This is a genomic window from Blastococcus sp. SYSU DS1021 (assembly GCF_054050995.1).
Window position 1 is genome coordinate 115,344 of sequence record NZ_JBJHAL010000005.1, and the last position, 57,671, is coordinate 173,014.

Consider the following 57,671-nt stretch of genomic DNA (forward strand, 5'->3'; position numbering starts at 1 on the left):
ATCGACACGCAGGGTGTTCTGATCATCGGCCTGGTGGGCGTCCTGACGTACGTGGCGCTGTCTCCGCTATTGCGGCTGCACCACGGGCGGTACCCCGTGGGCAGCGTCGACGAGTTGCTGGTTCTGGGCCTCGGCGTCGCCTGTGCGGCGGGGGCGCAGACGCTGGTCAACGCGGTGGCCGGTGTGCCTCGCATGGTCCCGCTCTCGACCCCAGCGGTCGGGGCTGTCCTGGCCGTCGCACTCATGACGGCGTTGCGGCTGGCCATCCGGCGGCAGCGGGAAGGTGCCTCCCGGCCACGCCGAGCCGAACTCACGCTCGTCTTCGGAGCCGGCGACGCGGGACACCAGCTGGTGACGTCCATGCTCACCAATCCTGAGAGCCCGTATCTGCCGGTGGGACTCCTGGACGACGACCCGCGCTGGCGGCACGCCCGCATCCGCGGCGTACGAATGCTCGGTCGTCGCGGCGACATTGGGAAGGCCGCAGCAGAGTCCGGCGCGTCCACGCTGATCATCGCGCTGCCTTCGGCGGACTCCGCCCTGATCCGAGACCTCTCCGCACGGGCGATAGAGGCCGGCCTCACCGTCAAGGTGCTGCCGCCGCTGTCCGGCCTGCTGGACCACCGCGTCGGTATTCGCGACGTCCGGGACATTGACATCGCCGATCTGCTCGGGCGGCACCAGATCGACACCAACGTCGGTGAGATCGCGGGCTATCTCGAGGGCAAGCGGGTGCTGGTCACCGGGGCCGGTGGCTCCATCGGCTCCGAGCTGTGCAGGCAGATTCACCGGTTCGGCCCGGCCGAGCTGATGATGCTCGACCGCGACGAGTCGGCCCTGCACGCCGTGAGCCTGAGCATCCACGGCGAGGCGAAACTGCACCTGCCCGAAGTGATCCTGGCGGATATCCGGGACGGCGAAGCGCTGCGGGAACTCTTCCTGAGCCGGATGCCGGACGTGGTTTTCCATGCCGCCGCGCTGAAGCACGTCAACATGCTCGAGCAGTACCCGAGTGAGGGCTGGAAGACGAACGTCCTCGGCACGCGAAATGTGCTCGAGGCGGCTGTCTCAGTCGGGGTGAGCCACTTCATCAACGTGTCGACGGACAAGGCGGCGGACCCGGTCAACGTGCTCGGCCGCACCAAGCGGATGGCCGAGCGGCTGACCGCCACCTATGCGAAGCGCAGCGAAGGTCGATTCCTCTCGGTGCGCTTCGGCAACGTGCTGGGCAGTCGAGGGTCGGTCCTGGAAACTTTCGCCGCCCAGATCGCCTGCGGTGGCCCGGTCACTGTCACCGACCCCGACGTCACTCGCTTCTTCATGACCATCCCCGAGGCGGTCGAGCTGGTCATCCAGGCCGGCGCGATCGGAACCGGCGGTGAGGCCCTAGTGCTCGACATGGGACAGCCGGTGCGGATCGCGGACGTCGCAGCCCAGCTCATCGCGATGGACGGCCGACCGATCGAGATCCGGTACACCGGGCTGCGGCCGGGGGAGAAGCTGCACGAGGAGCTGTTCGGCCGGGAGGAAGTGGACAGCCGACCGGTGCACCCGCTCATCAGCCACGTGCCGGTGCCCGCGGTCGAAGGCGACCTCGACGGTTGGTTGCTGCGACGCGTACCGCCGCTCGAGGCGATACTGGGGCTGGACGGCCTGGAGACGCGGCTCACTCGGTCGGGGGCACCGCAATGACTTCCGCACCGGCTGGCGCAGCGCAGTGACAGCCGGTCAAACCGCGGTTACGGCTGCTGCCGCATGCGCAGCTATCGCTGTGATCGTCCTGATTGGTATCCCCCCTGTTCTGCGGAGATGGCAGGTGGTCGACCGGCCGAACGCCCGCTCATCCCATGACCGTCCGGTCCTGCGCGGTGGTGGACTGGGCTCGGCGACCGCATTGGTAGCCGTGAGCTTGCTGTTATGGGCGCTTGCCGACCCCGCGCACGTAAGCGGGGCTTTCCCTCTGCTTTGGGGCGGGACCATCCTGACCTTCGCGGGTCTGGGGTGGACCGAGGATGTGCGCGGCATGACCGTCAAGGCTCGCGCGGTTTCGCAGCTAGCATTCAGCGCCGTTACGGTGACCTCGCTCGGAGTCCTATTCGGCGCACCCTGGTGGCTGATGGTCGTGGTCGTGGTAGGCCTCGCTGCCTTCGTAAATGCGGCGAATTTTATGGACGGGCTCAACGGCCTGTCCGGACTGTTTGGGGTGACTGCCGGCCTCAGCTATGCGGGGCTAGGGGCGGTCGCTGATCTGCCGTGGCTGCTGGTCGGAGGCGCGTGCGTGGCTGCCTCCTTCGCCGTATTCCTGCCATGGAACGCCGTGCGGCCAAGACTGTTCCTGGGCGATGTCGGCAGCTACGCCCTGGGTGCTGCAGTCGGGTCCTTGAGCGTGGCCGCAGCCTTTGCCGGAGCCCCGATTGTCGCCGCCCTGGCGCCAGTTGCTGTCTACCTCGTCGACACGGCCTGTACATTGGTGCGGCGAGTGTATGCGGGTGAACGCTGGTTCGAGCCGCATCGCAGCCACATTTATCAACGACTGAACCAAGCAGGCCTTCCGCATCTCGCTGTGGCGAGTGTTGTCGCCGTGGCCACTTCAGCATGCGGCTTGCTGGGGCTGGTGTGGACGACGTCCGGCACCAGCGGTCGCGTAATGGCGGGGCTTTCGATGGCTGTGGTACTGGCCGGGTACCTCAGCTCTCCTCACCTCCGCTTGGCTAAAAAGGCTCAAGCCACACGAGCACCGGCGCTCCGGCTTAGGAGGCGGTAAAACGATGACGCCTACTTCTGCCCCCCTGCGGGTCGGCGTTGTCGGCATGTCCGGCTTTATCGGCTCCCACGTTGCACGCGCATTGCTTCGTCGCGGACATAAGGTCACTCGGATCCCCAGTCCGCGCGTAACCCTCGACCACCGTAAGCCCCATATTGATGTGATGCGAGATGCGCGACTCCTTGAGCGGACGCGCTCCGACCTGATGGAACAGCTTGCCACGAGCGACGTTGTTGTGAACTGTGCCGGAATCCCAGACGCTGGAGCCCCAGGGACACGGGAACTATACGGGGCCAACGCATTGCTGCCTGCCCTTCTGGGTGTCCTGTGTGCGGATGCCGGCGTATACCGACTCCTTCATGTCTCGTCCGCGGCGGTGCATGGACGGGCACCAGTATTGATTGAAGGCGGTCCAGCCAGTCCCTTCTCGCCGTACTCGCGCAGCAAACTGATGGGGGAACTGTTGCTCGTGAGGGCGACGGCGGCGATGAGCGGAATGGACGTCATTCGCTACCGGCCAACATCGGTACATGGCGTCACGCGTGACGTCACCCGCCGTCTCGTTGCAATCGCACACAGCCCGTTGAATACCATCGTCGGCGATGGGGCTGCTCCGACACCACAGGTGTTGGTGGAGGACGTCGCTCGTGCCGTGGTCCTATTGGTCGAGTGCAAAGAGCCTCCCCGGGACCCGGTCCTCCATCCGTGGGAAGGCCTGACGACCGGTAAACTGATGACGCTCCTAGGGGATGGGCGCCATCCCCGCAAGGTTCCAACTGTCGTAGCCCGTCGAGTCCTACAGTTATCGTCCATCATGCCCAGCCCAAAGATGCAGGGCCTCAGTCGAAAGCTCGAGATGCTTTGGTTTGGTCAACGCCAAGAGTCCAACGCGCTTGAGCGGTTGGGATATGTGCCAACAAGAGACTGGGCTGCGTGGGCGCGTATGGCGGTGACAGTGCGGCAGCCGCGCCCAGGTGTAGAGGGTGCGGTCTCGAGCAGCCCGCCCGATGCAAGGACGCTCGAGATTTGCGCCTCTGAAGGCTCGGATGATTCTCAATCGCAAGGCTAACGCCTCGCGAGGCATGGGCCGTCGGCACGGAGTGGTGTTCGGCGTGACCTCCTCGCTCAGCGCCAAGACGCTACTCGTCGGGCAAATGGAGTTTCTCTCCCGATTCGGGGGGGCCACACTAATCTGCGATGGTGCAGACGGGGCCGCCGTCGCGCATAGTCAAGGTGCGGCGTTTCGGGAGGTCAGCATTGGGCGAGATCCATCCCCTTTGGCTGACGTCCGCTCGGTGGGGGAGTTGATAAGAGTACTCCGAGAGCTTCGCCCTCAGGTATCTATACTGGGTACTCCGAAAATGAGCTTGCTGGGTGGTCTTGCTGCGTGGCTGGTGCGGGTACCCGTCCGAATATACGTCATGCACGGCCTGCGGCTCGAGGGGGCGACGGGTTTAGGCAGGTGGTTACTGCGCATTGCTGAATGGTCCACGTGCCGACTGGCAACCAAAGTGGTCGTCGTCGGTCACAGCTTGGCGGATGCCGCGGTGTCCAATCGCGTGCTACCACGCAAGAAGATCACGATTCTGGGAGCCGGCACGGCGAACGGAGTCGACCTTGACTATTTTCGTGTGCCGACTGAGGCGGAGAGGGCGAAGGCCCGGAGCCATCTGAACTACAGAGACGAGGAGAGGGTCGCCCTGTTCGTTGGGCGCATCACTCGAGACAAAGGAATCCGGGAGCTCGCACTGGCCTGGCCGAGTATCCACTCAGGGTGCCCCCACGCCCGCCTCGTTCTCGCAGGCGAACTGGAGTTGTCCTCAGACATCGTTGAGTCCTATCGCGAGTTGAGTGCGAGGACGGACGTCAAGGTTCTCGGGCATCGTGATCCGAGGGAGCTGTATTGGGCCGCGGATGTGCTGTTACTGCCCACGTATCGAGAGGGATTCCCGACGGTCGTCCTTGAGGCGGCGGCATGCGGAACTCCAGTCATAACGACCCGAGTCACTGGTTCTCGGGAGTCCGTCATCGAGGGTGTAACAGGTTATCTAGTCGAACCGAGAGACGCTGTCGCCTTAGCCGAAGCGGTACGGTCGCTCATAGAATCGGGCAAGGCCCCGGCGATCGGTGCGGCGGGACGCGCTCACGTTGCGTCGCAGTTCGATCGCAAGGTCGTATGGGAGCACTGGCGCAAATTGTTGCTCGAATGCGGAGTGACCGAGACAGGCTAGCGAACTGCTATGACCCGCAAGTCAAGGTCTGTCGCACAGGACCTAACCTCGGAAGCGCTGAGATCAGCGCCTGCACCGTCGCCCGACCCACCGAGCCCTCTGCAGGTCTCGGTACTCCACTCAACACGTACGGAGACGTTCATTGACAGAGAGAAGGCCTGCCATCGTCGTCGCCTGGCTCGAGGCCTCGACGGAGGGCACGGCGCCTGGGAATCATCTTCACGGGACATTGGTGCGTCTCAGGTGTGCCGGGTACCCGCCAATGCGAGTGCTGAGCAGTGCATCCGCAGGAGACGCGACGCGGCGCTCGCGAATCGTGCGCCTCGTCAGGATCAGCCTACTGGCAATCTTCTCCGCTCGGCCGGGCCGGCTGTTGATCGCCCGCTGGCATCCACTGGTGTGGCCAGTTGTTGAGATCTGGCGCGCCTGCGGAGGGTCCGTGATTCTACTGGTACAGGGCCACCTGACCGACGTGCATTCCGCCCACCCCTGGACGCGACGGTCGTCGATTCTGACAAAGACCGCTGCACGGACGTTTCGACGAGCCAATGGGATCGCAGTGCCGACTTCCGGGCTGGCGCAGTGGCTCTCGGACGTATCACAGCTGCCAGTGAACTCAATAACGGTGCTACCGAACGGGGTCGACCTAACCAGTGATACTGAGGATGAAGCGGCCGCCGCAACTGACTACTCGTACGCGGTATTCACTGGCCAACTCGCGACCTGGCAGGGCGTCGAGACCATGTTGCAGGCGCTCCGCCAGCCGGAATGGCCGACAGAGCTTCACATGGTAGTTGTTGGGGATGGGCCCCAATCGGGGCTGCTTCGCGAGGCGAGCGATCCAAGGCTTCACTGGGTCGGACAGCAGTCGGCCGCAGACGCCAAGGCTTGGCTGCGTGGGGCAATCGTCGCGTTGTCGCCCAAGGACCTTGTGCCAGCTACAGCTCACGGAGCACATCCCTTCAAGGTGCTCGACGCCGCTGCTGCCGGCGTTCCGATGGTTGCGACTTCGGTGCCAGGTCAGAAGGAGCTAATCGAGGATCTAGGCATTGGACTGCTCGTGGGCCCTGGAGATCCTGGGGCGTTAGCCTCTGCCGTGGCTCGCGTATTCGCCGATGCTGACCTTCGTCGGAATCTGTCCGAGCGGGGACGCGAAAACGTCGAGCGCTTCGGTTGGTCCGCGGCGGCAGACGACGTGGCCGCGATGATCGAGCGGAGCTTGGACAAGTGGGCGACCAAGGCCTAAATCGCCCCCCATACTGACATTGGCAGCAACCTGTCGTCCTCGGGCCCGGATCAATTGCGCAATTGGCTCGCCGTCCTCGCCGTCCTCGCCGTCCTCGCCGTCCTCGCCGTCAGTCCCTAGAGCGGCTAGGGCCCGCGGTGTCGGCCGAACGGCTGGGAGCTCTCCGAGTCGGCGGCGCGCGGCAGCTCTGGCGCTGACGCCGCAACGCGTGACTGTAGAGGCGGGGGCCCCATCTTCAGTTGAGGTGCGGAATGCACCGGGGTCGTGACGGTGCGGCGTTATGCCCGCGGCTGACTTCGTCGCCTTGACCATCATGGTCTGGGCACACGAACGAGGTGGCGCGGTCGGAGCACAACCAATCAACATCGGTGTGGCGGTTCCCCGCCCCGATGTGGACTGCCGCGATGTCTGCACTGACGTGGGGTGGCCGGAGCTGGGTGGCGTGAACCAGTGCGTAGGCGGGCACGGCCGTCAAGGGTCCGATCGGGCATCGCAATCTTCTTGGCCGGGGCGCCCGAAGTGCGGTCGCGCGAGTCGGCACCGGAGCGGGTGGAGCTGCATGCAGCGGCGCCCGTACTAGCGGAGCCTTGCCGGAGTCCAGCAAATCCCAGCGCCGAGCACCACTGCTCGACCGACGCGATCAGCTCGGCGCGGCTTGAAGGGCTTGTGCCGCTGCTCGACGGCGCACTCGTGACCTGGTGGTCAGTCCTACCCCAATGCGGCTGGCCCTCATGACCAAGGTCTAAGAAGGCTAGCCTTGCACCACCTGAGTGGCTCCAACATCGCTCAAAGTGCATCGCCAGCTACAGTGTGTGCGGTACTGTACGAGGGTGGTGCACAATCCGGGACGCGATGTACGGCGCCGCGTGGTTAGCATCGACGGGCTTCGAGGCCTCGCTGCCCTATCCGTCGTAGCCTTCCACTACACCTCGTGGTACGGCGAGTTATACGCCGAGGACAGCTCGCGCAGCGTCGTCGACTGGTCATACGGACGCTACGGCGTTCACCTCTTCTTCATCATCAGCGGGTTCGTCATATTCGAGACTAGCCAGCGTTGTGAGCGTTTGCGCGACTTCGTCCTCTCCCGGGTCCTGCGCCTTTTCCCCCTTTACTGGGCCTGCGTACTCATTACGTGGACGGTTGTCACGGCGTTCGGCCCAGACGATCGAGCGGTTAGTGCTATCGATATGCTCGTCAATCTGACCATGTTTCATAGTTGGTTCGGAACTCCCCACGTTGATGGCGTATACTGGACTCTGGCAGTGGAGATGAGTTTCTACTTCATAATTGCGGCCGCCATGGCAGCTAAGTCGCTTCAGGGGCGGCGCTTGGTGCTGCTCCTCAGCACTTGGCTTGTGGCCAGCCGACTCCTTCATGTCGATGTACTTGGCCAGATCCCCGGTCACCACTACCTGCAGATGCTCCTGGCGGCTGACTATAGTCACCTCTTTATCGCCGGAATATGTCTCCATGTCGGCTGGCGTGACAGACATACGCCGTGGACGATCGCTGGGTTGAGTGCTTGCTTGGTCGTGGCCGTTCTGGAAGGCGGGGCCTATGAGGGGGCTGTGACTTTGGGGCTTGTGCTCGTCCTCGTGGGAGCTGTGCACGGCTGGTTTGGCGTGCTCTCTTGGAAACCACTGCAGGTACTGGGCTTGAGCTCCTACGCCCTTTACCTGATCCATCAGAATATCGGCTACGCAGCCCTATCGTCGCTAGAAAAGGATTTGGAGACTCCTGCGTCGCTCTCGGTGATGGTTGTGATGATGTGCGCTGTAGCGGTTGCGCATGTTCTGACGACTTACTGGGATGAGCCCATTCGAAAGTCGCTTACGAGGCGCGCATGCCTCCGGCACTATGTCCGCCCGGCGGGGCGAACTGAGTCCAGGTACGGGAACGCGCACCGTCGGTCTCGCGATGCCTCGAACACGCTGTAGTAGTCGGTCGGACCTTGTAGCCGCGCCGGCAGTGTCGGGCAAGGCTCTCGAAGGAACCTTCGCCGTGGTCAGGCGGCTCGTTAGCTAGACCGACTTGGCGCCACTACACTGCCCGCGACAGGCGGCACACCCCACCCCGCCCTATCCATCGGCGGCGGAAGGTTTCATCACATCTGCTGATGCTCCTGCCAGGCGGCCCCGGACGACTTGAGTGTGGGGGATTCTCTGTACCACCCCCACGTCTACATCCTTGGTGCTGGTCTGACTCGGTCTTGTGCGCCAGATTAGTGGCGCTTTCTGCTCGAGCCTCGCGATTCCATAGCGCCTTCCTGAGCTATGGCAGCGTCGTGCTTCTTGGCAGAACTGGAGCACAAGATGTAGAGCGTGGCGTAGGAGGCCAAGTAGCCGACTGAAAGCGCCGCGACGGCTACGGTGGGGGGCGCCCCAAGGATCGCGCACAGTGTCGGCGCCCCGGCAGTCAGTGCTAGCCGGCCGGCGTCCCAGCCGAGTTGCGCGCCTTGGCGTTCCAGAGCCAACAGCGTGGGCGAGATCGGCGATACGGCGAGTTGAGCGGCATAGCCCACTGCTAGCAGCTGCGCGTAGCGCCCACTCTCCTCCCATGGCGCACCAAAGATGAATGCGAAGAGATCAGGCCCGAACGCCAGTATCGCACTGGTAGGGATCAAGGACACGAAAATGAGCCGGACAACCGCGGCCCGGAGGGCGACCTGAAGGCCACCGGCCTTAGAGCGCAACTTGGCAGTAAGGTCGCCCTGGTAGACCTGAGCCACCGATCGGCCCAATAGTGCAAGCGGAGCGGCCAAGACGCGAACAGTGAGGCCGACCAAACCAACAACAGCCTGCCCGTAGAACACACTTAGTAGTATTAGGGGCACGTGTAACCCCGCGGCATTCAGCAGCGCTGACCACGAGGCAGTCATTGGAAACCGGCGGTACCTTTTCACTGCTGTCCACATGTCCGCACAGCTAGGTCTCGGCTGACGAAGCAGCCCGTCTCGCGACGCGAGGCCGCCTGAGGCTGCCAGTTGTCCAGCAACTACTCCAAAGAGCAAGCCAACTGGGCGCAGCGCCAACGCGCCTGTGGCCACTTGTATTCCTGCAGTGGTCACCCCGTGGGCAAATGCACGACTGCCTAAGGCCTTGTAATGCTGTAAACGCACGAGCCAGCCGGTGAGGATCTGGCTCGCTGCCGTCGCGAAGACGCCGATGCTCAAGAGCCACCACAGTGAGGCAATGCTTTCAGCGCGCAGCGCGTGGGCCGCTGCGTCGCCCACCGCCAGCCACGCGACGGCGACAAGGGCGGAGAAGCCGAAGGCTGTCACGATCGCCGCCCACGCCAAGGCGGTCGCGACGCGGTTCGCTGTAGGCAGCGGTATGGCAGCTTCTAGTCGTCCCGAAGCCACCGAAGCCAGCATGGCAACCATGGCCGTGAAAACTGTAAGAACGCCGAAGTCTGCCGGCTCGAACAGGCGCGCAAGGATGGGAGATGCGAGAAGCCCGACTCCTTGACCAAAGGCCGATCCAAGAACGACCGCCATAAGGCCGCGGCGAAGTGGGCGCGAAGAACCTCGCCTACTTGATGCCTTGTATGAGAGGAATCGTCTCACAGTTTGACCTCGACGTTCAGCACCGGTGTGGTGGGGGTGGGCAGTCGCGCTAGCGCTGGGCGTGCTGTGACAAGTGCGCCCAGCTCGACTGGACCATATCGTGTCGGCCAAATCACGCGCGCCAACTGAGGGGCTGCTGGATACGGTGCGCGGGGGTTCTCGGACCGCATCGTGTGGACACCGGGGAACGCCGGTTGGCTCTTACCATGCGTCTCAGCGACCTGCCCACATCGCGAACGGTCGCGTGGGTTTGCATGCTGGCACGCCCTCCCACATGAGTGCGTTGGTGGCCATCCCGTTCACCCGACCTTCGGCTATGGCTGCGGCACCGACGCGTCCTGAAACGATCTGTTGCGTGTTGACGTATTCGTGTACGCATAGCCATAGAAACTGCAACCTGCTCACCCAAAATGCCGAGAACCGGCGCATATCCGGCCGGAATACCATGGACACCAGTTGGGACGCGCCGCGGTCGATAAGCGTGGCGCGCCCCGGTTCTGTAACGCCCCGAGTTGCGACTTGCTCCCGTGCGGACTGCTTCTGTGTGTGTGTTGGGGGGGGGGGGATCTTGCCGACCTCGCTCGGGGTGATGAGTCCGTGCGCGCCGCGCAGTCCTCGGTTGATTCGCCTGTTGACCTAGTCGGCCGTGGCTTACTCGACGTCGGAGGCGATCGCACGCGCCCGGCGCTGGGTGACTCGCTCGGTACTGAACAGGCGTCATGCTCTTGATCAGCGGGTTGTCGTAGGCGTCTCCCGTCGAGCCGACCGAGGGCGCGACACCTTCTTAGAGCCAGGGGCTCGGTAGACCGCTGCGCGGTGTATCACCTGCCGGCGTCGGGTGATCTATCAACTCGCCGGGCCGACCACAGGTGCTCGCGGGTGCGTTGCCACAGCGCCATCCGCAGCGGCGTCAGCACCAGGTCGGTCATCTCGGTCGTGGTGAACCGCCCCGGGATTGACGGAGGCATTGAAGCCACGGAAGGGTGGAGCAGTGCCAGCACCGAAGAAGTACCCCGACGAGTTGCGTGAGCGGGCCGTGCGCATGGTATTCGATATCCGCGAGTAGACCCGGCAGCGCAAGGGCGCACTCGCCCGGGTCGCCCAGCAGCTGGGCATCAACCCAGAGACGCTGCGCAACTGGGTCAACCAGGTCGAAATTGAAGTGTCGCCCGCGGACCGGCACCTCCAGCGGACCGGACACCTCCAAACTTGGCAGCAGCCAGGAGGAGGCTCCGGCTGGGGAGGGTCAGCAAGTACTCGGAGGAGTTCCGCCGGCAGGCGGCGATGCTCGTCGTCGACGGCGGCCGCGGAGTCCGCGGATATCGCCCGTGAACTGGACGTCAACCACGAGGCGCTGCGGAACTGGGTCGGCGCGCTCAAGCGTGAACGGGCCACGCCCGGCGGTCCGGTGAGCGGTGATGAGCGGGCCGTGCTGGCGCGGCTGCGTCGGCGTGTGGCCGAGCTGGAGCTCGAGAAAGAGATCTCGAGGAATGTCGCGGTCTTCTTCGCCAGGGAGACGGGGTGGTGAGCCGAGGCGAGGTCTTCGGCCTCATCGCCGCGGAGGAGGCCACCTGCGTTGCGCGCCGTCTCCGCCGCGTGCTGGGCTTGTTAAAGGGCGCCTTCTGCGACTGGCGCGCTCGCGGTGGCGGCCCGACCGCCGCCGAGGTCGAGGAGGCCTACGCCATCGAGGCCGTGCGGAAGCACTGGGCCGAGCATCGCCGGGTCTACGGTGTCCGGCGGCTGACCGCCGAGGTCCGCCACCGGGGGCATCGGTGGAACCGCAATCGGGTGGCCCGGCTGATGCGCGCCGGCGGTATGGAGGGAGTCCACCGTCGCTGGCGCGGCAAGTGCAGGCGCCTCAGCGGATCGACCGCAACCGCCCACGGACCTGGTAGAGCGAATCTTCACCGCGTCCGCACCCGATCGGCTGTGGGTCGCTGACATCACCTACCTGCGCACGTGGGAAGGGGTCCTCTACCTGGCGGTCGCCGTCGATGCCTGCAGCGGCGTGGTCGGCTGGGCGATGGCCGACCACCTGCGCACCGAGTTGGTCCTCGACGCCGTCGGGATGGCGGTGTTCGGTCGCAAGCCCGAACCCGGGCTGGTTCACCACAGCGTTTGAGGTAGCCAGTACACCTCCTACCAGTTCGGCAAGACGCTGCGAACCTTGGGACTGCTGGCCTCGATGGGGCAGGTCGCGGCAGCGTTCGACAACGCGATGGCCGAGTCGTTCTTCGCCACGTTAAGGCCGAACTCGTCTACCGGCGGGCCTGGCCCACCCGGCACGAACTGGAGGGAGAGGTCTTCAGCTACATCGAGGCTTCTACAACCCGCGGCGCCGGCACAGCCGACTGGACAACCTCAGACCGACGGCATACGAACAGCTCCTCAAGGAGCAGATAACACAGAATGAGGTGTCCGCCTGACGGGGGCACTTCAAGATCGACGGCGGCGTGCGGCCGGGGACCTCGACCGATGACCGCAAGCGAATCGCCGAGCTCGAGCCGATCTGCCGGGCGCTGACCGCCGCCGGCGCCAAGATCGCCCCGAGCACCTACTACGCGCACCATGCCCGGCCACCCTGGGCCCGGGCCGTCGCCGACGCCCAGCTCAAAGCCCAGTCGCCCGGGTGCACGAGGCCAACCTGGACGTCTACGGCGTCCGCAAGTTCTGGCGGGCACTCAACCGCGAAGGTGTCCCAATCGCGCGCTGCCGGGTCGAGCGGCTGATGCGCGAACTCGGGCTGGCCGGCGCGGTGCGGGGCAAGGTCAAGCGCACCACCGTGCCGGCCGACGCGGCTGCCCGCCCCGGTGATCTGGTCGACCGGAACTTCACCGCGCCGGCGCCAAACCGGCTGTGGGTAGCCGACCTGACCTACGTCGCGACCTGGTCCGGGTTCGTCTACGTCGCCTCCGTCATGGACGTCTACTCGCGGCGGATCGTCGGCTGGCGCGCCTCCACCTCGCTGCGGGCGGACCTGGCGCTCGACGCCCTCGAGCAGGGCCTGTGGCCCCGGGCCCGCAACGGCCCGGGGCCACAGGCCCTGGGCCCGCAACGGCCCGGGACGTGACCGGCCGGGCCCACCACTCCGACCGCGGCGTGCAGTACCTGGCCATCCGCTACACCGAACGCCTCGACGCCGCGGGCGCCGTCCGTTCGGTGCAGCGAGGGCGACTCCTACGACAACGCCGCACCCGAGTCCCTCATCGGCCTCTACAAGACCGAAATGATCCGCCGCCGCGGCCCCTGGCGGGGCCTCGACGACGTCGAACTGGCCACCCTCGAGTACGTCGACTGGTTCAACCACCGACGCCTGCACGGCGCCTGCGGGAACATCCCACCAATCGAGTACGAGAACAACCACTACCGTCCAATCGCCGGCCTCACCGAGGACCAACCGGCAGAACCCAGCCTCCACTGAACCCGCGGCGGTTCAGAAACCTGAGGAGCTCCAGCCCTGGAACCGCGCAGCTGGCGACGTTGACGTAGCAAAGAGTGGCCAGGCGTGGCCCGGTGACAGCAGCCACCACGGCGGCCAACTGCTCACTGCGCCAACTCGCCTCTCAGCGCGCTTGACGCCTCATGAACCTCTGGTGAACCTCGTTCGCACCGCAGGTCACACTAGTGCCGACCTGGGGCCGCTCGATGACGGATCAGGCATCCGTCGTGTGACACTTCGGCCGTGAGGTTGGGCCTGGCGCGGTGGGTGCTCGTTCTGCTTGTGGTGACGCAGGTCCTGCCATGGGCTATGGTTCGTGTCCCTGTGCTTGCAGCAAGTCTGGCTGCAATGGCGCTGATGGTCGTTCTTGACGTCCAGCCCGGAAAGGAATCGGGGGGGGCGCGTCTCCCGTGGGCCGCGACCCTGTTCGTAGCTTGGTGCATACTGACCGTCTTTTGGTCGATTGACGCACGCGAGTCCGCGCTCTTTGCTGCTCAGATGGTCGGTCTCTTCGTGGCCGCCTGCCATGTCGCCCACAGACTCCCGCTTGAGCAGCTGCACGATGGCGTCGGAGCAGGGATGAAGCTGCTGCTAGCCAGTAGTGCGGCGGCTGAAGTGATTGCGGGCCTTGGCTTCCCCTTGCATGAGGTCTCGCCTGGAACGGTCGGCGCTCAAGGCCTTATGGCGAACCCGAACCTGCTTGCTTTCGCCTCGGTCATGGCAACCGTGACGATTGTGACGCTACCGCGCCAGGCGTTCCGTCACAGCGTCAACAAACTTGTGTGGGTGGGTCTAGCCGCAATCCTCGTCTACCTGAGCCAATCGGATGGCGGCCTGATCTACCTCGTGGCTGCCGCTTCTTTCGCATCGGCACTATGGGTAACCCGCGGCGGCAGTGACCTCGGTCCTCTCGCCCTTGTCGCGGCCTTGTTGCCGCTCCCTCTGATCCTGGTGCCGGGCGTGCGGCAGTTTCTTCTTGACCTGGTTGGCGTCTCCGAGAACCTCACACTATCCGGGAGGACGCGCATATGGCAGGTGAGTGTCGAAGCGATTGGGAGCCGACCATGGGGGGGGTATGGAATTGGTGCTCTTCAGAACAGGGACTCGGCTCCCACTAATGCGATCTTGAACGTTTGGCAAAGTCTCGACCTAGCGAACTTCAACGCCCATAACGGTTTCTTAGACGTTGCATTGCAGGTGGGGCTACCAGGCGTTGTGCTTCTAGTCTTGTTGATTGGCGTCGCCTTGGCTTCTTACCTGCGCTGTCATCGCCAGACCTCGGCCGCAGTCTGGGGCAGCCTTAGCCTGCTCACGCTCATCGCTTACAACATGACCGAAGCCCGACTCGTCACCCCTCCTTGGGCGTGGCTCCTCCTAGTACTCCTGGCGGCAAAGGCGGTTTACATACTTCCGCGACCGAGGGCTCCTTTCTGGAAGCCTCCCGGGTCGGAATGGGCGGGAGGCCCATCGTCCCGTCCTCAAGCGAGATTCAAGACGGGGTAGTGAGTGCAGCGCGAGCGAGGACAGAGAATGCCACTCAAGCTCGTCGGGGAGGTGTCGGTGGTCGGGTGGCTGGTGTAGATCTGTCGAAAAGCTTCGTTGCGGGCAAGGTACGTGTGCGCCCAGGGTCGCTGTTCGGAGGCTCTCTCGCGGACTAGGCGCCGAGGTGTCCCCCCTTCTGCGCCCAGTGCCATACCCTAGTAGCCGGCTGCGGTATTCTTCGACCGCAATGACGCCACATCGTGTGCTGGCTCATCGCTTATCGCTCAGTCCTCTGGGTGGTTAGGCGTCTCATTGTTTCCCAGTTTCGCCAGTCCGTCGGAAGGTCATCCCAGTGTCCGTCTTACATGTAGCAGGAGCACGCCCGAACTTTCCGAAGGCCTCCCCAGTCATCAAGGCTCTCGACCAGCGCCAGGTGCGACAGCGGCTCGTGCACACCGGGCAGCACTACGACGAGCGGATGTCCGACGTCTTTCTCAGGCAGCTAGGCTTGCCCGAGCCGGACGTCAACCTAGGGGTCGGGTCGGGCAGTCACGCCGAGCAGACGGCGGCCATCATGGTGCGGCTTGAGCAGCTATTTCTGGAAGAGAGACCGTCGCTTGTCGTTGTCTACGGTGACGTCAACTCGACCGTGGCCGCGGCGCTGGTAGCGGCGAAGTTGCTCATTCCGATCGCCCATGTCGAGGCTGGCCTGCGCAGCTTTGACCGAACCATGCCCGAAGAAGTCAACAGGGTCGTCACGGACCGCCTCTCCGACCTACTGCTGGCGACCAGTGCCGACGCCATCGCGCACCTGGCGCACGAGGGCGTCCCGGCTGAACGAGTACACCTTGTTGGAAACCCCATGATCGACACGCTTCTCGCCAATCGTGACCGATTCAGTGCCGAGGGCATGCGACGGGACCTCGGGCTCGACGGCTCGTACGTCGCCGCGACGCTGCACCGGCCGGGCAACGTCGACAACCCGACGGACGTTGCGGAGCTCGTCGAGGCCCTACACGCCGTCGCGGACCAGCTGCAGATCGTCCTGCCCCTGCATCCGCGGGGCCGAGTTCAGTTGGCCGCGCACGGCTTGTTCAACCACCCGCAGGTCCGCGTGATTGACCCCCTCGGCTACGTCGAGTTTATGGGCTTAATTTCGGGCGCGGATGCGGTCGTCACGGATTCTGGCGGCGTACAAGAGGAGACGACGGTGCTGGGAATTCCATGCCTTACTGTGCGCCCCAACACCGAGCGGCCAGTCACGATCACCCACGGAACCAACAGACTTGTCACCCGCGCGGGTTTGCCTACCGCTGTGGCTGATGTCCTTCGCGACGGGCGCGCCGATACTTGGCCCGTCCCGCCACTGTGGGACGGCAAGGCTGGACCGCGGATAGCAGATGTCATCGTGTCGTACCTGGCTCGTTACCGCTGACAGCAAATACCGGACGCGCGCGCGCCCGGCCGCATGGACAAGACACGGGGAGAAGAAGAATGAACGCGTCCGATACCGCGGTCATGCGCTCGGCAGCAGCGAAGAGTGGCGAGGCGCAGACGGTCGTCGTCGTGGGCCTTGGCTACGTCGGGCTGCCGCTGGTGGTTGAGATGGTCCGCACGGGTCACCGGGTCATCGGCCTCGACCGTGACGCTGCGATTGTCGCCAGCCTTGAGGGCGGTTTCTCGCACATCGATGACATCGACGACATCACCGTCAAGGAAATCGTCGACGCTGGGTTCCAGCCGACTACCAATCCCTCCTGCATCGCCGAGGCCGAGACGGTCGTCGTTTGTGTTCCCACGCCGCTCTCCAAGGACGGCGCTCCAGACCTCGGCGCGGTCGAGGGCGTCGGGCGCATGTTGGGGGATCGGCTGACCGCCGACACCCTTGTTGTGCTCGAGTCGACCACCTACCCGGGTACGACCGAGGAGTTTTTTCAACCGCTCCTCGAAGCTGGGGGGCTAAAGGTCGGCGCCGAGATCAACCTCGCGTTCTCTCCTGAGCGCGTCGATCCGGGCAATAAGGTCTATGGGATCAAGAACACGCCCAAGGTCGTCGGCGGTGTGACAGGGGCCTGCACGCAGCGGGCCGTGGACTTCTACGCCAGCTTCATCGACACTGTTGTGCCGGCCAAGGGCACCCGTGAGGCCGAAATGGCCAAGCTGCTGGAGAACACCTACCGGCACATCAACATCGCTCTGGTCAACGAGATGGCGCGGTTCTCTCACGAGCTCGGCATCGATCTCTGGAACGTCATCGAGTGCGCCAAGACTAAGCCGTTCGGCTTCCAGGCGTTCTACCCTGGCCCCGGTGTGGGCGGCCACTGCATACCGATCGATCCCAACTATCTGTCGCACACCGTTCAGGCGCGGCTGCGGTACCCGTTTCGCTTCGTGGAGCTGGCGCAGGAGGTCAACGCCGGCATGCCGACCTACGTCGCTCGTCGAATTCAGGACCGGCTCAACGACGAGGGCAGAGCCGTCCGCGGTTCGAAGGTGCTGCTGCTCGGCGTCACCTACAAGGCGAACATCGCCGACGAGCGCGAATCGCCAGCCGTTCCGCTGGCCTTGAAGCTGATCGACATGGGCGCTGACCTCCGTTTCCACGACCCCTACGTGACGGTTTGGAACGCGGCTGAGCACGGGGACCCGGAACACCTGATTAAGGGTGAGAGTGATCTGCGCCTGGCGATGCAGAAGGCCGATCTTGTTGTCCTCCTGCAGGCCCATGATGAGTACCTGGACGGCGCGCTGGACGGCATGCGTGTCTTCGACACGCGCGGTGTGCTTACCGGGGACGGTGTCGACCGACTTTGAGGTGATTCGGAGCGCCCAAGCTCATGTCTGGGGCGTCACTGCACCAGCGGGACACGTGTGACTAAGAGATCTGCTATTGCTGTCGAGCCCCCGATGGAAGCGACGTTGCGCGACTACCGTCGCCATGTACGTCCAAAGCGCGGAACCGGGGGACCAGTGGGCAGGCACAGAACTGTGGCGTCGACCGACGTCCTCGGTCCAGGCGACCTCGATGAGGTCGTCGAGCATGGACCGCAGCCCACAGACCATCAGCGGCGGCTGCGAAAGGCACTGCTTGCCCTCGGCGTCAGCGTTCTCGTCCTGGTCCTCTTGGCGGCCGGAGGCGCTTGGTACGTAACCGACCGCTATGCGGGGAACCTCGAGCGAGTCGATGCCTTCGCTGGACTGGACGACTCTCAGCGGCCAGCACCCGCCACCTCGGCGGTTGCCGGCCAGTCCCCGCTCACGTTTCTGGTCGTTGGCTCGGATACCCGTGCCGGCGTGTCGGAAGGGGAGGCGCCCGGCGGTCGTTCCGACGTCATGATGCTGGTCCGCATCACCGGTGATCGGCAGAGCGCGCAGGTCATGTCCCTGCCGCGCGACTCGTGGGTGGACATCCCAGGGTACGGACCGAGCAAGCTGAATGCCGCCTACGCATATGGCGGGCCCGGCCTGCTCGTGCAGACCGTCGAGTCACTCACCGGTGTACGCATCGATCACTACGCCGCCATCGACTTCGAGGGCTTCGTCGACATGACCAACGCCCTCGGCGGGGTCGACGTCCAGGTGGCCGAAACCATCACCAACGGCCCGTACACGTACGAGGCCGGGCCCAACCACCTCGCCGGCGAGGAAGCCCTGCACTACGTGCGGCAGCGCTACGGGCTCTCCGGTGGGGACTTCGACCGGGTGAAGCGCCAGCAGGCGTACCTGCGATCGATGTTCGCCAAGGTGTCGGAACAGAATGTGCTGACCGATGTCGGTGCACTGGACGGCTTCCTCGTGGCGCTGACCGACGCCATGGCGGTCGACGAGACGCTGACCAACACGGCACTGCTCGACATGGCGTACGACCTGCGGTTCCTGCGCCCAGGAGCGGTCACCTTCCTTACCGCGCCGGTAGCAGGCACCGGTCGGGAAGGGGCCCAGAGCGTCGTCTACCTCGACGCCGGCCGCTCGGAGCAGATGTGGCGGTATCTGCGGGAGGACTCTCTGACGCAGCACGTTGGCGAGTTCGCCGTCGACGCCCTGCCTGCCGTTCCGAACTAAAGCTAGGCCGGCACCGGCGGCAGGCGGTCGACGCGGACGGTCTGCTGCCGGGCGCCGCCGATCTGCCGGCTGACCGCCATCAGGACGGTGCGCAGGGCCGCCGCGATCTCGTCGACGACCTGGGTGTGCAGCTCTGCCCCGCCGTCGATCGGATCCTCGACACCGGCGGACGAGTGGCCCCGGTGCAGACCGCGCACCTCCATCAGGGCCTCGGCCAGCGCCTTACCGCGCTTCTCCGGGACCACCCCTGCCAGGCGGTGTGTCGGCAGCTCGGCGCACAAGGCTGCCGCCTCCAACAGGGTGAAGGTCTTCCGCAGGCACCGGGGGTCCAACGCAAGCGCCGCCTCCCGGTGCTCGACGCTCATCCCGAGCACCACGTCCGCCCACGCCAGATCCGCCGCGGACAACCTGCGGGCGATATGGTCCTCGGCCGTCAACCCGCGCTGCTCGAGGGCGGCGACGGTGAGGGGGTGCGCCGCCCGCCCGGCGGGCGCGCGAGTGCCTGCGCTGCGTGCCTCCACGGTGAGACCCAGATGACCCGCCGGCCACGCGCCCGCGAGCACGGCGGCTGCCGCCGAGCGGCAGATGTTGCCGGTGCAGACGAACAGCAACCTCATGAGCAAGTGTTCGGCAGCGAACCAGCGCACCTTGAGCGGGTGCCTCGCAACGCGCGCCTTGGCACGGATCGACCCACTGCGCCCTGGCGTCGCTGCGGGCCCTGGGAAAGGGCGGGAGACTGGCTGTGATGTCACCTGCCTCCGCCGGTTCGGCGTTCACCGTCTTGCTGGTCTGCACGGGCAACATCTGCCGTTCCGCGCTGGCCGAGCGGCTCGGCCGGGCCTATCTCGACGACCGGCTCGGTGAGCGGGCATCCGACGTCCAGCTGGTCAGTGCCGGGACGCATGCCGTCGTCGGATCGGCCATGCATCCGGACAGCGCGTTGGTCCTCCGTGGATACGGCGCCGAACCCGGCGGCTTCCGTGCTCGCCAACTGGACGAGGTCATCGCCGGAGGCGCGGATCTGGTCCTCACGATGACCCGTGCCCACCGTGCCGCGCTCCTCGAGCGCGCTCCTCGCGCTCTCCAGCGCAGCTTTACCCTGCGCGAGGCCGCGGCCCTCCTGTCGGCCGTGACCGAGCATCCGCAGGGTCCGGATCTCCCCGGAAGCGCCCGCGCCTTGGTCGCCGCGATGGCGCGTGCGCGTGGACGTCGGTCGAGCGGCGAGGACGACGACATCCGTGACCCCATCGGGATGCCCGTAGAGGTGCACGAGGAGGTCGGCGAGCTGATCGCCGCCACACTTCTGGTCGTCCTCGATCGCTTGGCCGCCCTTGCGGAAGACCACCAGAACACGGCGTCTGCCGTCGACGCTGCGACGTGGAGCGGGGAGGCGCTTCGGGTCGTGCGGTGACCTGCGCGCATGGCGCCGCTGCGGTCAGCGCGGGACGTCGGGGAGCGCCTCGTCGGCGAACTCGTCGGCGTTCTGGCCGAGCGAGTCGCTGCGCAGGTACTCCCACATCCGCTCGGAGGCGTTGCCGTCGAGGTAGACGACGCTGGCAGCCCCCTCCATGCCCGTGCCCAGCACCGGAGCGGTGAAGAAGTCGACGTCGCCCGGCGTCACCCCGCGCATCGAGTACGCGAGGCTGACCAGGTCCGCGTTGCTCAGAGTGTCATCGACGCTTACCGCGCTCGTGATGGCGAGCATGGCCGCATCGAGCTTCGGCGGGCTGGTGAAGGTCTCCGAGCTGAACAGCTTGTCGAACATCGCCCGCAGGTACTGCTGCTGCCGCTTGACCCGGTCGAAGTCACCGCCGGGCAGGCCGTAGCGCTGCCCGAGGTACCAGCGGGCCTCGTCTCCGTTCAGGTGGTTCATGCCGGCCTCGAAGGTGTACGGGCCGTTCGTCGTCGTCTCAGCGACCACCACGTCCACGCCGCCGAGGTCGTCGGTGACCTGGACCAGGCCCTCGAAGTCGATGGCGACGTAGTGGTCGATGCGCACTTGGGTGAGCTGCTCGACGGTCTGCACGAGCAGTGATGGGCCGCCGAACGCGTAGCTGGCGTTGATCTTGTTCATGCCGTGGCCGGGGATCTCGACCCAGGAGTCGCGGGGGATGGAGATCACCTGCGCGTGCTGCCGGTCGGCGGAGAGGCGCGCGAGCATGATCGCGTCCGAGCGGCCGCCGGGGTCGACGCCCTGCTCGCCTTGGCTGCGGGTGTCGGAACCGACCAGCAGGAAGGTGACCGGCTGCTCGCCGGCGCTCTGCTGCGGGGTGGCCGGAGCGGGGCGTGCGTCCTCCTCGATGTCGGCGAAGACGTCGGATACCCGGTCGATGTTGCCGGCCCAGCGGTCGGCGAGGAACCAGAAGCCGCCGCCGACCAGCAGCGCCAGCGCGAGCGCCAGGATCCCGAGGCCGATCAGCACCCGCCGCAGCCCGCGACGGCGAGGACGGTTCCCGTCGGCGTAGTCGCCGTCGGCCACGAGAGGGAGGGGAGAGGTGTCACCCGTGCGCCCGCTGTCGCGCCCGCCGCCGTCGTCGCTCTGCATCGCCTAGCCCCCGTCGCCGTCGAACCCGGCCGAGGGTACGGCGAAGCGGGAACGGGCAGGGCCGGCCCTGCCTCCCGGGGGTGAGGCTCAGGCCAGGCCGCGCTCGCGATCGACCGGCCCGGGTTCGGAGGCGGGGAGGCGCCCGTCGACGGACGGGCTGCCCGGCGGTTGTCCCCTACGCGGCAGTTCCTCGGACGCAGCACCGCGCCGGAGCGGCCACGGCTGGTCGTCGGCGGGCGCGGCCGGGCGGGGGAGCCATGCCTCGGTGTCGGTGGCCGGCTCGGTGAGCCGGGCCAGGGCCCCTTCGGCGACGCTGTCGGCCAGGCGGACCCCACGCCCGATCACGATGGCCACGGCGAGGCCGAGCATCACCCACACCGCGATGAGGAGCAGCACCCAGCTCATGGGCTCTTCCTTGGGGTCGCCGGCTCGCCGCCGGATCCGAGGGGCCTACCCTTCGGTGATCGAGATCACCTACCTCGACGGTACGCGCACATGGCTGTCGAGGAGACGCATCTGTACGTCTTCAACCTTCCTGGCCTGGTGGGGTCACCGCGCGGCGGTCGCTCACCGCAGCCGGGCGAAGGCGGTCGCGCTAGCGCTTCTGGGCGTGACCGCCGCCGCCGGTGCTCACCGGTAGCGTGCCGCCGCGCAGCCGCCGCTCCAGCGGCTTCTCGACCACGGTGAACAACACGTAGGCGCTGGCGATCGACCCGACCAGGGCCAGCACCGACGCGCCGATGGCCGCCGCGACGGTGGTGGGCTCGAACACGTAGTCCACCGCCCGGATCACCAGCTGGTGGGTGAGGTAGAAGGCGAACGACCACTCGCCGAGCTTCACCAGCACCGGGCGGCGGAACACCGACGGGCGCCCGTCGAGGTCGGCCTGCGCGGCCGTCGCGATGGTGAGCGCGAACGGGATGAACGGGATCGCCACCCAGATCAGGTACGCGGGCGCGAACGCCGCGACGACGTAGGCGACGGCGACCAGCGCGAGCGAGCCGCCGAGCCCGATGCGGCGGACTCGGGCGCCCTCCTTGATCCACAGTGCGATGAGGATGCCGAGGCAGAACTCCCACAGCCGCTGCACCGGGAAGATGAAGATCGCCCAGTCGGCCACCGTCTCGCCGTGGGTGAGCGGCGCCAGCACGATCGGGGGCACGATCACCAGCAGGCAGAGCACCCCGGCGACCCACCACCGCGCCCGTTGCGACAGGCGCAGCGCCTGCACGATCAGCAGCGGGAACAGCGCGTAGAAGAACATCTCGCAGGAGATCGACCACGTGACGCCGTTCCCGGCCCAGTAGTACTCGTTGTCCGGGATCCACGCGTGCAGGCCGAGGAACTGCGGCGCCATGTGCAGCAGCAGCGTCCCGGTCTCCTCCGGGCGGGCCAGCGCGTTCAGCGGGATGAACGCGATCACCGCAACCCAGTACGCGGGCGCGATGCGGGCGAACCGCCGGCGGTAGAACGGGCCGGCCCGGTCACCGGGCCGATGCGTCCAGGTGAGCACGAACCCGCTGAGGATGAAGAAGAAGCTCACCCCGGCCGCGCCCGGCTCCAGGTACGGGTAGACCGTGTCGGCCACCGGCGTGAACTCGAACGTCGCGATCAGGTGCGAGCCGAAGACCAGCAGCGCCGCGACGAACCGTAGGCCGGTCAGCGAGTCCAGTCGCGCGGTCGGCTTCGGCGGAAGGGGGCCGGACGACGACGCCCGCGGACGCGCCGGCAGCGCTGCTGCGCGCCGCGGCTGCCGCTCACCCGCGCCCTGGCCCGCCGGCCGCGTGGCGGCGCTGCGCGACGTCGTGCCAGGGCGTGGTGTCGACACCGCTAACCCGCCCGAGGTGCGCCGGGCACCTCGGGCTGCTCGTCGGCGACACGTCGGGGGAAGATCATCGCTACCGACAATAAGCGCTGCCGGCCGTCGCCGCCGGGCGTCGGGGAACACGGGGCGTGAACACCTCGTTTCCTCCTACGTGGCGGTGACGCTGCGGTCACGAGCTCTCGATGAGTAGTCTCGGGCGGCCCGCCCGTGGTTGCCCGGTGCGGGCTCGTACCGGGGGAGTCGGCCGTCGTCCGGGGGGCTGTGCCGCCCACCGTGCTGAGACCAGGACCAGAGGGAACCGCAGTGACTCGAGGACGACGACGGCTCCCGCTCGCCCTGGCGGTGACGGCGTCGCTGGTACTGAGCGCCTGCGGCTCGGGCGACTCCGGCGACGGCGGGGGTGAGGGCGAGGCCCCGCACGCGACGGCACAACCGACGTCGACCCCGATCGAGAGCACCGCCATCCCGCGGGCCCAGCTCGATCCGGTCCCGACGACGGGGGACCGGTTCACCACCTCCCGGTCGAGGTCCTCCGCCACCTCGGGATCGACGTCGCCGGAGCAGCCGGCGGAGCCCGAGCAGGTGTGGAGCTACGCCGACGGCGACCTCTCCGACTGGAGCGAGGTGCAGGCTGCCCGGCCCGAGCAGGTGCGGGTCGTCGACGAGCCGGTCCGCCCCGGGTACGAGTACTCCGCCGCCTTCTCCGCCCGCCCGGGCGACTTCACCTTCGGCGTCGACACCACCATCCGCGGGGAGGTGCGCTCGACCATCGAGGAGGCCGGCGCGCCCCGGGAGGGCGACGTGCAGTGGTACTCGTGGTCGACGTACTTCCCCGAGGACTTCCTGTGGGACGGCGGCGGCGAGTTCCTGATCTACACCCAGTGGCACCAGACGGCGAACGAGGGGTCGCCCAACGTCGACCTGTGGGTCACCGACGGGCCGCAGCCGGAGATCCGGCTCTCCGTGCGCGGCGGGCTGCAGGGTCGCGAGTCCGCGGAGTATGTCGCCACCTACGACCTCGGCCCGCTGGAGCGGGGCGAGTGGCTGGACCACATCGTCCGCATCGAGTGGTCCACCGACCCCGAGCAGGGCAACACGCAGGTGTGGATCAACGACGAGCGGCTGGTCAACGCCGTCGGGGCCAACCTGTTCGAGGGGCAGAGCGTCTACTTCAAGCAGGGCATCTACGCGGCGAGCAACACCCGGCGCGAGCACACCCTCTACTTCTCCGACGCCCGCTGGGGCGAGTCGCGGAAGAGTGTCGCGCTCGACGCGCCGGCGGCCGACTGACGGCTACTGCGCCGCGGACGCCGGCGAGCCCAGCGGGTTCTTGCCGGTCGGGGCGTCCTCCAGGACCTCGACGGCCTCGTCGCCGGCCGTGCCGTCCTCCGGCGGCAGGGTCCTCGGCACGACCCGGACGGCGACCAGCCAGCTCACCAGCGACATCGTCGCGGCGGCGATCACCAGCCCCGCCATCAGGCCCGTGCGGCCCCAGACGGCGGTCAGCGCGACGGGCAGGAGCACCGCGATCGGCGCCACGGCGATCCGCACCTTCAGCGCGGCCCCGGTGTTGCGCGAACCGCGCATCGCCAGCAGCGCCCCGTGCGTGATGCCGAACAGCACCATCTGCACGCTCACCGCGGCCACCAGCCAGCCCGAGCCCCACGACTCGCCGAACAGCGCCTGCCCGACGCCCTGCGGCAGCAGCACGAGCACCGTGCCGTACACCACGGCGACCCCGGCCAGCGCCAGCGAGGCGAACCGGCCGATGCGCAGCGCCCGGTTCCGGTCGGACTCCACCGCGCTCGCCACCATCGGCAGGCAGATGACGCTCGCGGCGGCCACGGTGATGTTGAGCGGGCCGTTGGCCACCTGCGCGGCCTTCAGCGAGCCGAGCAGCGCGGTGCTCGCCACCAGCGGCAGCACGAAGATCGTCAGCTGGCCGGAGCCCGAGGAGAGCGCGAAGTCGCCGAGCAGCGGGCCGGACACCGGCCACATCGCCCGCAGCCGCGCCCGCAGGTGCAGGGGCTCGCGGCGCAGCCGGAAGGCGACCAGGCCGATCACGTCGGCCAGCAGCGCGCCGAGGATCCACAGGCCCAGGACGACGGCGGTGCCCGAGATGACGTCGGTCAGGGCCAGCACGGTGGCGACGATCATCACGACCAGCCAGACGCCGTCCAGCAGCACCGCCCGACCCGGCCGCTGCTCGAAGAAGCCGACGTAGCGCAGCGCGTCCTGCACCAGCAGGGCGGGCAGCCCCAGGAAGAACACCACCCAGGCGACGTCCAGGGGGGTGGCCAGCAGGAGCAGGCCGACCGGGATGCCGATGGCCCCGACCGCCGCCGCCGACGCCACGGCGACCAGGTGCACCGGCGCGCCCTTGAGCACGTTCCGCTGGGTGATGAGCAGCGGGTCGAGGACCGCGGCGCGGGTTCCGCCCAGCAGCAGCCAGTAGATGCTGTAGATGATCGCGAACTCGCCGAAGACGCTCGCGCTCACGCCGGAGGCGATCGCCACCGACAGCAGCATGTTGCTGGCGCTGGAGATCGCCTGGTCGGCGACGGTGAGCCCCCGGCTGACCAGCTTCCCCCCGCGCAGGGCGCGGCCCAGCCGTCGGATCACCATCGGGCGGCGCGGAGGGGCAGCGGCACGGCAGTCGAGATTGGCGGATCAGGGGGTCAGCCGGCGCGGCGGCCGAGCGCCCGGTAGGTCCAGCCCGCGGCGGTCCACTCGCTGCGGCTCAGCGCGTTGCGGCCGTCGAGCACCCGCTTCTGCGACACCACCCGGCCGAACGCCACCGGGTCCAGCTCGCGGTACTGCTTCCACTCGGTGAGCACCAGCACGGCGTCGGCGCCCTCGGCCGCCTCCTCCGGCGTGGCCGCGTAGTCCAGCTGCGGCCACTGCCGGCGGCTGTTCTCGATGGCGGCCGGGTCGGTCACCCGGACGACGGCGCCCTGCAGCTGCAGCTGCGCGGCGACGTTGAGCGCCGGGGAGTCGCGGATGTCGTCGCTGTCGGGCTTGAACGCCGCACCCAGGACGGCGACCTTCTTGCCCAGCAGCGAACCGTCGCAGACCTCGCGGGCCAGCTCCACCATGCGGATGCGCCGGCGCATGTTGATGTTGTCGACCTCGCGCAGGAACGTCAGCGCCTGGTCGGCGCCCAGCTCCCCGGCGCGGGCCATGAAGGCGCGGATGTCCTTGGGCAGGCAGCCGCCGCCGAAGCCGAGGCCGGCGTTGAGGAACTTGCGGCCGATCCGGTCGTCGTAGCCGATCGCGTCGGCGAGCAGCTTCACGTCGGCGCCGGTCGCCTCGCACAGCTCGGCCATGGCGTTGATGAAGGAGATCTTGGTGGCCAGGAACGAGTTGGCGGCGGTCTTCACCATCTCGGCGGTGGCGTAGTCGCTCTCCACCTTGGGTGTGCCCCGCGCGACGATCGTGGCGTACACCTCGTCCAGCAGCTTCCGGGCCGTCTCGGCGTCGGGCCCGGCCGGCAGGCCGTAGACCAGCCGGTCGGGGTGCAGCGTGTCCTGGACGGCGAAGCCCTCGCGCAGGAACTCGGGGTTCCACGCCAGCAGGGCCCCGGGCACCTTCTCGTCGATCAGCTCGGCCAGCCGGGCCGCCGTCCCCACCGGCACGGTGGACTTGCCGACGACGAGCTCGCCGGGGGAGAGCACCTCGAGCAGCGACTCGACCGCGCCCTGCACGTAGCGCATGTCGGCGGCGTACTCGCCGCGCTTCTGCGGGGTGCCGACGCAGACGAAGTGGACGGTGGAGCCGGCCGCGTCGGCCATATCGGTGGTGAAGCGCAGCCGCCCGGTGGCCAGGGTGCGCTCGAGCAGCTCCTCGAAGCCCGGCTCGAAGAAGGGCGCCTGGGCCTTCGCCAGCGCGTCGATCTTCGCCTGGTCCACGTCGACGCCGACGACGTCGTGACCCAGCTCGGCCATCGAGGCGGCGTGCACCGCGCCCAGGTATCCGCAGCCGATGACCGAGATCTTCACGCAGTGCTCCTGTAGTCCGAGTGGGGGTTGGTCGGGCAGGTCTGGCCCCGGCGTTCCCCCGTCCGTCCGATGCAGGCCTCCGCCATGTTCGACCACGCACCACCGGGAACGCCAGCCGGACGGCGACGGGGAGGGGGAGAATCCACCGTGCAGGTGGCGGTGGCCCCCACGGGTGTGACGGCAGCCATACCGAGGCGTCGCCCGGCCGGGGGGTCGCGGCGGCGTGGCATTGTCGGAGCGCCGGTACGCGTGGAACGCTGCGTCGGACCAGCGGGGACCGTATCGCCCGGAGCGAGCGGGCCGGGGCGTGGAAGGGGTCGGGGTGGGTGACGCGCTGACCAGGACCGTGCCCCGCTCGCTGGTCGTCTGCGTGCTCGCCGTCGTCGGGCTCACCGTGGCGGCGTCCTACCAGCCGGTCCCGGTGCTCCTGCTGGTGGTCGGCGTCCCCGTGCTCGCGTGGGGCTGCCAGCACCCCAAGCGCTTCGTGGCGGCCGCCGTCCTGGTCAGCCTGTTCAACAAGTCGGCCGCCCAGGTGAGCGGCATCGCCCAGGTGGACTACCTCGACGAGGCGGTGATCGGCGCCTCGCTGCTCGTCTGCGTCGGGCCCCGGCTGTTCCGCGGCGAGCCGCTCCGGACCTTCCCCGGGCTGGGCTGGTTCGCCCTCTACGGGGTGCTGGGGGTGGTCAGCGGGCTGGTCGCGAACGTGCCGCTCGTCGTCCTGGCCTCGGGGACCGCGCTGGCCGGCAAGGGCATCCTGCTCGCGCTGGCCGTGGCGCAGCTGCGCTGGTCCAGCGCGGACGTGCGCCGCCTGGCCAAGGGCGGCGTCGCCGTCCTGCTGTTCATCATCGCCTGCTGCCTGGTCAACCTGGCCATCCCGCAGACCTGGCAGAGCACGGTCGGCAACATCGACCAGCTCAGCTACCGCGCGGCCATCCCGTCGCTGATCGGGCCGTTCGTCGAGCCGGGCACGCTCGGCATCATGGCCGCCCTGGGGTTCCTCGCGGTCGTCGCCTGGAACACCAGCATGGGCTCGACCCGCTTCACCTGGCTGCTGTCGGCCGGCATGGCCCTGGTCGCCGTCCTCTCCTTCCGGCGCAAGACCTGGCTGGGGATGATGGGCAGCTTCCTGTGGCTGAGCTCCCGGGCCGGCCGCGCCGGCGTCTTCCCCGCGGCGCTCACCGTCGTCGCCGGCATCGTCATCGTCTTCTGGTCGACGCTGCTGAACGCGCTGCAGGGCATCGTCGCCACCTACCTGGACCAGTCCGAGGGCACCGCGGCGCGCACGCTGATGACCCGCGACTCCTTCTTCGTCGCCCAGGACTACTTCCCGCTGGGCGCCGGCTTCGGCCGGTTCGGCTCGGACACGGCCTCGGAGTTCTACAGCCCCCTCTACCTCGAGCGCGGCTACCAGTACGTCTGGGGGCTCTCCGAGCGCACCGGCAACGCGATGTTCCTCACCGACACCATGTGGCCGGCGGTGCTGGGGGAGTCCGGTTTCCTCGGGATGCTGGCGTTCCTCGCCGCGCTCGTCGCCGTCTTCCGGACCGTGAGCCGGCTCTCGCGCGACGCCGAGCCGGTGGCGCGGTTCCTCGGGCTGACCGGGATCGCCTGGCTGGTCCAGTACCTGCTGGAGTCGACCGGCAACCCGGTTTTCGTCTCCCCGCCCTCCTACATCCCTTTGTTCGTCCTGGTGGGCCTGCTGGGATCGTTCGGTGCACGGTCCGCCGAGGAGGACGGGGCCGCCGGGGAGCGGCCGGGCGGAGCGCATCCGGACCGGCGGCGTCCCGAACCGGCACGCGCGGACGTGGCGAACGTCACCTAGCCCGTCTCCGTCCGCTGCCGGCAGCCACCCCAACCGGCGAATCGGCGCGCGCGGGAAGGGCTGCGCTCCCGTGCCCCATTACGCTGCGGGAGTGCCACCACGACGGGATCGAGCCGAACCGGCAGGTGAGAGGGTGGAGCTGTCCGCGGCGCTCAGCGGCAAGCGCGCCCTCCTGGTCGCCTCGACCGGTGGTCACCTCGCGCAGATCGTCCGGTGGGCCGAGCGCTTCGCCCTCCGGCCGGATTCGGTCTTCGCCACGTTCGAGTCCGAGCAGAGCCGGTCGCTGCTCGGCGGGCGCCGCGTGGTCGCTCTCGACTACGTGCCTCCGCGAGGCCTGGCACCGGCGGTTCGCGCCGCCGTCCGGCTGCACCGGGAGACCCGCCGGGAACCCTTCGACGTCGTCCTGAGCACCGGTGCCGCGGTCGGTCTCTCCGCCTACGCGATCGCGCAGCTGCGGCGCCTCCCGTTCGTCTACATCGAGAGCGTGTCCCGCTTCGACGGGCCCTCGGCCACCGGCCGCATCCTCGAGCGGCTGCCACGGGTGCAGCGGTACTGCCAGCACGCCACGTGGGCCGACCGCCCCGGCTGGCAGCTGGGCCCCTCGCTTCTCGACGACTACACCGCCGTCCCCGTTCCCGACGGCCCCGCCCGGAGCGGCGGGGGACGCCGCGTCTTCGTCAGCCTCGGCACCATCAAGCCGTTCCGCTTCGACGCGCTGGTCGATGCGGTGCGGGACGGGTTGCGCCCCGGCGACACCGTCACCTGGCAGCTGGGCGCCACCACGCGCGACGACCTGCCGGGGGACGTGAACCAGGAGATGCGCGCCGAGGACTTCGACCGCCTGGTGGCCGAGAGCGACGTCTTCGTCACCCACGCCGGCGTGGGCACCCTGATGCGCGCCCTCGAGCTCGGCGTCCGGCCCGTCGTCGTCCCGCGGCTGGCAGAGCGCGGCGAGCACGTCGACGACCACCAGCTGCAGGTGGCCCGTGAGCTCGCCGGGCGCGGGCTGGTCCTGCTGCGGGCGCCCGGGGAGCTGACCGCCGCGGACCTCGACCCCTCCGGCGTGGTGATCCGCCGAGCCGGGGACACGTCGGCGTGAGCCGCCCGCTGCGGCCCGCGCTGCGCGTCACGCAGATCGGCAACGCGTCGCAGGGGCGCGGCGGTGTCTCCTCCGTGGTGCGCACGATGAACACCTGGAGCGGCGACGACCTCGTCGTGCGCGAGTGGCCCTCCTACTGGCACGGCGACCGGCGGCGGACCCTCGCCACGTTCGCCCGGACGGCGCTGAGGGTCCTGGTCAGCCGGGTGGAGCCCACCGACGTCTGGCACTTCCACCTGACCCAGCACGGCTCCTTCCTCCGCGAGGGGCTGCTGCTCGGCATCGCCCGCCGGCGCGGGATCTGCTGCACCGCCCTGGTGCACGGCTCGCAGTTCGTCGCGTTCGCCGAGGGCAACCGCCGGCTGGCCCGGCTGGTGCTGCGCTGGCCCGCGGTGGTGTTCGTGCTCACCGATCCGGCGGCCGAGGTCGTGCGCTCCCTCGGCATCGACGCCGTCCGGGTGGCCAACTCGGTGCCCATCGAGGAGAGCCCGGTCGCCGACGGTCGCTCGGGCTTTGTCTTCGCCGGCGAGGTCGGGCCGCGCAAGGGCGCCGACGTCCTCCTCGACGCATGGTCGGAGGCCCGGCTGGACGGCCAGCAGCTGATCCTCTTCGGCGACCTCGCCCCGCAGTTCCGGCTGCCCGAGCCGCTCCCCGACGGCGTGGTGTTCGAAGGGCCCGTCCCGCCGGAGCAGGTGCAGGCCCGGCTGCGGACGGCGCTCGCGCTCGTGCTGCCCAGCCGGGCGGAGGCCATGCCGATGATCATCCTCGAGTCGATGAGCCTGGCGACGCCGGTCATCGCCAGCGACGTCGGCCAGATCGCCGACGTGGTCGACGACACGGGGATGGTCGTGCCCCCGGCCGACCCCGAGGCGCTCGGCGCGGCGCTGCGGCGGATGGCCGCTTCCCCGGAGCTCGCCCTGTCACTGGGGCGCCGCGCGTGGGAGCGGGTGCGGGCCCGGCACTCGAACGACGTCGTGCGGCGCAACTTCGTCGAACACTGGCGCAAGTGCATCGGCAATGGCCCGTCCGGGTGAAGCTTCCCCCCGGATCCCCCGCACGATATCTAGCCTGGACGGCCCAGCAACTGCTTGAGTCGGCTGCGCCGGCAGCGCGCGGGCCCGCGCGACGTCCGCGACCGCCTGCAGCTCACGCCTGTGAGCGTCGATCACCGGAGACGAGGAAGTAGTGGAACTCAGAGACACCATCGCGGCCTTCCGCGCCGGGTGGTTCCTGCCCGTGATCGGGGTGCTGGTGGGCGGCGCGGTCGGGGCCGGCACCACCCAGGCGATGACGCCGACGTACACGTCGTCGGCTCAACTCTGGGTGACGTCGACGGACGCCAGCTCCACCACCGCCGCGTTCCAGGGCACCCAGTTCGCCGAGAGCCGGGTGCCCTCCTACGTCGAGATCCTCGGCAGCGAGGTCCTGGCCGACTCCGTCATCGACCGGCTCGACCTCGACCTCACGGCGGCGCAGCTGCAGGAGCGGATCGAGGCCTCGGTGCGGCCGGACACCACCGTCCTGGACATCGTCGTGACCGACACCTCGGCCGAACGGGCCCGCGACATCGCCGTGGCGGTCGCCGCCGAGTTCACCGAGCTGGTGCTGGCGGTCGAGGAGACCACGACGACGCCCACCGACCCCGACGAGGTGCCGGTGACGACCGTGCCGGTGGAGATCCAGCCCCTGGGCACCCCGGCGATCGCGGAGGAGCCCTCCTCCCCGAACCCCGTCGCCAACACCGCCGTCGGCGTGCTCATCGGCCTGCTCGTCGGCCTCGTGCTGGCCTACGCGCGGGTGCGGATGGACCGCTCGGTGCGCGATGCGAAGGTCGCCTCCGCGGCGGCCGGCGTCCCGGTGATCGGGGCCGTCGCCCGCGATCGGCAGCTCGCCTCCGAGCACGTGCTCGAGCGGCACAGCCGGTCGGGCAACGCCGAGGCGTTCCGGCAGCTGCGCACCAACCTGCAGTTCCTCGACGTCGACCAGCCGCCGCGCGTGATCATGGTGTCGAGCGCGGCCGGCGCGGAGGGCAAGACCACCCTCGCCGTCAATCTGGCCGTCACGCTGGCCGAGGGCGGGCACCGGGTCGCGCTGGTCGACTCCGACCTGCGGCACCCCCGGGTGGCCAAGTACCTCGGGCTGTCCGACGGCGCGGGGCTCACCAGCGTCCTGGCCGGCACCGCCGACCTCGACGACGTCCTCCAGTCCTACGACAACGGCCGGCTGTCGGTCCTCGGGGCCGGAGCGATCCCGCCGAACCCGAGCGAGCTGCTCGCGTCGGGCAAGCTGCCCGGCGTGGTGGACCGGCTGCGCGCCACCCACGACTTCGTCGTCTTCGACACTCCGCCGCTGCTGCCGGTCGCCGACGGCAGCGCCGTCGCGGTGGCCATGGACGGCGTCCTCCTGGCTGTCCGCCAGGGGAAGACCCGGCAGGACGAGCTGGAGCGGGCCGCGGCGGTGCTCGACCGGGTCGGCGCGAGGAGGCTCGGGGTGGTCCTCACCCACGCCCCGGCGTCGGCGCTGCAGGCGTCCGGCTATCAGGGAGAGCCCCCCACGGAGCCCGAGCCCAAGCTCCGGCCCGCCGCCGCCCAGGAGACCCCCCAGGCGCCGGGCGAACGAAGCGGGGACGACGGCGGGACCGAGCCCGCGGGAGCAACGACGCGGGAGGCGCCGGCCGCGCCGGCGGCGGCACCGCGCCCCGACGTGCCGGCAGCGACGCGCCCCGACGTGCCGCCCCCGCCGGCGGGTGCGACGCGGGCCGAGGTGCCGACGGATCCGGCGACCACCGAGATCCCCGTCGTCGGCTCCACCGCGCCCCGGCATTCGGACTCGACGAGCGGGAATTGAGCCGTTCGCTCCACGGGCGGGCGGGCGGGCGACGTGACGGACCTCGCTGACAGTCTGTGACCGAGGGTGTCCGTTACGTGCTGTTATGTCGTGGGCGAGACATTTCAGCGCTGAGCCGTTAACGTCGTGATGGCGGCTCGACCGGCCGGAGCAATGGTGTCCGGCTGCCCATGCGTGCTCACTCTCCGTGCAGGTGAGCGAGGCGCTGTGTTGGCGGGTACGCCACCACGACGACCAGACGCACCCAGGGGGCTCGGTATCTCGATGCAGGTTGCTCACGAACAGACCACTCGTGAGGTGCTGCCGGCGAAGGTGCGGACCCGCTTCTACGGCCTCCGCCGCCTCCGCGGCGAGGGCACCGAGGCGCGACGGGCGTGGCGCTCGGCGTACGTCCGCAGCATCGTCCTCGGGGATGCGGTCTGCGCCGTGCTCGCGGCCACCATCGGCTACTTCGTCCGGTTCGGCACCGACGTCGACGGCGCGGCCCAGTACTCGCTGTGGGCCGCGCTGCTCATGCCGTTCCTGTGGCTGGCCGCCATGCACGTCGGCCGCAGCTACGAGGAGCGCTTCCTCTGGGTCGGTGCCGAGGAGTTCCGGCGGGTGCTGCACTCCGCCGCGGTCCTGCTGGCCGTCGTGGCCGTGGTCTCCTGGGGGCTGGACCTGCGCGTCGCCCGCGGCTTCGTCGTCGTCGCCCTCCCGCTGGCCACTGTGCTCACCCTGCTGTACCGCTACGTGCGCCGGCAGGCGCTGCACCGGGCCCGCACCGGCGGGGCGTTCCAGCAGACGACGGTCATCGTCGGGCACCGGAACGCCGTGGCCTCGCTGCACGCCGAGCTCGACCGCGCCGCCTACCACGGCTACCGGGTCATCGGGTGCTGCCTGCCCGACGGCAAGGCGGCCGACGTTCCCACCGACTTCGACGGCCTGCCGGTCCTCGGCGGCCTCGACGAGGTGCTCGACGTGGTGAAGCGGTACGAGGTCGACACCGTCGCCGTCATGCCCTGCCCGGAGCTGGACGGCTCGTCGCTGCGCCGGCTCGGCTGGGAGCTGGAGAAGACCGAGGCCGAGCTGCTGCTCGCCCCGGCCGTCACCGAGGTCGTCGGGCCGCGGGTCGCCATCCGCCCCGTCTGCGGGCTGCCGCTGCTGCACGTCGAGCGGCCCGAGCTGCGCGGCGTGCGCCGGCTGGCCAAGACGGCGGTCGACACCTCCCTCGCCGCCGTCGCGCTGCTCCTGACGCTCCCGCTGTTCCTCCTCATCGCGCTGGCCCTGAAGACGACCAGCCGGGGTCCGGTGTTCTTCAAGCAGACCCGCGTCGGCCGCGACGGGCAGACGTTCTCCATGCTCAAGTTCCGCAGCATGGTGCAGGGCGCCGACCGGATGGTCGAGGTGCTCGAGTCCGACAACGACGGCAACGGTGTCCTCTACAAGCGCAAGGCCGACCCGCGCGTGACGCGGGTCGGGCGGGTGCTGCGCCGTTACTCCCTCGACGAGCTGCCGCAGCTGATCAACGTGCTGCGCGGCGACATGAGCCTGGTCGGCCCGCGTCCGCCGCTGCCCAGCGAGACCGAGCGCTACGGCTTCGACATGCGCCGCCGCTTCCTGGTCAAGCCGGGCATCACCGGGCTGTGGCAGATCAGCGGCCGCTCGGACCTCTCCTGGGACGACTCTGTGCGTATCGACGTGCGCTACGTGGAGAACTGGTCGCTGAGCTTCGACATGATGATCCTCTGGAAGACCCTCGGGGCCGTCCTCCGCGGGCGCGGCGCCTACTGACGCCCGGCCGGGCGGCCCCGGCTCAGCCGGCGGCCGCCTCCTGCCACAGGTCGCGGATGTCGGCGTACATGGTGCGGGCGTCGAACCCCGCCTGCCACGTCGCGTAGGCCGCCTGCGCCATCGCGTCGCGCAGCTGCTCGCCGCCCAGGAGGAGCCGCAGGTGCTCGGCCAGGGCGTCGACGTCGCCGGGTGGGACGAGATAGCCGTTGGCGCCTGAGGTGACCAGCTCCTCCATGGCGCCGACCGGGGTCGTGACGGCCGGGATACCCAGGCTCATGGCCTCGATGACCACCATCGGCAGGCCCTCGGCGTGGCTGGGCGCGGCCAGCAGGTAGGCCTCCCGCAGCAGCTCCTGCGCCTGCGCGCGGGGGAGCGACCCCGCGTAGGTGATGCGGCCGGGGCGGGCCCGGACCGCCTCCTCCACGAGTGCGACGACGTGGGGTTCGACCGGGGGGCCGGCGAGGACCAGCTCCGCGTCGTGGAGGTCGTCGAGCCGCTCGAACGCACGCAGCAGCTCGGGCACGCCCTTGGACTCGTCGATCCGGCCGAGCAGGAGCACCCGCTTGGTGCGACCGGCCGGCCACGGCACGACCGGCGGTGCGCCGTCCGCCACGCCGTTGTGCACGACGTGCACCCGCGCGGCGGGAACGCCCAGCTCCTCGGAGACCAGCCGGGCCCACGGCTTGCCCAGGACCACCACGAACGCCGCGCGCTGGAAGAACTGCCCGACCCGGCGCTTCGCGGCCGGCGAGAGCGTCGCGAGGAAGTCCCGGTACCCGGCGCCGTGCAGGTGGATGCCGTAGGGCAGGCCGCGCAGCGCGCACGCCCGCGCGATCGCCAGCTTGCGCCAGGTGCTGCCGCGGCTGGCCACGTGCAGGTGGACGACGTCGGCGCGCGCCGTGCCGGCCGTCAGCAGGCTGCGGGCGAACGCCACGGCCCGCCGCGGAGCGGGGCCGATCCCGCCGGAGTCCACGACCCGCAGCTGAACGGGGGTGGCACTGAGCCGGTTCTGGGTCTCCAGCTCGGCGACGACCGAGGCCATGCCGCCGGGCTGCCCGCCGGTCGGGCCGACGCTCAGGACCCGGAGCGCGCCGTCGTCGTGGTGGCCGGGGCCCGTCGTTCCGTTCCGCATCGTGCCCGGCTCACCGGCCCGAGACGTCGTCGAGGGCGGGCAGCGTCCACTGGTCCCCGAGCCAGGCGTCGAAGCTGGGCGGCTCGAACGGCAGCACACCCCCGCCCGGGTAGGGGGTGAACTCGCTGAACCAGATGGTGCCGTCGACGTTGTAGAGGTCGACCCGCATGAAGTCGAAGTCGCGGCCGAGCACCTCCGCCGCGTGGTTCAGCTCGGCCAGGTTCTCCGGCGGCGGGCCGGGCTCGCCGCTGCCCAGGGCGGTCGCCACGTGCAGTGGTTCCCAGTCGGCCGTGTAGAAGGTGCGCGAGTGCTGCTTGGTGAACCGGCCCGTATCGACCGACACCGCGGCGATCTTGCCGTCGAAGACCAGGTACTTGTAGTCGTCGGGCGGCGTCACGCCGTCGCCGATGGCCTCCTCGATGACGTACAGGGGGCGCGCCTCGCTGTACGCCCACTCGCCGAGCAGGACGCTCTGGTCGTCGCGCAGCCAGGTCCTCGTCTCCGCGATCGTCCGCGCGTCGACCGTTTCCTTCTCGCTGCCGAAGCGCACCAGGCCGCTGCGGTGGTTGGGCTTGAGCACCCAGGGCCGGTCGAACATCCGGCCGGCCACCTCGGTGAGATTCGTGCCCGACCAGAAGGTCTCGGGCACCGAGATGCCGGCCTCCTCCTGCACCTGGGCCGCGTGCTCCTTCATCGCCAGCTTGTCGCAGGTCCAGGCCAGCAGCGGGCGCCGGTCGTGGAGGATGCGCCAGTTGATCTTCTCGCCGAACGTCTGCGGATCGCGGAGCCGGGGCAGCCGCCCGTGCCCGGCCAGGTACAGGTATCGCCGCCGGAGAGGGAGGGGCAGGAGGCCGGCGACCCTGCGGTGAGCCGGCTGGAAAACGTGTCGGAGGCTCTCGTTCAAGCCGCTCCGGGGCATCCTGACCCCTTCTGGTGTGAGACGTGGGCACGCCGGCTGGTGTCGGTTCCCGGCGCGCCGTCCGACGTCCGGTGTCGCGGGCGAGCCTAGTACCCGGGGTTCCGGGTCGACTTCCCGCGCAGCGCAACCACCCCATCGGAGGTGTCGGGGGACGGCCCGCACCGCCCACACTGGTGCCGTGCCCGACCAGCATCCGCCCGCGAACCCCGTCACCGTCCTGCTGGTGTGCACCGGGAACATCTGCCGGTCGGCCCTGGGGCAGGGGCTGGGGCGGGCCTACCTGCGCGAACTCCTCGGGCCGGAGGTGTCCGACCTCCGGCTGGTCAGCGCGGGTACGCGCGCGGTCGCCGGATCGCGGATGCACCCGCACAGCGCGCTGGTCCTGTCCGGGCTGGGTGGGGACCCCGAGGGGTTCGTGGCCCGTCAGCTGGAGCCCGGGATGGTCGCCGAGGCCGACCTGGTCCTCACCCTCACCCGCTACCACCGCCGCGACGTGCTGGGGCTCGTGCCCCGGGCCCTGGCGCGCACCTTCACCCTGCGGGAGGCCGCGGCGCTGCTCGACGCCCTCGACGACCGGCGGCCCGCGGGAGGCGGCTTCGCCGACCGGGTCCGCGCGCTGGTCGCCGCCCTGGCCGCGGCGCGCCCCGGGCGCAGCGGCGGGGAGGAAGACGACATCGCCGACCCGATCGGCCGCCCCCTGCAGGGTCACGAGGAGATGGGGCAGGCGGTGGCCGAGGCGCTGCTGCCGGTGCTGGCCGCGCTGGCCTCCCTGCACCCGTCCCTGCACGACGCGGCCGTGCCCGATCCCCGGGGGGGCGCCGCGCACGTCGACCGCGGCGGTGCCCATGCGGTCGACGGCCGGCCGTCCGGCGACGAGGGCCCGACCGCGGGCGGCTCCGCACCGGCGGCGGATCGGCCCGGGCGTCCCGTGCGGCGTTCGTTCGGCGTCCTGGGCTTCCGCCGGCGCGCCGGCTCCGGTTCCGGTTCCTAGCGCGGGGTGATCGGGGAGGTCGTCCACTCCGCGGGCACGAAGTCCGGCACCGGCGGGGTGCCCGGAGTCTGCCGGCGGTCGGCCACGCGGACCGCCCGGCCGATGACGAGCGCCAGGAGGCCGGCCAGCGTCATCCAGGCGGTCGCGAGGACCAGCAGCCATGTCATGGGACCTTCCTAGGCGGACCGCTGCGAGCGGGCCGGGTCCGACGCGGGCAGAACCTGCCGAAGATTCTTCTCGCCGCATGTGCGGGTGTCCGCGCAGGTCGGGCCGCGAGTCGCTTAGCAGAACCGGGGGCGGCTCGGCGCGAAGCCCGAGAAATTCACTCGAACGGGCTTGGCGTTACGTAATCGTGACGCTACCTTCTGTCGCGTGTCACGAACCGCTTACCGACAGTGGCGAAACCACCGGCCCCGCCGCAGGCGTCTCTCCCGACGTCGGCTGGCGCAGCTCTCCCTCGCCCTGGTCGGCATCCTCCCGCTCAGCTACCCACTCGTGCAGAACCAGGGGGCCGACGTCGTCGCGAGCCAGTCCCCGCAGGCCGCGGAGACCCGGGACTCCCGCCCAGCCGCGCAGTCCCCGGTGGGTGCCCCGCCGGCCGTCGAGGCTCCGGCCGCCCCGGCCCCCGCCGGCACCCAGGCGCAGGCTCCGGCCCCGAACGAGCAGCCGGCCCCGGTCGCCGATTCCCGGACCGGCACGCGGCCCACCGGCCCGACGACCACGGCTCCCACCGCGCCTGCCCCGGCTCCCGTGCCCACGCAGCCCGCGACAACCCCCGCGAAGCCCGTCGCCGCTCCCGCGAGCGGCGCCCTCAGCTGGGCCCCGCCGGCCGGCTGGCAGAACTACCCGGTCACCAACGTCACCCCGAGCAACTCGGTCACGACCATCGGGGCCCGGGGCGGCGACGTCCTGGTCAAGCTGCCCGCCGACCGCCCGGCCGGGCCGATCACCATCGCCAACTGCCGCAACGCCGTCATCATGGGCGGGCAGATCACCGTCGCGCCCACCGCCCGCTTCGGCAACGACGACCAGCGCGCCATCTACGTGCACAAGTGCACCGGCACCGTGCACATCGAGGGCGTCCTCATCAACGGCAACGTCCCGGGCTCCCAGGCCGACGGCATCGCCGTGAACGCCCCCGAGGCCACCGTGCAGATCCAGAACGTCCGCATGGAGGCCCTGCGCGGCACCTACTCGGTGAACCACGCCGACGTCTTCCAGCCGTGGGGCGGGGTGCGCGAGTACCGGATCGACCGGCTCAGCGGCACGACCAACTACCAGGGCATCCAGGTCCGCCAGGACCTCGGCGCCATCGGCAAGGGCACCATCCGGAACACCAACGTCGGCAGCTCCGAGGTGAACCCGATCGAGCGGGGCGGGCAGTTCATCCGCATCGACTGCAACACCTACCCGCTGGCCCTCGAGAACGTCTACCTCGACCCGCGCTCCGGCCGGGACATGGGCTACAGCGTGTGGCCGCAGACCGATGACCGCAGCTGCCCCGCGAAGATCAGCAACGGCGTCGTCTCGTGGCCGTCGATCGGGAACCTGACCGGCACCCTCACGCAGGGCAAGCCCGCGTCGGGTGACTTCGTCCCGGCCGGCTCCGTCGGCATCGGGTACGTCAGCCCCGGTTATCGCTGACCCGACCGTGAGGGGCGGGTGCCGCGCGAGACGCGCGGCGCCCGCCCCTTCGGCGTCTCAGTACGCACCGCGACCGGTGAGGACCGCCCCCACCGTCCGCCACAGGATCATCAGGTCCAGCATCAGGGACCAGTTCTCCACGTAGTGGATGTCCAGCCGCACCGAGTCGGTCCAGGACAGGTCGGACCTGCCGCTCACCTGCCACAGCCCGGTCAGGCCGGGCTTGACCACCAGCCGGCGGTGCATCTCCACCCCGTACCGCTCGACCTCCGAGGGCAGCGGCGGGCGGGGGCCTACCATCGACATCTCCCCGCGGAGGATGTTGATCAGCTGGGGCAGCTCGTCGACCGAGTACCGCCGCAGGACCCGGCCAACCCGCGTCACCCGCGGGTCGCGCCGCATCTTGAACAGCACGCCGTTGCCGTCGCTCACCGGGGCCAGGCGGGTGACCAGGCGGTCGGCCCCGACGTGCATGCTCCGGAACTTCAGCATCGGGAACCGGTGCCCGTCCCGGCCCACCCGCACCTGGCGGTAGAACACCGGCCCCGGGCTGTCGAGCTTGACGGCCAGGCCGGCGCCGACGAGGACCGGGGCCAGCAGCAGCAGGAGCAGGACGGCGCAGAACCGGTCGAAGGACTCCTTCACCAGCCGGTGGAGGCCGCGCAGCTCGGGCCGCTCCATCTGCAGCAGCGAGAGCCCGCACACCGGGCGCACCCGGATGCGTGGGCCGACGACCTCGGAGACGGCCGGCGCGAGCAGCAGGTCGGCCTGCGTCTTCTCCAGCTCCCAGCCCAGCCGGCGCAGCGCCGCACCGTCCAGCTCGGGGCACGGCAGGACGGCCACGGTGTCCACCTCGTACCGCTCGACGACGTCGACCACCTCGTCGAGGCCGCCGAGCACCGGCAGACCGACGGAGCCGCCGCGGCTGCCGGAGCGTGCGGGCAGGCAGCAGCCGATGACGGAGTAGCCCTGGTCGACCTCCCGGTGCAGCTGCTCCCGGAGCGCGGCCACGCCGTTGCGGTGGCCGACGAGCAGCGTCGTCTGCTGGAAGCGGCCGCGAGCCCGCTGTCGGCGCAGCCACGACCGGTGCGCCTGGCGGTGGGCGAGGGTGAGCGCGGTGGCCAGCGGCAGGGCGACGACGACGAAACCGCGGGCGACCTCCAGCTTGAGGCCCCACGAGACCGTGCCCACCAGGGCCAGCAGCAGCGCGGCGGCGAAGAAGACGCGGCGGAACTCCTCCGGCCCCTCCCACAGGTAGCGGCTCTCGTAGCTGCGGGCGACCACCATGGCGAACAGCCAGACGCCGGGCAGGGCGACGGCGATGGCCAGGGACGCGTTGGTGGCACCGACGTCCGGCGGGTGGAAGCGGGCGAGCAGACCGCTGCCGGCGGCGACGGACGCGCAGACGGCGTCCCACACCACCAGGCGGCGGACGTAGGGACCGCGCCAGGCGCGGCGGGCGGCGGTGCCCGCCCCGCGCAGCCGGTCGGCCCGCGTGAGCCGTGGAGGCGGCGCGGCACGGTGGTGGTGGGTGAGGTGTTCGGACGGGATGGCTTCACTGCTCATCGGGTGAGTTCCCTGCGGTGCGAACGGCGATCCGGCGCCCGGTGGGGAGAGAGGCACACCGGGGGCGGGACGCGCGTGCGGAGTCATGGACTGTTCGACGAGCCGATCGACGGACCGGCGGGGCGGGCGAAGAGGGGAGCGTGCGCCCGTCAGTCGGGGCTGGCGCCCGGCTCCTCGACGCGGCCGAGGAGGGCGGCGTCGTTCCCGCGAGCGGTCCGGATCGAGCCGGCGAGAGACGCGGGGAAGCCCGCGTCGAGCACCGCGAGCACGCAGTCCGCGTGGTCGGTGTGGCCGGCGCCGAACCCACCGCTGCCGGACGCGGTGGCCGACGCGGGGCCGCCCGGGCCGCTCGCGGGCACCGGTGCGACCGGCGCCGCCGGAGGGCCGTGCTGGCCCGGCGGGCGCACCGGTGCCGGTGGCGGGGCCGGGGGCGGCGGGCCGGGGGGCTGCGGGGTCGCGGTGAGGGTCGGTGTGACCGGCTGGGTGGTGCCGGCCCCGCGCGCGGACGGGGACGCGGAGGCCGCCGCCCCCGTCGTGGTCGTCTCCGCGGCGGCGGGGAGGCACGGCGGCGCGGTGGCGTCCGGCGTCGGCGCGCTCTGCGGCAGCGCCGTCGGCGGCTTGGTCGCCGAGGTGGCCGGAAGCGGGGCGTTCGCGGGCTGAGTGTCGGCTTCCTCCGTGCCGGCGAGCTCCGTGCCTGCCTTGGTGGGCTCGGTGGGCTCGGTGCCGCCGGGCTCGCTCTCGGTCGGTTCGCCCTCGGTGGGGCCGGCGGGCTCCTCGTCGCTGGGTTCGCCCTCGGTGGCGTCGCCCTCGGTGGGGCCGGCGGGCTCCTCGTCGCTGGGTTCGCCCTCGGTGGCGTCGCCCTCGGTGGGGCCGGCGGGCTCCTCGTCGGTCGGCTCGCCGTCGACGGGTTCGCTGTCCGGCGGCGACTGATCGGCGGGTGCGGGGTCGGCGGGTGCGGGGTCGATGGGTGCCGGGTCGACGGGTGCCGGGTCGGCCGCAGGCGGGGTGACGTCCGGTTCCGCGGGTGGCGGCGTCGGCGCCACGGGCGGGGTGACGTCGCCGTCGGTCGGGGTGGTCGGTGTCGGGCCGGGCACGGCCGGGGTGGCGGGAGTAGCCGGGGGCCCGGCCGGCGGGGGGTCCGCGGGGACGTCGGGCGAGGGGTCCGCGGGGACGTCGGGCGAGGGGTCCGTCGGGACGTCGGGCGGGGGGTCCGTCGGGACGTCGGGCGGGGGGTCTGCGGGGACGTCGGGCGGGGGGTCCGCGGGGACGTCGGGGGGCGGTTCCTCGAGGCCGGGCGGCGCGACCACGGAGGTGTCGCCCTCCGTGTGGCCGGCGGAGTCGGCCCGCGCCGCGTCGGCGGAGACGGCGAGCAGCAGCCAGGCGCCCAGGGACAGCAGGGCGGCCATCAGCAGGCGGCGCGGCCACGCCCCGCGCCCGGGGAGGCCGGCGTGCGGCGCGACGAGGGCGTGCGGTCCCGACAGCGCTCCCGCCGCCCGGCCGATGGACACGCGCCTCCTCCTGTTCCTCGCCTCGTGAGACACCTTCGGCCCAACTCCCGGCGAGGGGAACCGGGATCGGGTGGCGTGCGGGTTAACAGCGGCGGCGCGCGGCCCGGCCTCACTGTCGGTTACGTAACCGATCGGTATCGCGGCCATGGGGTCGAGGTCCGGCGCGAGCGGGCGCCCCCCTCGATCGGGGTCGCCGAGGCCGGGAACCGGCGATGAGCACCCCCTGGGGCGACTACCGTCATGCCCTGCACGACGGCCCGCCGCGGCGCGGGCACCGGGCGGGGTCCTCGTCCGGTCGCGATCCACGGCGGAGGTTCAGCAGGCGATGCGCATGCTCGTCACCGGGGGTGCCGGCTTCATCGGCGCCAACTTCGTGCACCAGACGCTGCGCGAGCACCCCGAGTACGAGGTCACCGTGCTCGACGCGCTGACCTACGCGGGGAACGAGGCGTCCCTGGCACCCGTCCGTGACGACATCGAGTTCGTCCACGGCTCTGTCGCCGACGCGGACCTGGTCGACCGGCTGGTGGCCCGCTGCGACGTCGTCGTCCACTTCGCGGCCGAGAGCCACAACGACAACTCGCTGCGCGATCCCTCGCCGTTCCTGCAGACCAACGTCGTCGGCACGTTCACGCTGCTCGAGGCGGTGCGTCGGCACGGCGTCCGCTACCACCACATCTCCACCGACGAGGTGTACGGCGACCTGGAGCTGGACGACCCGGCGAAGTTCACGCCGGAGACGCCGTACAACCCCTCCAGCCCTTACTCGTCGACCAAGGCGGGGTCGGACCTGCTGGTTCGGGCCTGGGTGCGCTCCTTCGGCATCCACGCCACCATCTCGAACTGCTCCAACAACTACGGGCCCTACCAGCACGTGGAGAAGTTCATCCCGCGGCAGATCACCAACGTGCTCGTCGGCCTGCGCCCCAAGCTCTACGGCGCAGGCGAGAACGTGCGCGACTGGATCCACGTCGACGACCACAACTCCGCCGTCCACGCGGTCCTGGACCGGGGCCGCTCCGGTGAGACCTACCTGATCGGCGCCGACGGGGAGAAGAACAACCGCGAGGTGCTCGGCCTGATCCTCGAGCTGCTCGGCCGGCCGGCCGACGCCTTCGACTCGGTCACCGACCGGGCCGGCCACGACCTGCGCTACGCCATCGACGCCACGAAGCTGCGCACCGAGCTCGGGTGGACGCCGCGCTACACCGACTTCCGCGACGGCCTGGCCGCCACCATCGACTGGTACCGGGAGAACACGGCCTGGTGGCGCCCGCTCAAGGACGGCGTCGAGGCGCAGTACGCGGCCCAGGGGCAGTGAACGCCGTCATCGTCGGCGCCGGCGGGCAGCTCGGCCGCGCGCTGCGGGGTGCGTTCCCCGACGCCGTGGCGCTGGACCGGGCCGCGCTCGACGTCACCGACGCCGCCGCCGTGCGGGCCTTCGACTGGACCGGCGTCGACGTCGTGCTCAACGCCGCCGCCTGGACCGCCGTCGACGCCGCGGAGGACCCGGCCAACCTGGCCGCGGTGCGCGCGGTGAACGTCGACGCCGTCGCGCACCTCGCGCACGCCGCCGACCGGGCCGGCGCGGCGCTGGTCCACCTCTCCAGCGAGTACGTCTTCGACGGCACCCATCCCGGCCCGATCCCCGAGGACCTCCCGCCTTCGCCGTTGTCGGTCTACGGCCGTAGCAAGGCCGACGGTGACGCGTGTGCGACCGCGGTCGAGCGGCACTGGCTGGTGCGCACCACCTGGGTGGTGGGGGAGGGCGGCAACTTCGTGCACACCATGGCCGGCCTCGCCGACCGCGGGATCAGCCCCTCGGTCGTCGACGACCAGATCGGCCGGCCCACCACCGCCGCCGACCTCGCCGCCGGCATCCGCCACCTGGTCGGCACGGGGGCGCCGTACGGCCCCTACAACCTCACCGGCGACGGCGAGCCTGCGTCCTGGGCCGACGTCGCCGCGCTGGTCTTCACCGCCCGCGGCCGCTCTGCCGACGACGTGCAGCGCGTGAGCACCGCCGAGTACTTCGCCGGGCGCGCAGGCGTCGCGCCGAGACCGCTGAACTCCGTGCTGGACCTGGCGAAGATCCGCGCCGCGGGCTTCCGGCCGGTGCACTGGCGCGAGGGCCTGCGCGACCACCTCAGCCGCCTCAGCTGACCCCGGCGTCCCGGCACCCCCGACACGGGGGACAGGTCGGTCAAGTTCCGCCCCCGGCCTGCCGATGATCGCGGTGTGTGGTGGACGTGGATCATCGGCGGACTGGTCGTCTGGATGGCGATCGCCGTCGTGCTCGGCGTCGTGATCGGCCGGGCGATCCGGCACGCGGACGAGCGCGCGGCCGCCTCCTGGGTCGAGCCGGTTCGCGCGCCGCAGCCCGCCGCCGCGCGCACCCGCCGCCGCGCCGTCCCGCTGCCCCCGGTGGGCGTCGGGCTGGCCGCCGCCGCCGTGGCGCTCATGGCCACCGGCTTCCTGCTGCGCCTGACCGGGGCCACCGGCACAGCTGCCCGCGCCCTCTCCATGGACGCGCCCTTCTCCCTGCCCCGTCTCTTCGTGGCCGGGCTGTTCGCCGTCGCCGCCCTCGCCGCCGTCGCCGGCGCCGCCCGCGACCCCGGCCGCCGCACCTGGTGGCTGGCCGTCGGGCTGGTCGCGGCCGGCATCGCCTCGGTCAAGGCCGGGGGCACCGTGCACGCCGACGCGATGACCGCCCTGGACGCCGCCGCCGGCCGGCCCGCCGCCATCACCCTCAGCGCCCTCGTCGCCCTGGCCGTCGTCGGGGCGCTGTTCTTCCTCAGCCGCACCGAGCGCCGTGACCGGCGCCGCGTCCTCGGCAGCCTGGCCGGCTACGGCGTCGCCGCGGTCGGGCTCTCCGCCCTCTCCGTCGTCGCCCCCGACTCGCTCCGGGTCACCGCCACCTTCGTCGAGGAGTCCGGCGAGGCGCTGGCCGGGGTGGCGTTCCTGGTCGCCGTCCTCATCGGTGTCGCGCCGCGGCTGGTGCTCCCGGCCGACTGGGCGCTGCGCCGGACGGACGACGCCCACTCCCTCGAGCTGGCTCAGCCCGGCGTCCGGCCGGCCGGGGATCCGGCTCGCTGACGACCGGGCCCGCCGCTCAGAACCCGGCGCGCACCTCCCCGCAGCGGCACGCGTAGAGCGTCGCGCTGCTGAACGGGTCCTGGCCGACCCGGCGGAACCAGTGCACGTGCGCCGCCGCCACCCGCCGACCGGACGACGCGCCCCCGGTGCGGGGCCGGGAGCGGGCCGGCAAGCAGGGCTGATCGGCCATCTCGCGCTCCGCCCTCCCCGGGTCTGCCACCTGCCCCGTCCCGATCACCGGGTCGCCGCAAGGCGCGGCCACCGCGATGTCTACCACCACGAGCCAGGGCGCGGGATACGTGCGCTCGCGGCGGCCGTCGTGGTCCTCGCCACAGCGGAGGACGCCCCGGGTGCTCCCGGCCACCGTACGGGCGAGGGCGGTCAGGCTGCGGCCGGTGACTCACCCTGCGCGGGGAACGAGCGCGGGTCCGACTGCTGGCGCAGGTGCTTCTCGACCTCGTCGGTCCAGGCGGCGGGTGCGGCGGGCGTGTTCGCTGACCGGATGCCTCGCCCGACGACCACTGCGGCGCCCAGGGCGAGCAGCGTCCAAGAGAGACCGATCACCAACAGCCACGTCATGGCGCCATTCCTACGGGGCGGGCCGGAACCGACGGCGATCCGGCGCGGGCAGAACCTGCTGAAACGGAGTGCTGGGACGGTGCCCGCGCACACTGGCCTCCAAACCGGGAGGCCGCGACTGTGGCCCCCGCGCCCGGCGTGGCATCGCGGGGGAGGCGCGCGACGTCACCCCTCCGGTGGAACGTGAGAGCACAGCCGCGCCTCCCGGCCCGGCGGCGGCCCCGGCTGGATAACCTCAACCCGTGACATGGCTGGTGACCGGGGGAGCCGGCTACATCGGGGCACACATCGTCCGTGCGATGCGGGGAGCCGGGCAGGACGTCGTCGTGCTCGACGACCTCTCCTCCGGCGACCGGAGCCGCATTCCCGGTATCCCCTTCGAGGGCGGCAGCGTCCTCGACGGAGACACCGTGAGCCGCGTGATCGCCGACCACGGGGTGACCGGCGTCGTCCACGTGGCCGCCAAGAAGCAGGTCGAGGAGTCCGTCCGCCGACCGCTGTACTACTACCGCGAGAACGTCGAGGGCCTGCGCACCCTGCTCGAGGCGGTGACCGCGGCCGGCGTCACCTCGTTCATCTTCTCCTCGAGCGCTGCCGTCTACGGGGCTCCGGATGTCGACGTTGTGCAGGAGTCGATCGGTTGTAGCCCCGTGAACCCCTACGGGACGACCAAGCTCGTGGGGGAGTGGATGGTCCAGGAGGTCGCCGCCGCCACCGGCCTGCGCTTCGTGAATCTCCGCTACTTCAACGTCGCGGGGAGCGCCGAGCCGGCGCTCACCGACCGGGGGGTCTCCAACCTCGTCCCGATGGTGTTCCAGCAGCTCGCCCAGCGGCGGCCGCCCCGCATCTTCGGTGACGACTACCCGACGCCCGACGGCACCTGCATCCGGGACTTCATCCACGTCGCGGACGTCGCCTCCGCGCACGTCGCCGCGGCGCGCGCGCTCGGCGACGGCGAAGTGACGGCCCTCACCGCCAACATCGGCCGCGGCGAGGGCGTCTCGGTGCGGGAGATGGTGGAGACCATCCGAGCGGTGTCGGGCACCGCGGACGGGGCCTGGGCGGAGCCGGTCGTCGAGCCCCGGCGGGCGGGTGACCCCGCGCGCGTGGTGGCCTCGGCCGACCTGATCCACGAGGCGCTGGGCTGGCGCGCGCAGTACGGGGTCATGGACATGGTGGCATCGGCGTGGGCCGGATGGACCGCCCGCGGCGAGACCCCCGCGTCGACCGGCTGACCCTCAGCCGCCCACCGGGCCGAGCGGCAGGCGGTCGAGCAGCTCGCTCCACCGCCGGGCCGCCGCCCGGCCGCTGAACGACTCCTCCACGACGGCGCGGGACCGTGCCCCGCGCTGCCGGCACTGCTCCGGGTCCTTCACCAGCTCGCGCACCAGCGCGGCCAGTTCCGCCGGGTCGTCCGCCTGGAGCCGGACGTCGGCGGGCAGCCCTAGCCCCTCGAAGGCGCCGGCGGTGCCCACGACCGGCAGCCCGTGGGCCATGCCGTCGAGCACCTTCAGCTTCACGCCGCCGCCGGCCACCAGGGGGGCGACCAGCGCCCGCCGACCGAGCGCGGCGTGCAGGTCGTCGACGTAGCCGTGCAGGACGATCCCGGGCACGTCGAGCTGCGCGCGGACGGCGTCCGGGCAGTGGCCGACCACGTGCAGCACCTGCTGCGGGTCGCCCGGGTCGAGGTGGGGCAGCACCTCGTCCCGGTAGAAGCGCAGGGCCTGCACGTTGGGCAGGTAGTCCAGCCCACCCAGGAAGACCAGGCCGTCCCCGGGCTCGACGGGCTGGTCGGGAACCGGCACGGCGGGGGGCAGCCAGGCGACCTCCCGCCGGGTGCGCTCGGCGAGCAGCTCGGCCTCGGAGCGGGACACCAGGCTGACCGCGGCCACCGAGGCGGCGACCGTCCGCTCCCGCTGGGCGACCCGCCGTGATTCCCAGCCGAGCAACGCCACCGCGCTGCGCGCGGCCACGGGCCGCAGCGGGCCCGGCACCCGGGCCGCCGCGAACCCGAGGACCGCCGCCGGGTCGCTCCGGGCGGTCGTGCGCAGCCGGTCGTACCGGGTGCTGAGCAGGTCGTCGAGGTCGACCACGACCGGCGCCCGCACCCCGGCGACGGCGCCGAAGAGCCGCAACGAATCCGTCAGCAGCAGATCCGCGCCCAGCTCGCCGGCGAGGCGGGTCACCGCCCGGCGCACCGACCGGTCGGTGAACAGGCACTCGTTCAGGGACCGCCGACCCAGCGTCAGCGCGTGCGCCGCCGACGCCGCGACCACGGGGAGGCGTGGGGAGCGGATGTGCTCGGTGCGGAAACGCGTCGTCCAGGGGCCGGGCTCCGCGGGGCGCGGGGCGACGACGGCGACGGTCACCTCGTGCCCGAGGGCGGTCAGCGCCTCGGCGTGCGTGCGGAGCACGACGATCCGCCCGGTCACCCGGGTGCCGATGTCCCGGGTGGTCACCATGAGGATGCGCAGCGGCCGTCGCGTCATGCCGTCGCCCCGCCGTCCGCCGCGGTGAGCAGGTCCACGAGGGCGTCGGCCACCGCGGCGGTGCCGGAAGCGGCCGCCACCCGTTCCGGCGGCAGCAGGTCGTAGGTGCGGACCCGCCCCTCGGCGAGCAGGTCGGCCACCGCGGCGTCCAGATGGTCGGCCCGGTCGTCCTCTCCCAGGTGCCGCAGCAGGAGCGAGCCGGAACGGATCATGCCCAGGGGGTCGGCCCGGTCGGTGCCTGCATGCCGGGGCGCCGAGCCGTGCGCGGCCTCGAACACGGCCAGCCCCGGCCCGTAGTTGGCGCCCGGCGCGAGCCCGATGCCTCCCGCCATCGCGGCGACCAGGTCGGAGAGGATGTCGCCGTACTGGTTGGTGGTGACGACGACGTCGATGTCGCCGGGCCGCCGCACGAGGTGGGCGGCGAGGTTGTCGACCAGCACGTCGTCGAACTCCAGGCCGGGGTACCGGGCGGCGGTCTCGCGGCCGATCTCCAGGAAGAGGCCATCGGTCGCCCGCATCACCGTCGCCTTGTGGGCCACGGTGATCCGCCGGCGGCCGTGCCGGCTCGCCCAGTCGAAGGCGAATTCCACCGTCCGGCGGACGGCGGCCTCCGTCGCCGGCTTCAGCGCCACCGCCGAGCCGGGAGCGAGCCGTGCGCCGTGCCGGCGGGCCGCCTCGCCGACGGCCTCCGCTCCGGGTGTCCCCGCGGCGAACTCGATGCCGGCGTACAGGTCTTCCGTGGTCTCTCGGATGACGACGACGTCCAGTCCCCGGAACGGCGTCGGGACACCGGGCAGCACCCGGCTGGGCCGCACCTGCGCGAAGACGTCCAGCGCCCGGCGCAGCCCGGTGTTCGGCGACGGGAAGCCGTCGGTGCGGCTGGTGCTCACCGGCCCCTTCAGCGCCGCGCCGGTCCTCCTGACCGAGTCCAGCGCCGCTTCGGGCAGCGCGCTGCCGCATCCGGCGTCCAGGGCCGGTTGCCCGAGCAGCTGGACGTCCCAGGAGATGGCGGCGCCGGTGGCGGCGAGCACGCGGCGCGTGGCGTCGACGATCTCCGGGCCGATGCCGTCGCCGGGGATCACGGTCACGTCGTGGGGCACGGGGGCAGGCTAGCCGGAACCCCATTAGGTGAACCGTGTGCTCAGCGACCGCTCCGGCTCGCAACGGCCCGCCGCGCCGGTAGCCTTCCCCCGGGCCCGGTCGGTGCAGGCCGGTGCGCCACCGGATGGACGTGGAGGACGGATGAGCTCTGGGAGTGCGCGCCCGCAGTCGGCGGAGATGACGCCGGGCCCGGGATTCCGGTACCGGCGCAACACGCGGCAGCCCTCGCCCGACCTGGTCCGGCGGCTGGGCGCGTTCGCGGGCGCCGACGTGTCCGACATGATGAACCGGCTCTACACGATGAACCCGTCGATCAAGCCGGTCACCCCGCGGGAGCTCCGCCTGGTCGGGCCGGCCTGCACGGTCAAGGTCTTCCCCGGCGACAACCTGATGGTGCACAAGAGCCTCGACCTGGCGAAGCCGGGCGACGTCCTGGTCATCGACGCCAGCAGCTCGATGATGACCGCCGTCATCGGTGACCTGGTCTCCACCAAGGCGCGGCACCGCGGCATCGCCGGCGTCGTCGTCGACGGCCTGGTCCGCGACCTCGACGGGATCCTGGCGCTCGGCGACTTCCCCGTCTTCGCCCGGGGGACGACCCCGCTGGGTCCGCTGCACCGCGGGCCCGGGGAGGTCAACTACCCGGTGAGCGTGGGGGGCATCGTGGTCAACCCCGGCGACGTCATCGTCGGGGACGCCGACGGCGTCGTGGTGGTTCCGCAGGACAGCTGCGAGGACCTGCTGCAGCGGCTGGACGCCCGGGCGGCCGCCGCCGCGGAGTACCAGAGCGCGGTGGCGCGGGGCGAGTTCTCCAACGCCTGGGTCGACACCATGCTCGACGCCGGCGGCCTCACCGCGGGGCCCGACCTTGGCTGACGCGCCGACCGCCCCCGCGATCATCCTCGGGGGTAGCTTCAACTCGCTGTCCGTAGCCCGCTCCCTGGGCCGCCAGGGCGTCCCCGTGCATGCGCTCGGGGACGGTGCCGGCGGCTCGCTGGTGCAGCGGTCCCGCTACCTGAGCAGCTACGTCCCGGTCACCTCCTCGGCCAGCGCCCCCGAGGAGTGGCAGCGGTGGCTGGAGACAGGGCCACGGGGCGGTGTCCTGCTGCCGTGCAGTGATGCGGCACTGGAGTTCCTCGCCCTGCACCGCGACGCGCTGACCGCCGACGGCTACTGCCCGGCCGCGGGAGCGGACGACGTCACGCTGGCCATGCTCGACAAGGAGCAGACCTACGCGCTGGCCCGGTCGGTCGGCGTGCCGGCGCCCCGGACGGCGGCCGTGCACACGCTGAACGAGCTGCGCGAGGCGGTCACCGGCATGGAGTTTCCCCTGGCGCTCAAGCCCCGGCACTCCCACCTGTTCGCGCGGGCGTTCGGCACCAAGGCGATCGTCGCGGAGGACCGCGAGACCCTCGAGGCCGGCTTCCGGGCAACGCAGGAGCACGAGCTGGAGATGATCGTCACCGAGATCATCCCGGGGGACGACAGCCGCTACTGCTCCTACTACAGCTACCTGGACGACGACGGCACGCCGCTGTTCCACTTCACCAAGCGCAAGCCGCGCCAGAACCCGCCCGGGTTCGGCCTGGGCACCTTCCACATCACCGAGTGGGTGCCCGACGCCGCCGAGTTGGGCCTGAAGTTCTTCACCGGGATCGGCCTGCGGGGCATCGGCAACGTCGAGTTCAAGCGGGACAGCCGCACCGGGCAGCTGAAGATCATCGAGTGCAACCCGCGCTTCACCGCGGCCGACAAGCTGGTGCAGCGCGCCGGGGTGGACATGGCGACGATCGCCTACCGCCGTGCCCTCGGTCTGCCAGTCACCCCGCCCGGCAGCTTTCGCAGCGGGGTGCGGCAGTGGCACCCGTTGGAGGACCTCCACGCCTTCCGCGCCTATCGCGCGAGCGGCGGGATGGGGACAGCGGAGTGGCTGGGCTCGCTGGCCCACCCCCGCACGCTCGGCCTGCCCATGCTCGACCTGGGGGACCCGGCACCCAGCGTCGAGTACACCGCGGGATTCCTGCGGCGTGCGGTCCGCGCGGTCGGCCGCCGCGTGGTGGCCCGGCTGCCCAACCGGGGGGGCTGACGCCGGAACGGGTTCCGGCGCCAGGTGGCGTCAGGTCGCCGGCATGGGGACCGGGAGTCGGTGGTCCCTGGTGGCCGGAGGTGCCGCGTTGCTCCCCGCAAGCAGTGTGGCGAGGATGTCCTCGGCCACCGGTCGGGCGGTCGAGCTGTCCCGGACGAGGTAGTGGTAGGTCAGCCCCGGCGTGCTGTTGACCTCGATGATGCCGCTGACCACGGGATCCCCGCCCGCCGACGGGAACTGCACGCTCAGCTCCACGCTGGCCAGCCGGAGGCCGAGGGCCCGGACGGCGGCCACGGCGTGGGCCGCGAGCTCGGGGTGTGGGTGCTCGCTCTCGCACTCGGCCGCCGAGCCGGCGTTGACCGCTCCCGCCACGACGACCGTGGCGTCCTCGACAGGCACCGATGCCGGGGTGAGGCCCTGCCGGTCCAGCGCCAGGCAGGCGTCGAATGTCAACCCGAGCAGGAGCAGCCCCTCCCGGCCCTCGGCCGCCAGCCTCCGGCGGTTCTCCGCCGCGATCAGCTCTGCCACGGTGGAGCGGCCGTCCCCGGTGACCGAGGGCCGGCGCCGCCGGACGCTGCCGATGACCTCGCCGTCCAGGACGAGGAGGCGGTGCTCGTTCCCGCTCAGCTGCCGCTCGATGACCAGCTCGGGGCAGTAGCGGACCGCCGCGAGCGCGGCGCGCGCCAGCTCGCCGACGGTGCGGACGTCACAGGTCACCCCCGCCCCGGCTCCCGTCCCGTAGGCCGGCTTCACCACGCAGGCCCCGTGCCGGCGGAGGAACCGGAATGCCGGCGCGGGGTCGGCCAGCGTGAACGACTCCTGGTCAGTCGTCGGCAGGCCCGCCTCGGAGAGGCGGGCGGCGGAGGCCACCCGGTCCCCGGCGAGCGCCAGCGTCACCGGGGAGTCCAGCTCCACCAGGTTCTCGCGGACCACGGTGACGGCGTCGTCGCACCGGATCGACATGAACCCCGACACCGACTCGGTCACCTCTGCGCCGGCCCGTGCGGCGGCGTCCAGCCACAGCCGGCGGTAGACGTCGGCGCGGGCGTCCTCGACGGCCTGCTCCGAGCCGGTGAGCTGCGTCCGGATCCGCCGCGAGTCACCCGCTCCGACCATGCCCCACATCGCGACGAACGGGGCCAGGAATCGGGCCGGGCGCCCGCCCCGTCCGGTCAGCCGCAGCGCCCTGGTGGCGATCCGCTCGTTCACGTCGCCGCCCTGGAGCGCCGCATCGCGGTCGCCAGGTGCTGGAGCTCTCGCAGGAATGGCCGGCAGAAGAGGAAGAGAGGCGTCATGGCGCCCAGGATGCCTGCGGGGACGGCCAGCAGGAGCGCTTCGACGCCTGGCTCGACGAGCAGTACCACCGGAAGCGCCCCCGCGGTGGCGCCGATCGCCGCGAGCAGCCCCGGCACCATGGCGCGCAGGCTCTCCACTGCCCGTACGTCGAGCAGCCGGTTGGCCACGGCCAGCCGGACGGCGGAGAATGCGACGCTCATGCCGAAGAGCGTGGCGGCCATCGCGGTGAGGCCGTGCGGGGCAGCCAGCGCCAGCCCGACCACCTTCACCACGACCATGGGGGCCACGATCTTGATCAGCAGGCCCGGGCGACCGACCGCCGGGAACACGTCGCCGGATGCATAGCCGATCGACGAGGCCGCCATGGACAACGCGACGAACAGCATCGGCCCCGCCGCCTGCTCCCACTGCCAGCCGAGCAGCGTCACCGTCAGGGGCAGCGACACGACGGCCATGCCCGCGCCTGCCGGGAAGGCGAACAGCGTGATCACCTGTAGCGCGCGCGTGGCCACCGCGCTCAGTTCGCTCGCCTCGGACGACCGGGCCCGGGAGTAGATGGAGAACGCGACGCTGGAGAAGATCCAGAACACGTTGGCGAGGACGATCTCGGGCACCCGGAAGGCAAGGGTGTAGATGCCGAGCGCGTACGTGCCCAGTTCGGCGCCGACGATGTAGTAGTCGGCGTTCTCGAGGACGGCGCCGAGGATCTTCAACGTCAGGACGGCCGAGCCGAACCCGAGCAACCTGCGGGCGACCCGCCGGTCGAGCGAGAACGTCGGGAGGAACCCGACCGCCCACCAGGTCAGCACCACACCGAGCGCCTCGCTGGCGAGGATGCCCGCCACCAGTGCCCACGGGCCGGCCCCGGCCATCGCCAGCGGGATGGACACCGCACCGCGACCGAAGGCGCGGCAGACCTCGACCAGCGCCCGCCGCTTGAACAGCAGGTCCCGCCGGAGCACCGCGTCGGGCACCTGCACCAGGCCCCGGACCAGGAAGTAGAGGAAGAGGACGCGCAGGAGGTTCACGTCGTCCACGTCGAAGACGGCGGCGACCGCCGGCGCGGCCAGCACACCGACGGTCGTGCAGACCGCGGCAATGCCCAGGTTCAGGGTGAACGCGGTCTGGACGCGGGGGGTGATCCCGCGCTCCTGCTCGTACACCAGTGCGGAGCCGACGCCGAGGTCGAGGGCGACCTCGAGGAACGCCACGATCGCCAGTCCCACGGCCACGACGCCGAAGTCCTCGGGGACGAGCAACCGGGCCATCACCAGGGTCACGAGGAAGACGAGGAGCTTGCTCGCGGTGAAGGAGACCGCCGACCACAGGAAGCTCGACCCCGCGGTCCGGGCGTCCACCCGGGGGGACTCCTCCGGGCCGGCCTCGGGGGCCTCCACGGGGGCGGAGGCCTCGAGGGGGCCGTGCGAGCCGGTGGCCGGCTCGGATGACGCGCCTCTGGTCGGTCCGCCCATGTCTCCCGGTTTCTCGTCACTGGCATGCCGGAGCCGGTCGGTCGGCCCTCGCCCGCGGCCGCAGCGCCGGACCCGCACGGTTCTACCAGAGTGTGCGCTGGGCGAGGCCGGTCGCAGGCCCTTCTCGACCTTCCGGGTGACCTGGTCCCGACCCAGCGTCGGCCACCCGTACGACGGTGACCTCGCACACGGAACGAGCGCGCCCGTTCTCGTAGCGCGATGAAACCCCGACGACCGGGTGAACTTCGGGTGCGCGGTGGCCGGGGTTGACGCGCAAGGCGCAACGTCTGACAACCTTCCGACGTCTGACTACCTTCCGCGATGGACCCGACCTATACGGCCGTCCACGTGCGCGAGCGGGGAAACTCGCGCACGACCGGTCGGGAACCGGTGACGGGCGGGGGCTCCACGGGCCGCGAGGTCCGGGAGCCACGGCGACCAGCATGGCTGACACGGGGAGAGGCGATCGCCCTGAGCGTGCGCGACGATGAACGAGCCGTCCGTCCTGCGCAGGCGGACCTGCGGTCCCCGCGGTCCGTGCAGGGGCACGGTGCCGGCGGGCATACCGCCGGCAGCGGGGGTGCGCGGCCTGGCTCCCGTGCGTGGCTCGGCCGGCGGCTCCTGGGCTCCGGGATCGGGCCGCTGCTGGCCGCGGCGGACCTGCTCGCCGTCGGCGCCGGGGTGATCGGGATCGAGGTCCTCAGCCGGCAGGTCGGCGTCGACTCCCCGCTGCGGAAGACGGTGGCCTTCGGCGCCATCCTGCTGCTGATGTTCGCGCTGGGCGGGCTCTACCGGTCCCGGCTGTCGCTGTCGGTCCTCGACGACCTCCCGGTCCTCGCGGGCCGCTGGCTCGCCGCCGTCGCCCTCGCCGTGCTGGGCCAGATCGCGTGGTCGCGCGCGGTCTGGCAGGACTACGTCATCGACTGGCAGTTCATGTGGGGGGCGGTCGCCGCGGGGGTGGCCGTCGTGCTCGCCCGGATCTGCAGCTACGGGGCGATCCGCTCACTGCGCGGGAGCGGCGCCGTGGCCCGGCCCACGCTGATCCTGGGAGCCGGCCGGGTCGGCAACCAGATCGCCGACATCCTGCGCGCGCACCCGGAGTACGGGCTGCGGCCGGTCGGGTTCCTCGACAAGGACCCCGTCGCGCACGGCAGTGCCGAGGTCCCGGTCCTGGGGGGCCCGAAGAACCTCACCGCCCTGCTCTCGCAGCACGATATCCGGGACGTCGTGGTCGCCTTCTCCTCGATGAAGGAGTCGGAGATGGTGTCCCTGATCCGCACCTGCGACCGGCTGAGCTGCGAGCTCTTCGTGGTGCCCCGGCTGTTCGAGCTGCACCAGGTGGACGGCGAGATGGACAACGCGTGGGGGTTGCCCCTGGTGCGGCTCCGCCGCGCGACCTACCGCAGCCGGGCCTGGCGGGTGAAGCGGTTCATCGACGTCGCCGTCTCCGGCGTGGGCCTGCTCCTCCTCGCCCCGGCGATGCTGCTGATCGCGCTCGCCGTCCGGGTGGACGGCGGTCCGGGAGTCCTCTTCCGGCAGGAGCGGGTCGGTGTCGACGGGCGGCACTTCGACGTGCTCAAGTTCCGTTCCCTGCGCCCGGCCGGAGAGAACGAGTCGGCGACGACGTGGAACATCGCCCACGACGACCGGCTCACCCCGCTCGGCCGATTCCTGCGCCGGGGCTCGCTCGACGAGCTCCCCCAGCTGATCAACATCCTGCGCGGGGACATGAGCCTGGTCGGCCCCCGTCCGGAGCGACCGCACTTCGTTCACCAGTTCCGTGACGCCTATCCCAGCTACGAGGCCCGGCACCGGGTCCCCTCCGGGCTCACCGGCTGGGCGCAGGTGCACGGGCTGCGCGGGGACACCTCCATCGCCGACCGCGCCCGGCTCGACAACTACTACATCGAGAACTGGTCGCTGTGGCTCGATATCAAGATCATGCTGCGCACGGTGGGCTCGATGCTGCGCGGTGCCGGCAGCTGATCGGGGCGGCGCGCCGGCCGGGTGTCCACGATCCGGTGAGCAAGCTGCCACGCGCACGGAGACCCTGACAAGATCGACGTACCACTAGCCTGGTCGGCGCCGGAGCCGGAGGACCGCGCCCGGAGCGGAAGCGGACGGGCGCCCCGGCGCGGAGGAGGGTGCACGGCCATGACCGGCCTGAAGGTGACGCTCGTCGAGTTCAGCCCCTCGGGCGGGCTGTTCCAGTTCGCCGTCCAGCTCGGGGAGGCGCTGGCCGACCGCGGCCACGACGTCGAACTGCTCACCGGGCCGGATCCGGAGCTCCCGTCGCGTCATCCGGGGCTGCGCGTCGTCCCCGGCCTGCCGACGTGGCACGCCGCCGAGGGTGCCAGCGACCCGCCGCTGCAGCGGCGGCTGCGCCGTGTCGTGCGGGCGGGCAAGTACCACCTCGCCTGGGTCGCGCTCCTCCGCCACGTGGCCCGCACCCGCCCGGACGTCGTCCAGTTCTCCGGGGGGCGGTTCCCCGTCGACGGCGCCGCCATCGCCTGGCTGGCCCGCCGGCGCCGGAACGGCCGGCCCCTGCTGGTCACGCTGGCCCACTCACCCCTGCCGTTCAACGAGCAGAAGCCCAACGGAGAGGTGCTGCGTGCCAACAAGCTGCTCAACGCCTCGTTCGGGCTGGGCTACCGCAGCGTGGACGCGCTGATCGTGCTCGGCGAGCAGTCGGCGGCGGACCTGCGCTCGGGGTGGCCCGAGGTCGGGGAGATCTCGGTGATCCCGCACGGTGACGAGGGGGTCTTCGTGCGGGAGGCCCCCGGGCCCGCCGGCGCCACGGACCCCGTCGTCCTCTTCTTCGGCACCATGCAGGCCTACAAGGGCCTGGACCTCCTGCTGGAGGCGTTCGAGCGCATCCGCGCCCAGCGGCCCGAGGCGAAGCTCGTCATCGCCGGGGCGCCGTCGGGGGATACCGACCTCGGGGAGCTCCGGCGCACCGCCGCACGGATCGGCGGGGTGGAGGTGCGGGCCGCGTACATCCCGATGGAGGACGTCCCAGCGCTGTTCGAGCAGGCGCGCGTCGTGGTGGCGCCGTACCGGTACGCCAACGCCAGCGGCGTCGTGGAACTGGCTC

At 70.8% G+C, this 57,671-nt stretch carries 49 protein-coding genes and 2 pseudogenes (2 of these 51 cut by a window edge); 32 read left to right on the forward strand and 19 right to left on the reverse strand.

Annotated features, from left to right (window positions below; all coding sequences use genetic code 11):
• The 6 genes from ACI8AP_RS05550 to ACI8AP_RS05575 all read left to right on the forward strand — a co-directional run.
• On the forward strand, nt 1-1,692 hold the 3' portion of the coding sequence (locus ACI8AP_RS05550; RefSeq protein WP_456588342.1) for a polysaccharide biosynthesis protein. The gene continues 129 nt to the left of window position 1, outside the view; the window shows 1,692 of its 1,821 coding nt (coding positions 130-1,821); its start codon lies off the left edge, out of view; its stop codon occupies nt 1,690-1,692.
• 211 nt (nt 1,693-1,903) lie between these two features.
• The gene (locus ACI8AP_RS05555) at nt 1,904-2,764 is read left to right on the forward strand and encodes a hypothetical protein (protein ID WP_456588422.1); all 861 of its coding nucleotides are present in this window, start codon (nt 1,904-1,906) and stop codon (nt 2,762-2,764) included.
• 46 nt (nt 2,765-2,810) lie between these two features.
• On the forward strand, nt 2,811-3,833 hold the full coding sequence (locus tag ACI8AP_RS05560; protein ID WP_456588343.1) for an NAD-dependent epimerase/dehydratase family protein: 1,023 nt from the start codon (nt 2,811-2,813) through the stop codon (nt 3,831-3,833).
• 43 nt (nt 3,834-3,876) lie between these two features.
• Complete coding sequence (locus ACI8AP_RS05565; RefSeq protein WP_456588344.1) at nt 3,877-4,995, forward strand: glycosyltransferase family 4 protein; 1,119 nt, start codon at nt 3,877-3,879, stop codon at nt 4,993-4,995.
• A 439-nt stretch (nt 4,996-5,434) separates the two neighbouring features.
• Nucleotides 5,435-6,241 (forward strand): glycosyltransferase family 4 protein, encoded by an 807-nt coding sequence (locus tag ACI8AP_RS05570; protein WP_456588345.1) that lies wholly within the window; start codon nt 5,435-5,437, stop codon nt 6,239-6,241.
• Nucleotides 6,242-7,107: 866 nt separating this feature from the next.
• Entirely contained in the window at nt 7,108-8,178 is a 1,071-nt protein-coding gene (locus ACI8AP_RS05575) for an acyltransferase family protein (RefSeq protein ID WP_456588346.1), read from the forward strand.
• A 284-nt stretch (nt 8,179-8,462) separates the two neighbouring features.
• On the opposite strand, the gene ACI8AP_RS05580 is transcribed toward ACI8AP_RS05575, so the two are convergent.
• Nucleotides 8,463-9,737 (reverse strand): lipopolysaccharide biosynthesis protein, encoded by a 1,275-nt coding sequence (locus ACI8AP_RS05580; protein WP_456588347.1) that lies wholly within the window; start codon nt 9,735-9,737, stop codon nt 8,463-8,465.
• Nucleotides 9,738-10,627: 890 nt separating this feature from the next.
• Nucleotides 10,628-10,774 carry a hypothetical protein gene (locus ACI8AP_RS05585; RefSeq protein ID WP_456588348.1) on the reverse strand — a complete coding sequence of 49 codons (147 nt, stop codon included), beginning with the start codon at nt 10,772-10,774 and terminating at the stop codon, nt 10,628-10,630.
• Between the two features lie 128 nt (nt 10,775-10,902).
• Here ACI8AP_RS05585 and ACI8AP_RS05590 point away from each other — a divergent pair.
• From ACI8AP_RS05590 to ACI8AP_RS05630, 9 genes and pseudogenes are all read left to right on the forward strand, one after another.
• A pseudogene (locus ACI8AP_RS05590) lies at nt 10,903-10,971 on the forward strand (transposase); the annotation flags it as partial.
• On the forward strand, nt 10,969-11,334 hold the full coding sequence (locus ACI8AP_RS05595; RefSeq protein WP_456588423.1) for a transposase: 366 nt from the start codon (nt 10,969-10,971) through the stop codon (nt 11,332-11,334). The pseudogene ACI8AP_RS05590 and the gene ACI8AP_RS05595, both read left to right, overlap by 3 nt.
• A 68-nt stretch (nt 11,335-11,402) precedes the next feature.
• The gene (locus tag ACI8AP_RS05600) at nt 11,403-11,747 is read left to right on the forward strand and encodes an IS3 family transposase (protein WP_456588424.1); all 345 of its coding nucleotides are present in this window, start codon (nt 11,403-11,405) and stop codon (nt 11,745-11,747) included.
• A complete protein-coding gene (locus ACI8AP_RS05605) occupies nt 11,707-11,928 on the forward strand; it encodes a DDE-type integrase/transposase/recombinase (RefSeq protein ID WP_456588425.1) in 222 nt (73 codons plus the stop codon). The genes ACI8AP_RS05600 and ACI8AP_RS05605 overlap by 41 nt, the downstream gene beginning before the upstream one ends.
• Before the next feature lie 325 nt (nt 11,929-12,253).
• Nucleotides 12,254-13,227: pseudogene (locus ACI8AP_RS05610) on the forward strand (IS3 family transposase); the annotation flags it as partial.
• A gap of 261 nt (nt 13,228-13,488) precedes the next feature.
• Nucleotides 13,489-14,748, forward strand: a complete 1,260-nt coding sequence (locus ACI8AP_RS05615) for an O-antigen ligase family protein (RefSeq protein ID WP_456588349.1) — start codon at nt 13,489-13,491, stop codon at nt 14,746-14,748.
• A gap of 331 nt (nt 14,749-15,079) precedes the next feature.
• Complete coding sequence (wecB, locus tag ACI8AP_RS05620) at nt 15,080-16,162, forward strand: non-hydrolyzing UDP-N-acetylglucosamine 2-epimerase (RefSeq protein ID WP_456588350.1); 1,083 nt, start codon at nt 15,080-15,082, stop codon at nt 16,160-16,162.
• A 59-nt stretch (nt 16,163-16,221) separates the two neighbouring features.
• A complete protein-coding gene (locus ACI8AP_RS05625) occupies nt 16,222-17,541 on the forward strand; it encodes a nucleotide sugar dehydrogenase (RefSeq protein WP_456588351.1) in 1,320 nt (439 codons plus the stop codon).
• A 174-nt stretch (nt 17,542-17,715) separates the two neighbouring features.
• Nucleotides 17,716-18,789 (forward strand): LCP family protein, encoded by a 1,074-nt coding sequence (locus tag ACI8AP_RS05630; protein WP_456588352.1) that lies wholly within the window; start codon nt 17,716-17,718, stop codon nt 18,787-18,789.
• A gap of 2 nt (nt 18,790-18,791) precedes the next feature.
• On the opposite strand, the gene ACI8AP_RS05635 is transcribed toward ACI8AP_RS05630, so the two are convergent.
• Nucleotides 18,792-19,406 (reverse strand): arsenate reductase/protein-tyrosine-phosphatase family protein, encoded by a 615-nt coding sequence (locus tag ACI8AP_RS05635; RefSeq protein ID WP_456588353.1) that lies wholly within the window; start codon nt 19,404-19,406, stop codon nt 18,792-18,794.
• A gap of 128 nt (nt 19,407-19,534) precedes the next feature.
• Between ACI8AP_RS05635 and ACI8AP_RS05640 the strand changes: the two genes are divergently transcribed.
• The gene (locus tag ACI8AP_RS05640; RefSeq protein WP_456588354.1) at nt 19,535-20,200 is read left to right on the forward strand and encodes an arsenate reductase/protein-tyrosine-phosphatase family protein; all 666 of its coding nucleotides are present in this window, start codon (nt 19,535-19,537) and stop codon (nt 20,198-20,200) included.
• A 24-nt stretch (nt 20,201-20,224) separates the two neighbouring features.
• On the opposite strand, the gene ACI8AP_RS05645 is transcribed toward ACI8AP_RS05640, so the two are convergent.
• From ACI8AP_RS05645 to ACI8AP_RS05655, 3 genes are all read right to left on the reverse strand, one after another.
• The gene (locus ACI8AP_RS05645; protein ID WP_456588355.1) at nt 20,225-21,268 is read right to left on the reverse strand and encodes an LCP family protein; all 1,044 of its coding nucleotides are present in this window, start codon (nt 21,266-21,268) and stop codon (nt 20,225-20,227) included.
• A gap of 153 nt (nt 21,269-21,421) precedes the next feature.
• Nucleotides 21,422-21,739, reverse strand: a complete 318-nt coding sequence (locus ACI8AP_RS05650) for a hypothetical protein (protein ID WP_456588356.1) — start codon at nt 21,737-21,739, stop codon at nt 21,422-21,424.
• A 190-nt stretch (nt 21,740-21,929) separates the two neighbouring features.
• Nucleotides 21,930-23,162, reverse strand: a complete 1,233-nt coding sequence (locus ACI8AP_RS05655) for an acyltransferase family protein (RefSeq protein WP_456588357.1) — start codon at nt 23,160-23,162, stop codon at nt 21,930-21,932.
• A gap of 300 nt (nt 23,163-23,462) precedes the next feature.
• Between ACI8AP_RS05655 and ACI8AP_RS05660 the strand changes: the two genes are divergently transcribed.
• Nucleotides 23,463-24,449 carry a polysaccharide lyase gene (locus ACI8AP_RS05660; protein ID WP_456588358.1) on the forward strand — a complete coding sequence of 329 codons (987 nt, stop codon included), beginning with the start codon at nt 23,463-23,465 and terminating at the stop codon, nt 24,447-24,449.
• Between the two features lie 3 nt (nt 24,450-24,452).
• Here the strand turns inward: ACI8AP_RS05660 and ACI8AP_RS05665 are convergent, their stop codons facing one another.
• Together ACI8AP_RS05665 and ACI8AP_RS05670 are read right to left on the reverse strand one after the other, a co-directional pair.
• Nucleotides 24,453-25,784, reverse strand: a complete 1,332-nt coding sequence (locus ACI8AP_RS05665; protein WP_456588359.1) for a hypothetical protein — start codon at nt 25,782-25,784, stop codon at nt 24,453-24,455.
• Between the two features lie 53 nt (nt 25,785-25,837).
• On the reverse strand, nt 25,838-27,157 hold the full coding sequence (locus ACI8AP_RS05670; protein WP_456588360.1) for a UDP-glucose dehydrogenase family protein: 1,320 nt from the start codon (nt 27,155-27,157) through the stop codon (nt 25,838-25,840).
• Between the two features lie 322 nt (nt 27,158-27,479).
• Between ACI8AP_RS05670 and ACI8AP_RS05675 the strand changes: the two genes are divergently transcribed.
• The 5 genes from ACI8AP_RS05675 to ACI8AP_RS05695 all read left to right on the forward strand — a co-directional run bounded on the left by ACI8AP_RS05675 (nt 27,480) and on the right by ACI8AP_RS05695 (nt 34,698).
• The gene (locus tag ACI8AP_RS05675; protein WP_456588361.1) at nt 27,480-28,979 is read left to right on the forward strand and encodes an O-antigen ligase family protein; all 1,500 of its coding nucleotides are present in this window, start codon (nt 27,480-27,482) and stop codon (nt 28,977-28,979) included.
• A 133-nt stretch (nt 28,980-29,112) separates the two neighbouring features.
• Nucleotides 29,113-30,078, forward strand: a complete 966-nt coding sequence (locus ACI8AP_RS05680) for a glycosyltransferase (protein ID WP_456588362.1) — start codon at nt 29,113-29,115, stop codon at nt 30,076-30,078.
• Nucleotides 30,075-31,112: a glycosyltransferase family 4 protein gene (locus ACI8AP_RS05685; RefSeq protein WP_456588363.1), complete on the forward strand. Its 1,038-nt coding sequence runs from the start codon at nt 30,075-30,077 to the stop codon at nt 31,110-31,112. Before ACI8AP_RS05680 ends, ACI8AP_RS05685 begins: the two co-directional genes overlap by 4 nt.
• 151 nt (nt 31,113-31,263) lie before the next feature.
• Nucleotides 31,264-32,925 carry a polysaccharide biosynthesis tyrosine autokinase gene (locus ACI8AP_RS05690; protein ID WP_456588364.1) on the forward strand — a complete coding sequence of 554 codons (1,662 nt, stop codon included), beginning with the start codon at nt 31,264-31,266 and terminating at the stop codon, nt 32,923-32,925.
• A 264-nt stretch (nt 32,926-33,189) separates the two neighbouring features.
• Entirely contained in the window at nt 33,190-34,698 is a 1,509-nt protein-coding gene (locus ACI8AP_RS05695; RefSeq protein WP_456588365.1) for a sugar transferase, read from the forward strand.
• A 22-nt stretch (nt 34,699-34,720) separates the two neighbouring features.
• On the opposite strand, the gene ACI8AP_RS05700 is transcribed toward ACI8AP_RS05695, so the two are convergent.
• Entirely contained in the window at nt 34,721-35,830 is a 1,110-nt protein-coding gene (locus tag ACI8AP_RS05700; RefSeq protein WP_456588366.1) for a glycosyltransferase family 4 protein, read from the reverse strand.
• 10 nt (nt 35,831-35,840) lie between these two features.
• Nucleotides 35,841-36,734, reverse strand: a complete 894-nt coding sequence (locus ACI8AP_RS05705) for an ATP-grasp fold amidoligase family protein (RefSeq protein WP_456588367.1) — start codon at nt 36,732-36,734, stop codon at nt 35,841-35,843.
• A gap of 193 nt (nt 36,735-36,927) precedes the next feature.
• Between ACI8AP_RS05705 and ACI8AP_RS05710 the strand changes: the two genes are divergently transcribed.
• Nucleotides 36,928-37,740 (forward strand): arsenate reductase/protein-tyrosine-phosphatase family protein, encoded by an 813-nt coding sequence (locus ACI8AP_RS05710; RefSeq protein WP_456588368.1) that lies wholly within the window; start codon nt 36,928-36,930, stop codon nt 37,738-37,740.
• Here ACI8AP_RS05710 and ACI8AP_RS05715 read toward each other — a convergent pair.
• Nucleotides 37,737-37,907, reverse strand: a complete 171-nt coding sequence (locus tag ACI8AP_RS05715; RefSeq protein ID WP_456588369.1) for a hypothetical protein — start codon at nt 37,905-37,907, stop codon at nt 37,737-37,739. The two genes, ACI8AP_RS05710 and ACI8AP_RS05715, sit on opposite strands and share 4 nt — an antisense overlap.
• 205 nt (nt 37,908-38,112) lie before the next feature.
• Between ACI8AP_RS05715 and ACI8AP_RS05720 the strand changes: the two genes are divergently transcribed.
• Nucleotides 38,113-39,384 (forward strand): hypothetical protein, encoded by a 1,272-nt coding sequence (locus ACI8AP_RS05720; RefSeq protein WP_456588370.1) that lies wholly within the window; start codon nt 38,113-38,115, stop codon nt 39,382-39,384.
• A 57-nt stretch (nt 39,385-39,441) separates the two neighbouring features.
• On the opposite strand, the gene ACI8AP_RS05725 is transcribed toward ACI8AP_RS05720, so the two are convergent.
• Both ACI8AP_RS05725 and ACI8AP_RS05730 read right to left on the reverse strand, forming a co-directional pair.
• Nucleotides 39,442-40,950 (reverse strand): sugar transferase, encoded by a 1,509-nt coding sequence (locus tag ACI8AP_RS05725; protein WP_456588371.1) that lies wholly within the window; start codon nt 40,948-40,950, stop codon nt 39,442-39,444.
• Between the two features lie 149 nt (nt 40,951-41,099).
• Nucleotides 41,100-42,458, reverse strand: a complete 1,359-nt coding sequence (locus ACI8AP_RS05730; RefSeq protein WP_456588372.1) for a hypothetical protein — start codon at nt 42,456-42,458, stop codon at nt 41,100-41,102.
• A gap of 325 nt (nt 42,459-42,783) precedes the next feature.
• On the opposite strand from ACI8AP_RS05730, the gene rfbB reads away from it, so the two are divergent.
• From rfbB to ACI8AP_RS05745, 3 genes are all read left to right on the forward strand, one after another.
• On the forward strand, nt 42,784-43,779 hold the full coding sequence (gene rfbB / locus ACI8AP_RS05735) for a dTDP-glucose 4,6-dehydratase (RefSeq protein ID WP_456588373.1): 996 nt from the start codon (nt 42,784-42,786) through the stop codon (nt 43,777-43,779).
• Nucleotides 43,776-44,621, forward strand: a complete 846-nt coding sequence (locus ACI8AP_RS05740; protein WP_456588374.1) for an SDR family oxidoreductase — start codon at nt 43,776-43,778, stop codon at nt 44,619-44,621. Before rfbB ends, ACI8AP_RS05740 begins: the two co-directional genes overlap by 4 nt.
• Nucleotides 44,622-44,696: 75 nt before the next feature.
• Entirely contained in the window at nt 44,697-45,554 is an 858-nt protein-coding gene (locus tag ACI8AP_RS05745) for a hypothetical protein (RefSeq protein ID WP_456588375.1), read from the forward strand.
• 16 nt (nt 45,555-45,570) lie between these two features.
• Here the strand turns inward: ACI8AP_RS05745 and ACI8AP_RS05750 are convergent, their stop codons facing one another.
• On the reverse strand, nt 45,571-45,744 hold the full coding sequence (locus ACI8AP_RS05750) for a hypothetical protein (protein ID WP_456588376.1): 174 nt from the start codon (nt 45,742-45,744) through the stop codon (nt 45,571-45,573).
• A gap of 191 nt (nt 45,745-45,935) precedes the next feature.
• On the reverse strand, nt 45,936-46,133 hold the full coding sequence (locus tag ACI8AP_RS05755; protein WP_456588377.1) for a hypothetical protein: 198 nt from the start codon (nt 46,131-46,133) through the stop codon (nt 45,936-45,938).
• A 242-nt stretch (nt 46,134-46,375) separates the two neighbouring features.
• On the opposite strand from ACI8AP_RS05755, the gene galE reads away from it, so the two are divergent.
• Nucleotides 46,376-47,368 (forward strand): UDP-glucose 4-epimerase GalE, encoded by a 993-nt coding sequence (gene galE, locus ACI8AP_RS05760; protein ID WP_456588378.1) that lies wholly within the window; start codon nt 46,376-46,378, stop codon nt 47,366-47,368.
• Nucleotides 47,369-47,371: 3 nt separating this feature from the next.
• Here the strand turns inward: galE and ACI8AP_RS05765 are convergent, their stop codons facing one another.
• Together ACI8AP_RS05765 and ACI8AP_RS05770 are read right to left on the reverse strand one after the other, a co-directional pair.
• A complete protein-coding gene (locus ACI8AP_RS05765) occupies nt 47,372-48,622 on the reverse strand; it encodes a glycosyltransferase (RefSeq protein ID WP_456588379.1) in 1,251 nt (416 codons plus the stop codon).
• Nucleotides 48,619-49,722 (reverse strand): isocitrate/isopropylmalate dehydrogenase family protein, encoded by a 1,104-nt coding sequence (locus tag ACI8AP_RS05770; RefSeq protein WP_456588380.1) that lies wholly within the window; start codon nt 49,720-49,722, stop codon nt 48,619-48,621. Before ACI8AP_RS05770 ends, ACI8AP_RS05765 begins: the two co-directional genes overlap by 4 nt.
• Nucleotides 49,723-49,864: 142 nt before the next feature.
• Here ACI8AP_RS05770 and ACI8AP_RS05775 point away from each other — a divergent pair, with 142 nt between their 5' ends.
• Both ACI8AP_RS05775 and ACI8AP_RS05780 read left to right on the forward strand, forming a co-directional pair.
• Entirely contained in the window at nt 49,865-50,599 is a 735-nt protein-coding gene (locus ACI8AP_RS05775) for an RraA family protein (protein WP_456588381.1), read from the forward strand.
• Nucleotides 50,592-51,809: a carboxylate--amine ligase gene (locus tag ACI8AP_RS05780; protein ID WP_456588382.1), complete on the forward strand. Its 1,218-nt coding sequence runs from the start codon at nt 50,592-50,594 to the stop codon at nt 51,807-51,809. Before ACI8AP_RS05775 ends, ACI8AP_RS05780 begins: the two co-directional genes overlap by 8 nt.
• A 30-nt stretch (nt 51,810-51,839) precedes the next feature.
• Here the strand turns inward: ACI8AP_RS05780 and ACI8AP_RS05785 are convergent, their stop codons facing one another.
• Together ACI8AP_RS05785 and ACI8AP_RS05790 are read right to left on the reverse strand one after the other, a co-directional pair.
• Nucleotides 51,840-53,018, reverse strand: a complete 1,179-nt coding sequence (locus tag ACI8AP_RS05785; protein ID WP_456588383.1) for a hypothetical protein — start codon at nt 53,016-53,018, stop codon at nt 51,840-51,842.
• On the reverse strand, nt 53,015-54,463 hold the full coding sequence (locus ACI8AP_RS05790) for an oligosaccharide flippase family protein (RefSeq protein ID WP_456588384.1): 1,449 nt from the start codon (nt 54,461-54,463) through the stop codon (nt 53,015-53,017). Before ACI8AP_RS05790 ends, ACI8AP_RS05785 begins: the two co-directional genes overlap by 4 nt.
• 651 nt (nt 54,464-55,114) lie before the next feature.
• On the opposite strand from ACI8AP_RS05790, the gene ACI8AP_RS05795 reads away from it, so the two are divergent.
• A complete protein-coding gene (locus ACI8AP_RS05795) occupies nt 55,115-56,563 on the forward strand; it encodes a sugar transferase (protein ID WP_456588385.1) in 1,449 nt (482 codons plus the stop codon).
• Nucleotides 56,564-56,731: 168 nt separating this feature from the next.
• On the forward strand, nt 56,732-57,671 hold the 5' portion of the coding sequence (locus ACI8AP_RS05800) for a glycosyltransferase family 4 protein (RefSeq protein WP_456588386.1). 290 nt of this gene lie beyond the right edge of the window; 940 of the gene's 1,230 nt are visible here — the first part of the coding sequence; the start codon lies at nt 56,732-56,734; the stop codon falls past the right edge of the window.

Coding starts and splice junctions, on each gene's coding strand:
- ACI8AP_RS05580 (WP_456588347.1), bottom strand. CDS start 9,737: ATGGCGGTCGTTCTTGGATCGGCCTTTGGTCAAGGAGTCGGGCTTCTC.
- ACI8AP_RS05625 (WP_456588351.1), top strand. CDS start 16,222: ATGAACGCGTCCGATACCGCGGTCATGCGCTCGGCAGCAGCGAAGAGT.
- ACI8AP_RS05725 (WP_456588371.1), bottom strand. CDS start 40,950: ATGAGCAGTGAAGCCATCCCGTCCGAACACCTCACCCACCACCACCGT.
- ACI8AP_RS05635 (WP_456588353.1), bottom strand. CDS start 19,406: ATGAGGTTGCTGTTCGTCTGCACCGGCAACATCTGCCGCTCGGCGGCA.
- ACI8AP_RS05640 (WP_456588354.1), top strand. CDS start 19,535: ATGTCACCTGCCTCCGCCGGTTCGGCGTTCACCGTCTTGCTGGTCTGC.
- ACI8AP_RS05775 (WP_456588381.1), top strand. CDS start 49,865: ATGAGCTCTGGGAGTGCGCGCCCGCAGTCGGCGGAGATGACGCCGGGC.
- ACI8AP_RS05695 (WP_456588365.1), top strand. CDS start 33,190: ATGCAGGTTGCTCACGAACAGACCACTCGTGAGGTGCTGCCGGCGAAG.
- ACI8AP_RS05560 (WP_456588343.1), top strand. CDS start 2,811: ATGTCCGGCTTTATCGGCTCCCACGTTGCACGCGCATTGCTTCGTCGC.
- rfbB (WP_456588373.1), top strand. CDS start 42,784: ATGCGCATGCTCGTCACCGGGGGTGCCGGCTTCATCGGCGCCAACTTC.
- ACI8AP_RS05765 (WP_456588379.1), bottom strand. CDS start 48,622: ATGACGCGACGGCCGCTGCGCATCCTCATGGTGACCACCCGGGACATC.
- ACI8AP_RS05750 (WP_456588376.1), bottom strand. CDS start 45,744: ATGGCCGATCAGCCCTGCTTGCCGGCCCGCTCCCGGCCCCGCACCGGG.
- ACI8AP_RS05755 (WP_456588377.1), bottom strand. CDS start 46,133: ATGACGTGGCTGTTGGTGATCGGTCTCTCTTGGACGCTGCTCGCCCTG.
- ACI8AP_RS05665 (WP_456588359.1), bottom strand. CDS start 25,784: ATGGTGATCCGACGGCTGGGCCGCGCCCTGCGCGGGGGGAAGCTGGTC.
- ACI8AP_RS05650 (WP_456588356.1), bottom strand. CDS start 21,739: ATGAGCTGGGTGCTGCTCCTCATCGCGGTGTGGGTGATGCTCGGCCTC.
- ACI8AP_RS05700 (WP_456588366.1), bottom strand. CDS start 35,830: ATGCGGAACGGAACGACGGGCCCCGGCCACCACGACGACGGCGCGCTC.
- ACI8AP_RS05585 (WP_456588348.1), bottom strand. CDS start 10,774: ATGCCTCCGTCAATCCCGGGGCGGTTCACCACGACCGAGATGACCGAC.
- ACI8AP_RS05715 (WP_456588369.1), bottom strand. CDS start 37,907: ATGACATGGCTGCTGGTCCTCGCGACCGCCTGGATGACGCTGGCCGGC.